This is a genomic window from Kribbella endophytica (assembly GCF_054781295.1).
In genome coordinates, this window is the sequence record NZ_BAAGUR010000001.1 from 449,601 (window position 1) to 506,413 (window position 56,813).

A 56,813-nucleotide genomic window follows, 5' to 3' on the forward strand; every position below is an offset into this window, starting at 1 on the left:
CCGGACACCAGCTGATGCGTCTGCCGCCACTCAGCAGCCCGGCTCTCGTCCGGCAGCAGAGCCCGCGCGATGTCGACGACCAGCTCCACGTCCAGCCGCCGGCGGCCAGGTGACAGACACCGGTAGATCGTGTTGTACGCCGGCAGCTCGCCGATGCCACGCTCCTGCCGCGAGCGCACCACTCGGCGGTGGATCTCCCGGTAGGACACTCCCGACCAGCTCTGCAGCCGGCGCAACCGCACGCTCAGCTCGTCGATCGTCCGCACCCCTGCGGGTGACGGCACTTCCCCACTGCCAGCACTCATCGCGGTCAGGCCTCCCCAGGCGACCACGTCCGGCCCAACCGGACGGGGTCAGGGCGAAACCGTGATCACGCAATGTGCCAAGGAGTCTAACCGTCGGTCAGCCGCCGGTTACTGCCCGAAAGTGCAGCGCCCTGTGACCTACGCCTCCGGCGTCCCGAGGTCGCCGAACAGCGCGACGGCGCGCTGCTGATGATCCCGCGCGGCCGCTGCGTTTCCCCGCGCTTCGAGCACGCCCCCCAGACCACGCCAGGCGCGGGCCAGCTCGTACCGGTCGCCCATCGTCTCCGCGTCCGCCATCGCCTGGGCGTGCGCTGCGGTCGCCTCGTCGAGTCGTCCAGCCAACCGAAGCGCCGTTCCGAGGTCATTGCGGACCTCCACTGCCAGAGCCCGGTGGCCGATCTCCAGGACCAGGTCGAGGGCCTCGGTGTGCAGGCGTACGGCGGCGTCGACGTCGCCCTGCGCCAGGCGGATCCGGCCGAGCAGGTTGAGCCCGTCACCCTCGTTGCTGCGGAACTCCACCTTGCGGGACAACGCCAGCGCGCTCTCGCCGTACGTCCACGCCTGGTCCAGCTCGCCGAGGCGCTCGTGGCCGCAGCCGAGGTTCAGCAGCGCGTACGCCTCCTCGCAGGTGTTCTCCCCGAGCCGGCGCGCGACCGTCAGGCCGGTCTCGAACTCGGTCATCGCCTGGTCGGCCAGACCCAGCCGGAGCAGTCCCCAGCCCAGGCCGCCGCGGTGCGTACTGGCCCCCGCGCTCAGCACCTCGTCGGCGTCGACCAGTTCCAGGGCCTCCCGGTAGCAGTCGATCGAGTCGCGGTAGCGACCCAACCGAAAGTGGCCGAGGGCAACATTCCCGAGACACAGCCCGGTGCCGGTCCGGTTGCCGATCCGGCGGGTCAGGTCCAGCGCCTGCTGGTAGCACTCGCGACCCTCGGCGTACCGGCCGAGCCGCCAGTGCACGCAGCCCAGCTTGTTGTGCGCGAGGCTGCGGGTCCGGTCGTCCTCGGCGGTCGCAACGGCGAGCCGGTGGATCACCTCGGCCTCGGCGAAGTAGCCGGAGGTGTCCAGGTAGTAGTGCGCGGACGTCGACACCGCCGTCACCGGTTCGGCCATCCCGGCGTCGGCCGCCGCGCGGGTCACGCTGACCAGGTTCGCCCGCTCGGCCTCCAGCCAGGACCGGGCCTCCGGGCGAGCGGGCATCGGCGGCAGCTCGGCGTCGGTCAGCCGTCCGAACGACCATCGGGCGGCCTCGTGCGGCGCCTGGATCCCGCCGGCCAGCAGAGCGCCTGCGGCGTAGAAGCCAACGATGCGGGTCAGCGCGGTACGGCGGACGCTCCCCGGGTCTTCGTCCCGGGACCGGTCGATCGCGAACACCCGGACCAGGTCGTGGAGCCCGTACCGCCCTGGCCCGATGGTCTGGACGAGGCTGGCCCGGACCAGCTGGTCCAGCTCCGGCCTGACCTCTGCCGGCGGCAGTCCGACGGCCGCGGCCGCGCCGTACTCGTCGAAGTCCCGGCCCGGATGCAGTGCGAGCACCCGGAGCAGCCGGCGGCGTTCTGGCGGCAGCGCCTCGTAGGACAGCGCCAGCGCCGGGCCCACGCTGTCTTCCAGCCGCAGCCGGTCCCTGTGCTCGAGCAGCCGCTCGAGGTGATCGGTCAGCGACCAGGCGGACAGGTCGTTGATCCGCCCGGCGACCACCGCCAAGGCCAACGGCAAGTGGCCCACCAGGTCGGCGATCCGCACCGCGGTGGGCTCGTCCGCCGCGATGGCGGCAGCGCCCGCCGTACGACGAAGCAGCTCCAGCGACTCCGCCCGGCTGAACACCCCGATCGCCAGCACGTGCGCCTCCGGACCGGCGTCGAGCTTGTAGCGGCTCGTCACCAGCGTCCGGCAGCCCGGCGCCAGCAGCGGTCGCAGCTGGTCCTCGCTGGCGGCGTTGTCGAGCACCACCAAGACGTTGCGCTCAGCAACCAACTGCCGGAACCGGCGGACCCGGCCGGCCAGGTCCAGCGCGAGCACCTGACTGCCCGGCACGCCGAGACGCCGCAGGAATCCCTCCAGGACGGCGCCCGGGTCGGCCGGCGTCCGCTCGGGGTCGAACCCGCGCAGGTCGACCGCGAGCTGGACCTCCGTACCGTGTCCGGCGGCCAGCAGGCGGCGTGCCAGATGCCGGGCCAGCTGGGTCTTGCCGACACCGGCCATCCCGTCGATCACCACCGTGCCGACTCCGGCGCGGAGCGCGGCCAGCGCGTCGGCGACCTCGGTCTCCCGCCCGACGAACCCCTCGGGATCAGCCGGGATGCTGCCCGCGACCGTCACGATGCCGGCGTCGGCGGCTCGCCCGGCGACGACCTGGTGCGCCTGCCGCCAGCCCGCGACCAGCGACTCGTCGTCCAGCAGGGCTGCCGCGACGTCGACCACCAGCTCGACGTCCAGCCGGCTCCGTCCCGGCCGCAGGCAGCGGTAGACCGTGTTGTACGCCGGAAGCTCGCTCACCCCACGCCGCCGGCGCGACGCGACGACCCGGCGATGGATCTCGTGGTACGAGATCCCGGCCCAGCTGTGCAGCGCGCGCAGCCGGAGGACCAGCTCGTCCGCGGTCCGGACCCCGTTCGGCTCCGGCGGTGCCGTCGTACCGGTGCGCCCCATCGAACCCCCGTCCTCGGCGCCGCCACGGTCGGAGAACCAGGACGCCGAGTGGTCGAGTTTGGTCGAGAACGGCGACACGGGCAATGCGCGGCGCGCAGGGTCGGTCCGGACACCACCCGCCCCTGAACCAGTGCACGACCCGCTGAGAGGAATCCATGAACACCAGACTCCGCGCCTCGCTCGTCGCCGCCGGGCTCGCCGTCAGCGCGCTGGCCGTGACCGCCCCCGCCGCGTCGGCCGCCCCCGCTCCCGCTCCGACGCAGACCGCCGCGGCGCCCGACTGCGCCGTCCGGAACGCCGGGCCGACCTTCTTCACGATCAGCTGCTACACCCGGGCGACCGGCAACCAGTACCGGGCCGTGGTCCTGTGCACGAACGGCACCTGGCACTTCGGGCCGTGGCGCTACCACACCCTCGACCTGAGCAACCGGTCCCGCGCGAACTGCCCGGCCGGCACCACGCGGCTTCCGGCGTACGACGGGTTCCAGACCCGCATCTACACCTGAGCGGAGCCGCTCACCCGAACGACGACGGCCGGGCCGGGATCCTGCGGGGGATCCGGCCCGGCCGTCGGTCGTTTCGAGGTCCGGCTACTTCTTGCTGATCAGGGAGCGGGCGAAGAACTGCAGGTTGGCCGGGCGTTCGGCCAGGCGGCGGACCAGGTAGCCGTACCAGTCCTCGCCGTACGGGATGTAGACGCGCACGGTGTTGCCCTCGCGGGCCAGGCGGCGCTGCTCGTCGGGGCGGATGCCGTAGAGCATCTGGTACTCGTAGGTGTCCTGCGCGCGGTTGGCGCGGTCGGCCAGCGAGCCGGCGATCGCGATCAGGCGCGGGTCGTGCGAGGCGACCATCGGGTAGCCGTCGCCGTTCATCAGGATCTTCAGCGCCCGGACGTAGGCCTTGTCGACGGCCTGCTTGTTCTGGAAGGCGACCGACTCGGGCTCCTTGTACGCGCCCTTGCACAGCCGGACGCGGGAGCCGGCGTGGGCCAGGTCGACGCAGTCGCCCTCGGTCCGGCGCAGGTAGGCCTGCAGCACGGCGCCGGTCTCGGGGAAGTCCTGCCGCAGCTCGCGCAGGATGCCCAGCGTCGAGTCCGTGGTGGTGTGGTCCTCCATGTCGAGCGTCACCGTCGTACCGGCGTTGCGCGCGGCCAGGCAGATCGTCCGCGCGTTCTCGAGCGCGATCTTCTCGCCGTCGCCGGGCAGCGCCTGGCCGACCGCGGACAGCTTGACCGAGACCTCGGCGTTCTGGGTCAGACCGGCCTCGCCGAGCTGCTTGAGCAGCTCCAGGTACGCGTCGGCGGTGGCGGTCGCCGCGGCCAGGTCGGTGGTGTCCTCACCGAGGTGGTCGAGCGTCACGTTCAGGCCGTTGCTGACCAGCTTCTCGGTGGCCAGGACAGCCTCCGGAGCGGTCTCACCGGCGACGAACCGCGCGACGATGCCGCTGGAGACCGGCAACGACGAGACAGCCTTCTTGATCTGGGGACTGCGGGACACGCCCAGCAGGACTCGCCGAAGCACTCGTGTTCCTCCTCATCGCCCCCTGGCCCCGTATGCCAGGGGTGTCAGCAGGCTACGCGCCTGGACCGGACCGCCCCTAATCGTGTGGCCGGGACCACACCAGTGGCCCGAGTGGTCCGGCTCTCCAGCTTGGCGGATCGCTCCGGCCGGAACAAGCGAATCGCCAGTCAGCTGCCCAGGTGGTTGAGGTTGTGCCAGCCCGGGTCGGGAGTGGTGGTCAGCCTGATCTCACCGTGCGTCCAGCCGGTCGTGGCGGCCTGGAGCTGCGCGGGCGCAGGGGTGCTGCCGTCCACGTAGTAATGCAGAGTGCGGGCGCCGGCGACGGTCTCGTGGGCGAGCAGGCGGCCGGAGTCGCCGAGGCGGTTGGTGAGGTGGTCCTCGAGGTCGCGGAGCTGGTCGAGCATCTCGGCGTCGGGCAGTCCGTCCTCGCGGCCGGCCGGGTACCCGATGGTGACGCCGACGTGGGTGTCCAGGTGCGGCAGGCGGATCGAGCGCAGCGGGACCTCGGTGGTCGCGATCAGGCGATGGCCGTCGATCACGCCCTCCAGCAGACGCCAGGTCGGGTCGCCGTCCTCGGTGGTGAAACCGGCGGCGAACTTGGCGACGGTCGGGAGCAGTTCGCTGATCGGGCGCGCCTCGGCCGGGCGTTCGAGCAGGGTCTCGACGGCGCCGATCCAGGTCTCGGTCATCTCCTCGCCGAGCGACAGGTCGAGCAGGAGGAAGGTGATCCGGCGCTGCGCGTCCTCGGACAGCTGCGGGAAAACAGGATGGTGTACGCCGACGTGGACGGCCGCGGCGCGTTCGTCCGGGTCGATCGCGACGACGGCGTCGTCCGAGGCGACCGGCGGCATGCCCTCGAACTGGATCGTCACCTCCGGCGAGGGCCGCCGCAGGTCGGCGTACTCCCAGAGCCGGTCCGACGGCGGGGCCGCGCGCAACCACCTGCGCGCGACAGCGCGGGTCGCAGGGTCGCCGGCGGCGGTGACCACGAGCGTGTGCTTGGCGTGCAGCCCGGGGCCGAGCTCCCAGTCGAGACCGCCGTGGATAGCGTTGACGTGCTCAGCCAGTACGGCGGAGGTCGAGGCGGGGTCCTTGCGCGCGACCGCGTCGGCGACCAGTTGGGCGCCGGACTCGTTCCACCAGCCCCAGAACCCCTGGATCGGATCCACCGATCGCCGCCGTTTGAAGATGCGCATACCCCCATACTCCCTCGCCGGCGGCCCATGAACCCCCTTCCGCTCCGTCGAGGGTCACGCGGTACGGCGCTTGAGCGTGGCCGCACCCAGCGCGAGCGCGGCCACGATGAAGGCCGTCACGACCAGCGCGTCCACGCCGGCGCCCGCGCCGAATCCGTTGCCCGCGGCAACTCCGGCGACCGCGTCGACGGCGTACGAGAGCGGCAGTACGTCGCTCACCGCATGCAGTACGCCGGGCAACTGGTCGCGCGGAACCAGCAGCCCGCACAGCAGGATCTGCGGGATCATCACCGCCGGCATCATCTGCACCGCCTGGAACTCGGTCGCCGCGAACGCGCTGGCGAACAGGCCCAGCGCCGTACCGAGCACTCCGTCCAGTACGGCGACCACGCCGAGCTGCCAGGCGGCGCCGCGGATGTCGAGATCGAGCGCGTACAAGGAGATCGAGACGACCACACCCGCCTGGACGACGGCGATCAGCGCGAAGGCGAGCGCGTACCCGAGCAGGAAGTCGAGCTTGCCCATCGGCATCGTGAACAGGCGCGCGAGCGTGCCGGTCGAGCGTTCCCGCAGCGTCGCGACCGAGGTGACGATGAACATGATGATGGCCGGGAAGACCGCGAGCAGCGGGCCGCCGACCCGGTCGAAGGTGGACGGCGAGTCGGTGAACATCCACCACATCAGGCTGACCAGCAGGGCCGGGAGTACGACGAGCATGGCGACGGTGCGGTGGTCGCGGCGGAGCTGGGCCAGCACCCGCGCGGCGACGGCGAAGGTGACGCGGGGAGTCATCGGGCACCTGCTTTCCGGTCGATCAGGGTGAGGAAGGCCTGCTCGATGTCGCTGGTCCCGGCCGCGGCGAGCAGCGCGTCGGGGGTGTCGTCGGCGAGCAGGTCGCCGTCGCGCATCAGCAGCAGGCGGTCGCAGCGGCTCGCTTCGTCCATGACGTGACTGGAGACCAGCAACGTGGCGCCCTCGGAGGCGAGGCGGTGGAACAGGTCCCAGAGGTCGCGTCGCAGGACCGGGTCGAGGCCGACGGTGGGCTCGTCGAGGACGAGGAGCTCGGGGTTGCCGAGCAGCGCGGCGGCGAGGGAAGCGCGGGAGCGCTGGCCGCCGGAGAGCTGGTCGACGCGCGCGGTCGCGTGGGAGCGGAGGTCGACGGCTTCGATCACGCGGTCGACGTCTTGTGAGTCCACGCCGAGGACGGCCGCGAAGAAGCGGAGGTTCTCGGTGACGGTCAGGTCGCCGTACACGCTGGGCTCCTGGGTGACGTAGCCGATCCGGCCGCGCAACTTCGCGGCGCCGGCGGGCAGACCGAGGACCTGGACGTCACCGGTGACCTTGGCCTGCAGGCCGACGATCGCGCGGATCAGCGTGGTCTTGCCGCAGCCGGACGGGCCGAGCAGGCCGGTCACCGAGCCGGTCGCGAGATTGCAGTCGATCCCGTGCAGGACCTCGCGGTCGCCGCGCACGACGACCACGCTCCGGCACTCCACCGCGTTTTTCATCATGTGATGAATTTAGGGCGTTCGACGAGGTCCTGGCAAGAGCACAGGCTGGGTCAGTCGGTGAGGTACTGCTGGAGAACGGGGGCGATGCGTTCGATCAGCGTCGGTACGTCGGCCGACGCGAGCGGCTCGAGCTCGAGCAGGTACCGGGTCAGGGCCAGGCCGATCAGCTGGGACGCGACGAGCGAGACCCGCAGGCGGGCGTCGTCACCGCCGATCACCTCGGACACCGGCGCGAGGATCAGCCGGCCGATCCCGTCCCGCATCAACTGCGCGACCTGGTCGCTACTCACCACGCTCCGCAGGAACGCCTTCATCCGCTGCTGGCCGTCGGGTGATTCCCACACCCCGAGGAAGACAGTGACAATCCGTACGCCGAGCTCGTCGCGCGGCCCGTCGAGCACCGTCGCGGCAACCTGCCGCGGGTCGATCGGCAGGGCCATCGCCTCGACGAACAGCTCGTCCTTGCTGTCGAAGTAGTGGTGGACGAGCGCGGCGTCCACCCCGGCCCCACGGGCGACACCGCGCATCGAGGTCGCCGCAAAGCCGTTCCCCGCAAAGGATTCCCGCGCTGCGGCGAGGATCTCGCCGCGGGTGTCCGGGCCGCCGGGCCTACGCCCTCGACCGGCCGCGCCGTCGGACTCCCCGTCGAGGGGAAGACTTGAGGAGGCGGAGGCCGCACGGCCGGCGACGGCTGCCGCCTCGCCCCTCCCCGGGGTGACGGCCGCGTCCTTCCCCGTCTTCCTCGACGTCACGGGGTGAGCTCCGAGACCTCGCCGTCCGGGGTGACGGCGAAGCCGGGGTGGCGGGGGGCGGGAGTGGGGACGAAGTGCTTGCGGGTGAACTCGAGCGACTCGATCAGGTCGACCTCGCGCTCGGAGCGGGTGGCGGCCCGGCGGGTGTTGATCTCGATGATGATGTGCCCGCGGAAGTCCTGGTTCGCCAATCCCTGCAGGAGATCCGCAGCGCGCTGCGTCCCACGACCAGGCACCAGGTGCTCGTCCTTGGCCGAGCCGGTGCCGTCGGTGAGGTGGACGTGCTTCAGCGTGCTGCCCATCGTCGCGGCCAGTTCGACGCAGTCCTGCTCGGCGGTCGACGAGTGCGACAGGTCGAGCGTGGTGTGCGCGTACGTCTGCTCGGTCGGGTCCCAGCTCGGCGCGTACGCCTGCAGCCCCTTGCCCGGCGCGCGCCACGGGTACATGTTCTCGACCGCGAAGATGATCCCGCTCTCCTGCTCCAGCCGCGCGATCCCCTCGACGAACCCGCGCGCGTAGTCGCGCTGCCAGCGGAACGGAGGGTGCACGACGACCACGTCCGCGCCGAGATCCTTCGCCGCCTCGGCCGACCGCTCGAGCTTTCCCCACGGATCGGTCCCCCAGACCCGCTGCGTGATCAGCAGGCAGGGCGCGTGGATCGCGAGCACCGGCAGCTGGTGGTAGTCGACCAGCCGCTTGATCGCGTCGATCTGCGTGCTCAGCGGGTCGATCCCGACCATCACCTCGACGCCGTCGTACCCGAGCCGCGCGGACAGCTCGAAACAGCTGGCGGTCGACTCGGGGTAGACGGAGGCGGTGGACAGGCCGATCTTCGCGGCCGTGCGGGTGCTCATCGGTAAGTGCCTTCGGGGTAGTTCATCGGGGTTGCAGCTGGTCGAGCCGGTTCAGGATGACGCCCTCGCGCAGGGCCCAGGGGCAGACCTCGAGCGAGTTGACGTCGAACAGGTCCATCACCGCGTCCGCGACCAGCGCGCCCGCGACCAGCTGAGTGGAACGGCCGACCGAGACACCGGGCAGGTCGGCGCGCTCGGCCGCGGTCATCGCGATCAGCTTCGGCACCCACTCGGTCAGGTCGTCGCGGTGCAGCGTGCGGGCGACGTACGGGCCGTCGTCGGACGGCGCGGCGCCGCAGATCCGGGCCAGCGAGCGGAACGTCTTGCTGGTCGCGACCGCGCGCTGCGGCTTGCCCGCCCGCAGCACGTCGCCGGCGACCGCGGCCATCTCGACCCGGATCCGCTTGCGCAGGGCCCTGATCTCGTCCTTGTCCGGCGGGTCTTTGTGCAGGCCCTCGCGGGTCAGCCGGCCGGCGCCGAGCGGCACCGACACGGCGATCGTCGGCTCCTCGTCGGACCCGGCCGCGATCTCCAGCGAACCACCGCCGATGTCGAACACGGCCAGCCGTCCCGACGACCAGCCGAACCACCGGCGTACGGCGAGGAAGGTCAGCCGCGCCTCGTCCTGCCCGCTCAGCACCTGCAGGTCGACGTCGCTCTCGGTCCGGACCCGCTCGAGCACGGTCAGCCCGTTCGGCGCCTCGCGCAGCGCGGAGGTGGCGAACGCGAGCACGGACTCGCAGCCCTTGTCCTCGGCCAGCTCGGCCGCCTCCTTGACGAAGGAGACCAGGTTCTCGGCCCCGGAGCGGTCGATGCTGCCGTCCTTCTCCAGGTGCTCGGCCAGCCGCAGCTCGGTCTTGTGCGAGTACGCCGGCAGCGGCGCGGCACCACGATGGGCGTCCACCACGAGAAGGTGGACGGTGTTGGAACCTACGTCGAGTACGCCGAGCCGCATACCCTCACGCTACTGGACAGTCGTCCGGACCACGCCCCGGCCGGTGAGGTCTTCAACGGGATCTGACCTGTCACCTACCGTCCGGCAGGCAGAACGGACGGGCCCGATCGGCGTCAGGATGCCGGAGATCGGTGACGGTGCGCGTACGCTTTTCGGGTGCCTGAGGTTTCTCTCGATTTCCCCCGTGCCTACGTCGAGTTCGTCGACCCCGACGACGCCGATCAGATCTTTCGTTGCGACCTGACCTGGCTGACGTCCAACTGGACGTGCATCTTCGGTGGCGGCTGCAACGGCATCTACAAGGGCCGTCCGAACGACGGCTGCTGCACGCTCGGCGCGCACTTCTCCGACGAGGACGACGAGAAGCGCGTGAAGGGCTACGTCAAGCAGCTCGGCAAAGAGGACTGGCAGTTCCGCAAGGAGGGCAAGACCAACGGCTGGGTCGAGACCGACGACGAGGGCGACCGCAAGACCCGGGTCTGGGACGGCGCCTGCATCTTCCTGAACCGGCCGGGCTTCGAGGGCGGCGCGGGCTGCGCGCTGCACGGCCTGGCGATCAAGCAGGGTGTGCACTTCGTCGAGACCAAGCCGGACGTGTGCTGGCAACTGCCGATCCGGCGGACGTTCCGCGACGTCGAGCGTCCGGACGGTACGTCGTACACGGAGGTCGGCATCGGTGAGTACGACCGGCGCGGCTGGGGTGCGGGTGGGCACGACCTGGACTGGTACTGCACGGGCAACACCGAGGCCCACATCGGCATCGAGGCGGTCTTCGAGTCGAGCAAGGTCGAGCTGCAGACGCTGATGGGGCTCAAGGCGTACGACGTACTGGCGGAGTACTGCCGCCGGCACCTGGAGGCGGCGCGGCCGTTGCTGCCGCACCCCGCCTCCACCGTGACCCGCTCTAGCTGACCTTGCCGTTGGCGACCAGCCAGTCGATCGCCTCGAACGTGGTCTCCAGCGCCGAGTAACGCGGGCGGAAGCCGAGCAGCCGCGCGGCCTTCTCCATCGAGCAGTGCGGGCTGTGCGCGATGTGGTCGTACGTCGTCTGCGCGCTGCGCTCGTCGACGGTTGCCTTCCACTGCTCGAACGGCTGGTAGCTCAGGTTGGCCTCTTGGCCGAAGTGGGCGGCGACCGCCTCGGCGTACCCGCGCAGTGTCAGCGCTCCGTCGGCGACGGCGTGGAAGCTCTCGCCGATCGCAACCGAACGGTTCGCGATCGCGGCCAGGAAGATCCCGGCGACGTCAGCGGCGTGGACGTGCTGGACGGTCTCCAGGCCGAAGTTGGGCAGGGTCAGTTCGGCGCCCTGGGCAAGCTTCTCGAAGACGGCGACGTCGACGTGACCGGCCGGGTTGACCGGCGCCCAGCCCGGGCCGCTGATGTGGCCGGGGTGGATCAGCGTGACCGGCAGGCCGTGGCGGCGCGCCTGGTCGAGCAGGTAGGTCTCGATCGCGGCCTTCTGGATTCCGTAGTCCCCGAAGGGTTTGCGGGGCGTGTCCTCGCGGGTCGGAACGCCGGCGCTCGGGCCGTGGACCCAGATCGTGCCGCAGTGCAGCAGGTGCTGGACCTTGCCGGTGAGCGCCTCGGCGAGCTGCCGGGCGCTGTCCTCGGTGAAACAGATCAGGTCGACCACGATGTCGGGATTCAGCTCGGCGACGCGTCGGCCGAAGGTGCCCTCGGCATCTTCCGCGGCGCGGTCGACCTGGATCAGCTCGACCTGTTTCCACTCCCCGCTCGAGCTGTACGGCGTACTGGTTCCGCGGGTGAGGACGACGACCTCGTGACCGGCTCTCACCAGACCGGGGACGAGGTAGGTGCCGATGTGTCCGGTGCCTCCGACGACGACTGTTCGCATGCCCCGAGCCTGCCCTCCCGGGCCGCGGTTTTCCAGGTAAGGGTGCCCTTTGCTGCGACACCCCGGATCCGCGCCGATTCTCCGATGGGCCCAGAATGACTGGCATGCGCTTGGATCATCTGTCGTACGCGGCCGGACCCGACGGGTACCGCGCCACGGTCGAGCGGCTGTCCGCGCTGCTGGGGGCGGACTTCGTCGACGGTGGCGTACATCCGCGGTTCGGGACCGTGAACCACATTCTCCCGCTGGAGAACGACCGCTACATCGAGGTGGTCGACGTGCTCGACCACCCGGCGTCGGACAAGGCTCCCTTCGGTCAGGCGGTCCGGGCGCGCAAGCAGCTCGGCGGCGGCTGGCTCGGCTGGGTGGTCGCGGTCCGCGACATGGCGCGGATGGAGAAGCGGCTCGGCCGCGACGCCGTACCGGGCAACCGGCACCGCCCCGACGGGGAGAACATCACCTGGCGCCAGATCGGCGTCAAGGGCCTGATGGCCGACCCGCAGCTGCCGTTCTTCATCCACTGGGACGACCTCGGCCAGCACCCGTCGGTCGGCGGCAAGGGCATCAAGCTCACCGCCCTCGAGATCGCCGGCGACCCCACCCGCGTCACCGACTGGATCGGCCACCCGGCCGACCACCTGCTCGACGACCTCGACGTCGCCTGGGTCGGCCCCAACGGCCAGCCCGGTCTCAACGCCGCCGTCTTCCAGACCCCCAACGGCATCGTCCGGCTGTAGTTGCTGTTAGCACCTAAAGTCTCTCCAGGTCCTGCAACGAGTCCTCCAGGTGGTTGAGGAGTCGTTGCAGGTGCGGGACGGTGCGGCGGCAGCCGGTGAGGCCGACGTGGAGCTGGTGGTCGTAGCTGGTGACGCTGATGTTGAGGGCCTGTCCATTGAGAACGATGGACGCGGGATACATGCCCAGCAGGCGTGAGCGGTTCCAGTAGAGGGGACTCTCGACCGGGCCGGGGATGTTGGAGATCACCACGTTGTACGGCGGGGGCGTGCGGCCCGCGAGTCCGGGCAGGACCGCGGCAGGGCCTGCTACGCCGAGGCCCAGGGCGCCGATCATCAGGTTCTGCAAGGGACTCAGCTGCGACAGCATCGTCTTGCCGTAACTGGTCGATTCCATCACCCGGCGGATCCGGCGTTCGGGATCGCGCTCGTCGGTGGCGAGGTCGGCGATCAGCGTCGCCAGCGAGTTGCCGCCGCCGGGTCCTGCGCCTTCGAGTCCTCTGAGGGAGACCGGCACCATCGCCGTCAATCCCTTGTCGGGAAGGGCGTTCTGCTCCTGCAGATAGGTCCGGAGCGCGCCGCCGCACATCGCGAGCATGACGTCGTTCAACGTCGCGCCGGTGATCGCGCGGACCTTCTCGAGCCGTTCCATCGGCCACGACTGCGCGGCAAACCTGCGCGCGCCGGTGATCGACTGGTTGAAGATCGTTCGCGGCGCCTGGAAAGCCACCGAGGAATGCTCCATCAGCAAAGCCCGGACCGCGCTCTTCACCGCGACCGGCGACAATCCGACCAGGTCCGGCACGACGTGCACCAAAGAACTCAGTGACGATTGCTGCGCCGGCTTTTCCTTCACCACCGAGTACGGCGCCGGCATGTTCGTCCGGGTGGGATCAGTGGTGAGTGTTTCCTGCATCAACCGCAACGCACTCACGCCGTCCAGCATCGCGTGGTGAATCTTGCTGTAGATCGCGAACCGGTGTCCTTCGACGCCCTCGATCAAATGCATTTCCCACAACGGCCGCCGCCGGTCGAGCAGCGTCCCGTGCAGCCGTGAGGTCAGCTCGAACAGCTCCCGATAGCGCCCCGGCCGCGCCAGCGCCGACAACCGCACGTGGTACTCGAGATCGATGTCGCCGTCCGGCTCCCACGACCAGTACCCGAGATCGATCGCCCGCCGGCGTACCCGCCGAGCGAAGACCGGATTGAGCGCCTGCCCCGCGATCATCTCCTGGTACAGCCGGGACAGAAAGTCCCGTCCGCCGTCCGGGAAGACCTGATCGCGGCCGGCGTCTTCGGGCAGCTCGAACAGCATCAGCCCACCGACGTGCATGGCCTGCTCCCGGGTCTCCCCGAGCAGGAACATGGCGTCGAGCGGTCCCACCGCGGTCATAAGTCCTCCGCTCCCGACCCGGTTCCACCGACGACTCATGGTCGTCGGCGGAGCCGGGCGCGTCTACACCTGCTAACGCAGCGGGGGCGGATTTTGTTATCTCTTCAGCTAGTGGTCCAGACGACGGTAGTTCAGGCCCAGGGCCTCGATGCGCTCGAGGTGCGGCCGCAGCCGGCCCAGGAACTCGTCGTACGACGTCTTGGGCGAACCCCAGGCGCGCTCGGCGATGGCGGACAGCCGCGGCAGGAGCATGTAGCCGACCTGGTCGGGGCCCTCCATGTACTCGGTCCACACGTTGGCCTGGGTGCCGATGACGCGGGCCTGCTCCTCCTCGGTCAGCCCCTCGGGCACGACCTCGAAGTCGTAGACCTTCTCCAGCGGGATGAAGCCGCCGATGGCGAGCGGCTCGGTCTCCGGGTCACCCTGGTAGTAGTCGAAGTAGACCGACTCGCACGGCGACATCACCACGTCGTGGCCGGCCTTGGCGGCGACCTCACCGCGCTGGGCGCTGCGCCAGGCCATGATCACGGCGTCCTTCGGGCAGTCCGTCTCGACCATCTCGTCCCAGCCGACCAGGCGCCGGTTCTCCTCGATCAGCACCTCCGCGACCTGCGCGGTGAACCAGCCCTGCAGCTGGCTCGCGTCGGTGAGCCCGAGCTCGGCCTGGCGCTTCTGCGCGGCGTCCGACTCGCGCCACTGGACGTCCGGGCACTCGTCGCCACCGAGGTGGATGTACGGGCTGGGGAAGATGTCGAGCACCTCGCGCAGCACGGTCTTCACGAACTCGACGGTCGCGTCGTTGACGTTCAGCACGTCGTCGCTGATGCCCCAGACCTGCCGGACACCGAGCTGGGTCTCGGGGTTGTTGCCGAGCTCCGGGTACGCCGCGATCGCGGCCTGCATGTGCCCGGGCAGGTCGATCTCCGGGACGATCGTGATGCCGCGCTCGGCGGCGTACGCGACGATCTCGCGCAGGTCGTCCTTGGTGTAGAAACCGCCGTGCCGCTGACCGTCGTACGTGAACTCCGTCTGGTCGTGCGACATCTTGCCGACCATCGACTCCGGCCGCCAGCCGCCGACCTCGGTGAGTTTCGGGTACGCCTCGATCTCGACGCGCCAGCCCTGGTCGTCGGTGAGGTGCAGGTGCAGCACGTTCATCCGGTGCAGCGCGACCGCGTCGACGACCTTGAGCACGAAGTCCTTCGGCATGAAGTGCCGGGAGACGTCGAGCATGATGCCGCGCCAGCCGAACCGCGGCGCGTCGGCGATCCGGACCGCCGGAACTGCGACCTGGCCGTCGGCGGCCGGCTCGGCCGCGTCGAGCAGTTGCTGGTACGTCGTCTCGGCCCAGCGCAGCGCGTCCTCGGAGCCGGCCGAGAGCCGTGCGCCGTCGGCGGTGACGTCGATCCGGTACTCGGTCTCGCCGAGGTTCTCGACCACGGACCGGACCGCTTCGGCGGCCGGGTCGGCGGTGATCCAGGCGCCGTCGTCGACGACGAGCTCACGCGGTGCGGGGACGATCGCGATGTCGGGCATCCGGACTCCAGGAGGTCTCTCGAAGGATGGTTCGGCAAGAAGCCTGCAGAAAGGACCCTACAAGCCTGCGGCAGGCCCGGAACAGGGACCGTCCACGCTCTGAACTGCACGTAAATGCCATGTGTGAGCACAATCGTGCAGTGCGGGCGGCGCGCGAAATCCCCTGCCGCGGCAACCTTCCGGGTGAGAGGGTGAGGCGTGACCGCCGACGCTCGCCCCCAGGACGTGACCGCCCGCGGTCTCCAGCGCACCACGCTGCGGGTCCTGGTGATCAGCAACGTTGTCGGCGGAGTCGCGGTGGCCAGTGGGTTCGCGGTCTCCGGGCTGCTCGCGGAGAACATCTCGGGCTCGACTTCGATGGCCGGTCTGGTCGCCACGTCGACAACGCTCGGCGCGGCGATCCTCGCCGTACCGCTGGCTGGTCTGGCCCGCAGCCACGGCCGCCGGGTCTCGCTGGCCACTGGCTACCTGATCGCCACGGTCGGCGCGGCACTGAGCATCGTCGCCGCCCAGGTCGACTCGCTGCTCCTCCTGCTGCTGGCCGGCTGTCTGTTCGGCAGCGGGTCGGCCGCCAACCTCCAGTCCCGGTACGCCGCGACCGACGCGGCCGATCCCAAGTACCTCGCCCGCTCGTTGTCGGTGGTGGTCTGGGCGACGACGATCGGCGTGGTGGTCGGACCCAACCTGACCGGCCTCGGCGGCTGGCTCGGCGAGTCGGTCGGCGTACTGGCTCTTGCCGGGCCCTACCTGTTCTCGGTGATCGCGTTCGCGCTCAGCCTGTCGACGGTCTGGTTCGGCCTCCGCCGGCTGCAGCAGTCGACGCCCCGGACGAAGGTCGAGCGCCAGCCGTTGGCGACGACGTTCCGCCGAGTGGTCGCGATCCCGCACGCCCGGCTCGGCCTGCTGGCGATCGCCACCGCGCACTCGGTGATGGTCGGGGTGATGTCGATGACGTCGGTCCACCTGCGCCACCACGGCGCCTCGCTGACCGTCGTCGGCTTCGTGATCAGCGGTCACGTGGCCGGCATGTACGCCCTGTCCCCGGTAATGGGCTGGCTGGCCGATCGCCTCGGCCGCATCCCCACCATCGGCATCGGCCTCGCCGTACTGGCTGTCGCGATGACCGTTGCCGCAGTCGCTCCGGACGAAGCGCACGGCCTCACTGCGCTCGCGCTGGTCCTGCTGGGCCTCGGCTGGTCGGCCTGCCTGGTCGCCGGCTCCACGCTGCTGTCCAACTCGGTCCCTACCGACATTCGTACGTCGGCGCAGGGCCTGTCCGACCTGACGATGGGTGCCTTCGCCTCCATCGCCGGCACGGCGGCCGGACCGGTCCTGGCCGGTCTCGGCTTCCACTGGCTGGCGGTGCTCTGCGGGCTGTTCCTGATCCCGGTCGCCCTGACTGCTGCTCTAACCAAGCAGCAGGTGCAGAGTGCGTGAGCCGGGCCGGAACCCGATGCTCTGGTAGAGCGCCCGGGCCTTCGGGTAGCCGTCGTCGCCTCGCGGGCACACCACTGCCCTGGTCCCACCTGCATCGCGCAACGCGTGCAGTGCGGCCAGGTTGACCGCCTGGCCGAGCCCACGTCGCCGGTACGCCGTGGCAACGCCCACCGGCTCGACCAGCCCGACCTGGTGCTGCTCATCCAGCCAGATGAGCGCCGACGCGACGAACTCTCCCGCCTCGTTCTCCACCACCCAGTCCAGCTCGGACCGGTAGGGCCAGGTCGACATCACCGCGGCGATGCTCTCGTCGGTCACCTCCGACGGCCCCCAGTCCGACCAGGCGGCCCGGTGCCCTGCTGCCCGCTTCCCTACCTCGTCAGGTCGGGCATGCCGCAGCTTGAGGCCGTCCGGCACCACTGGCTCCGGCAGGTCGTCCAGCGAGATCCAATGGTGGGTGTAGAAGTGCGCGTCCTCGTCCTGCCGGAACCCGGCGGACTCCAGCGCCGCCAGCAGGTGGGTCTCCGTCTCCAGAACACCGGAGACCAGCTTCGGTCCCTCCGCCCTGCCCCGGAACCACTCCACCACCGTGTCGGCCAGCTCAGGCCGGCCCGGGTCCACCACCAGCAGCAGTCCGCCCGGCTGTGCGAGCCACCCCCACGCCACCACCTCGCCGCCGTCCCACCAGACGGCCGTGGTCCAGCTGTCGGCCCGGCCGCTGCTGATGCTCCGCTCCCACGCCAGGTCCCCGATGTGCAGCCGCGAGGCCGGACTCCAGACCCGCTGAGTGAGTTCCTGCATCTCCCTGAGGCCGTCCCGGCCGGCGTACTCGGTCATCTGCACAGGTCGGAGCATCCCAGGGTCCGGCGGCGGGCTCAAACGGATTCACTATGGTTTCGCCGTGAGCATTGCCGACGGTGGGATTCCCAGTCCGAACATCTGGCACCACCCGCAGACCTACGAGATCGAGAACCGGGCGGTCGATCCGGACGGGGTGATCGAGCCGGCGATGCGGGCGATCCGGGACTGGGCCGGAGCGAGCGTGCTGGATCTCGGGTGCGGGACCGGGTTCCACCTGCCGATGTTCGCGCGGACCGCCGCGCAGGTGATCGGGGTGGAGCCGCACGGGACGCTGGCCGCCGCCGCTCGACGCAGGACTCGTCAGCTGGACAACGTCGAGGTCAAGCAGGGTACGGCGCAGCAGCTGCCGATCGCGGACGCGTCGGTCGACGTGATGCACGCCCGGTGGGCGTACTTCTTCGGTCCGGGCAGCGAGCCGGGGCTGGCCGAGCTGGACCGGGTGATGCGGCACGGCGGGACGGCGTTCGTGATCGACAACGACGGGAGCCGGTCGACGTTCGGCGGCTGGTTCAGCGCGGCGTACCCGATGATCAAGGCGCCCGAGGTGGAACGGTTCTGGACCTCCCGCGGCTGGCACCGCACCCCGCTCGACATGGGCTGGCGCTTCGAGACCCGCGCGGACTTCGAGGCCGTGGTGCGGATCGAGTTCCAGCCGCAGATCGCCGAGCGGATCATCACGTCGTACGCCGGGCATGAGGTCGACTACGCGATCAATCTCTGGAGTCGCACCTACTGACAACACGCTGTGTGATGCAGTGGCCCGCGGGTCGCCCTAAGGTGAGCATTCGCCACGACCTGGGAGGCGCCTCGCCGGCATGGACGGACTGCTGCTCGAGCGACTGCTGCCGGGACTCCCCGACGAGGTGAGGGTCGGTGCGGGACAGCAGCGATCGCTCGTGCTCGGGACGAGGGCCGAGGCGCGGCTGTGCGCCGACCTGATCGCCGGTCTGGAAGACCTGCCGGAGAAGGCCGTGGTCGATACCAGCGGACCGATCCGGCTGGTACCTGCCGAGGGCGGACTGCTGCCGCACCTGACTGTGCTCGACAACATCGTGCACGGCCACATCACCGCGCACCGGGTGACCAAGGAGGCGGCGGACAAGCAGTGCCACCTCACCGCCACCAACTGCGACCTGGACGACGTACTGCTGCGCTACCCGCACGAGATCACCCCAGGACGCCGCCGGCTGGCCGGACTGGCTCGTGCGGTCCGTGCGGATCCGTCGGTGATCGTGCTGGAGGATGCGCCCGGCCTGCCGACCTGGGGATCGTTGCTGCGACCGGACAACATCACCGAGCTGTGGTCCATCGCGCTGGTGCTGATCACCACCGATGCCGAGCGTGCGAAGGCCTTCGACTCGTGATCCGTCGACGGGTAGTACTCGCCGGCGCTGCGGCTGCGGCCTTGTCCGGCTGCAGCCCCGACGTACTCGGACTGAGCCGCAGCGTCCGCGTGGCAGTCAGCTGGAGTGGTCCGGAGCTTCGCGCCTTCCACCGCGTGCTCGACGGGCTGGGCGAGCTCGACTACCCGGTTGAGGTGATCCCGCTCGGCGACGACATCTCCACAGCGTTCGGAGCTCGCTCGGCCCGCCGGCCCGACCTGGTGATGCTGCCGCAGCCCGGTCTGGTCCAGCTGCACCGCGGTGACCTGGAGGCGATGCCGTCCGACCTGGCCGAGCGCGGCCGGGCTCGCCTGTGGGACGAGCTGCTGACGCACGACGGTACGACGTACGGGCTGCCCTTCAAGACGGCGCACAAGTCGGCGGTCTGGTACCGGCCCTCGGTGTTCCGCCAGGCGCAGGTGCAGCCGCCGACGCAGTGGGACGAGTGGATGGAGCTGAACAAGACCCTGTCGCTCCGAGGCATCAGGCCGCTCGCGCTGGGCGCTGGAGACGGCTGGGTGCTCACCGACTTCCTGGAGAACGTCCTGCTCGGTACGGCGCCCAGTGCCTACCGCGCACTGGCCGTGTCGAGCGACCCGCGTCCCTCTCGCCTGCCGGAGTTCGCGGCCGCGCTGCGGCGCCTGGCAACGATGTGGGCGGCGCCGGGCGCGCTGGCCGGTGGAGTCGAACGCTCGCTGACGCAGCAGTTCCCGGACGCGATCGTGGAAGTGTTCGGGCACCGCCGGGCCGCGATGGTGGCCGCGTCGGACTTCGCCGAGCCGGTGATCCGTTCGTTCGCCGCCGACCCGGACGACGTCGGCCTGTTCACCTTCCCGGCCTTCGGCGCGGGTGCCGCACCGGTGGTGGTCGGTGGTGACGTCATGGTCGTACCGCGCCCGGCGACCGACGACGCGTGGGACCTGGTGCACCGGCTCGCCACACCGGCAGCTCCTTCGCCCTGGATCTCGTCCGGCGGCTTCCTGGTCGACGGACGCACGACCGGCTACTCCCCCGAGCTGACCCGGCTCGCCGACCAACTGGTCGCGCCCGGTACGTCGTTGCAGTTCGACCTGTCGGACCGGCTCGGCGAACTGGGTGGCATCGACGGACTGTGGCGCGTGCTGACCGATCTGCTCGTCCGGGTCGGTACCCGCGGGCCTGACGTCGTACCGGAAGCAGTGGAGCTCGCCCTGGACGAGCTGGAGAAGGTGGAGGGCTGATGGGCCTGCGCAGCAACGGCTTGTCGCTCGAGATCGCCGGGCGACCGGTCTCCGGACGTCCGGTGACCGGCCGGCCGCAGCGACCCGCAGGGCCTTATCTGCTGGGGATTCCGGCACTGCTGCTGACCAGTCTTCTGCTGGTGCCCATTGTGATCACGGTGATCGCGGCCTTCCGGCTGCCGGACGGGTCGTTCGGGTTCAGCAACTTCGCGGTGATGGGTGACCCGGCCGCACTGCACGCCGTACGGAACAGCCTGGCCTGGGTGGCTGTTGCCGTCGCTCTGGTTGTCGTCGGGTTCCTGCTGGCCGTGGTGAGCTACCGGCTGCCCGGCCTGTCGTCGTTTCTCCAACCAGCGTTGGTGATTCCGTTCGCCGTGTCGGTGCTGGTGTCCGGTGCGACGTTCCGGCTGATCTTCGACTCGGCCCCTGAGCGCGGCACGGTGACGGCCGTCTGGAGCTCGCTGTTCGGCACCAGTCCGGTGTGGCTGGGACCCGGTCTGTTCTGGCTGGTGCTGATGTCCGCGTTCGGCTGGACCTGGCTCGGGTATGTCGTGTCCCTGTTCCGCGCCGGACTGGATGCGATCCCGGACGACGTGAGCAGGACGATCGCTGCCGAAGGGCTGACCGGACTGCGTCGCTGGCGCGCGCTGGAACTGCCGCTGCTACGGCCCATCACCGGAGTCATCACGCTGACGCTGGTGGTCGCGGCGGTCCGGGTGTTCGACCTGGTGCTGATCGTCGTACCGGGTCCGATGCAGCACGACGCCGACGTACTCGGCCTGAACTGGTGGCGTGCAACGACAACTGGCGACGACTCCGGCCGTACCGCGGCGCTGGGCGTCGTGCTGTTCGCCATCGTCGCGGCGGTGGCGGTGATCGGCGTGCGCGGCCTGCGTCGGCGGCGCTGGGCGATGCCGGTGAGCGTCGTACCGGCTGACTCGACGTTGCGCAGACCCAAGCCCAGCAAGCGGGTCCGGCGGATCGGATGGACTGCCGGGTTCGCTGTCAGCCTGTTCTGGATCCTGCCGGCCGTCGTACTGGTGGCTACTGCGTTGCACTCACCGCGGGAGGCCGGACTGCGTGGCTGGTGGTCGCTGCACGGGCTTGGACTGTCGTCGTTCGATGCTGCGGCGAGCATCGGGTTGCTGCGGGCGCTGCTGTCGACTGTGCTGATCTCCTCGGTCGCCACAGTGGTCCTGCTCGTTGTGGCCGTGCCGACGGCGTACCTGGTCGCGTGGGGCGGCCTGCCTACCTGGCTGGGTCGCGTGGTGACGTCGGTCTTCGTGGTGCTCGCCGTGACACCCGTGCAGATGTACGCCGCGCCGCTGCGGGATGCGATCGACGCGGCCGGGCTCACGGGGTCGCGGATCGCGCTGGGGTTGGTGCACGCGTCGGCTGGGCTGCCGTTCGCCGTACTGCTGCTGCGGTCTGCGTTCGCGTCCGCTCCACCGATGCTGGTTGCCGAAGCGCTGCAGGGGCCTGCGCGGCAGAGCGCCGTACTGGCGACTGTGCAGCGGACCTACCGGCCCGCTGTGATTGCCGTTGCTGTGCTGGAGTTCGTGCTGGTGTGGAACGACTTCATCGTCGGCTTCCTGATCAGCGGAGCTGGTACGACGCCGCTGTCGCTGGTGCTGTGGGGTGAGGCGCGGCAGTTCTCGGCGTCGAGCGGGACAGTCGCGGCGGCGGCTGTTGTCGCGTCCGTCGTACCGGCGGTGCTGATGCTGACGTTCTGGCGGACTGTCGTGCGCGGACTGACCATCGGGAGTCGGCCGTGAGTACACCCGACGAGGAGAAGCCGAAGAGCGATCGACGGCGCGGGGACTTCCTCGGGATCAGCGCGATCGCTGCTGGTCTGCTGTCCGGGCTAGCGAGCGAGAAGCTGTCGCAGAGTCTGGAGAGCGGCGGCTGGATCAAGGTGGCCGGCTGGAGCCTGACCATCGGCTTCTTCGTGATCTGGGCGATCTACAACGCGCCGGTGGTACTGCGGAAGTACCGGACGCGGCGGGCGGGCGCTGTCGCGACCAGTACGCCGGCTGAGCTCCAGGCCGCGGCCGAAGAGGCGGAGCAGTGGCTGGTGGCGCTCGGCTCGGAGGCGGCCGGGCTGGCCGCGGCGGAGTGGTTCGATCTGAACGAGCCACGACTGCGGAACGTGCTGGCGAGTGAGAAGCCGACCAACGCATCAGCTGACGACCTCGCCCGGATCTGCGACGCGCTGGATGCCTGGTACGTCCGGCAAGGCCGAGCGGAGGACCTGCTGGAGGTCAGCGTCTACCTGCTGGGTCTGGCCGAAGGCTGCGGGCGGCAGGACCTCGAGGAACTGGCGACAGCGCGCGAGGCCACGGCGTACAGGCTGCTGGACGAGTTGGACACCGCGATCACCAAGATCGGCATCTCGGCGAACGTCGCCCCCTCACGGCGTTGGCACAGCCGGACAGCGGCGGCGGTGGAGACGCGGCGGCAGGTAGAGCTGGCGCTGGTGCATCTGGCGCGGGCCGATGCTGCTCCGGTCGGTAACGAGCAGGAGGAGGCCGTCGCGCACGCTCGGAGCCGGCTGGACGACGCACGGCTCAGCCGGCCCGGTCCGGACCTCGCTGCTGACGTGGCGATCTCGATCAACCTGGCGATCGTCCAGCTCTACCAGGAGGACGCCGAGGGCGCGCTGGACCATCTGAAGCCTGCAGCAGCTCGGGCGGCTGCGGCTGGTGACCGGAGTGCGCAGGCGCATGCGTTCGAGCTCATCGGAGCCGCCGCGTGGATGCTGAAGCGGCCGGACGAGGCGGCCAAGTGGTGGGGGCGGGCCGAGCACCTCTACTCGGAGATCGACGAGCCAGAAGGGCAGGCGCGATGCCTGCAGCATCTGGGGTCGGCTGCTGTCGTCGCCGGTGATCGTTCGGGTGGTCTGGAGCTGCTGAAGCAGAGCGCCGTACTGCGGAAGTACGAGAGTCCGATGCTGGCCCAGTACCTCGAAGTCGCGACGCAGACGGGGCCGGCCGCGGTCGATCCGGAGGTGTCACGACGTGGCTCGATCGGTTGGTTGCGCCGCAAGATCGAGCTGTGGAGGCTGCGCTGAGATCTGTCGGTGGCGTCGCCTAGGTTGTGGGCATGGTGAAGGCGACGGGGCAGACCAAGTCGAAGGCGGCGGGCAAGTCGCCGTTCCAGTGCTCGGAGTGCGGCTGGACCGCAGCGCGCTGGATCGGGCGCTGCGGCGAGTGCCAGGCCTGGGGCACGGTCGTCGAGGTCGGTGCGCCGAAGGCCGCCCGGATCACCGCTGGCGCGGTCTCTTCGCCCGCGATGCCGATCTCCCAGGTGTCCGCGGTCGAGGCCGAGTCCCGGCCGACGGGGATCGGTGAGCTCGACCGCGTGCTCGGCGGCGGCGTCGTACCGGGTGCGGTGATCCTGCTCGCCGGTGAGCCCGGCGTCGGCAAGTCCACACTGCTGCTCGAGGTCGCGGCCCAGTCCGCGCGGAACGGGCACCGCACGCTCTACGTCTCCGGCGAGGAGTCCGCGGCGCAGGTGCGCCTGCGGGCCGGACGGACCGACGCGCTGGTCGACGAGCTGTACCTGGCGGCCGAGACCGACCTGGGTGCGGTCGTCGGTCAGGTCGACGCCGTCGAGCCGTCGTTCCTGGTGATCGACTCCGTGCAGACGATGGCTCACCCGGAGGTCGACGGCGCTCCCGGTGGCGTCACGCAGGTCCGCGAGGTGACCGGCGCGCTGGTGCGGCTGGCCAAGGAACGCAACATCGCCGTCGTCCTGGTCGGTCACGTCACCAAGGACGGCGCGATCGCCGGCCCGCGGATGCTGGAGCACCTGGTCGACGTCGTGCTCGCGTTCGACGGCGACCGGCACTCCGGCTTCCGGATGGTGCGCGCGACCAAGAACCGGTTCGGCCCGTCCGACGAGGTCGGCTGCTTCGACATGGTCGACACCGGCATCGTCGAGGTCAGCGACCCGACCGGGCTGTTCGTCTCCGAGCACTCCGAGCCGGTCGCCGGCACCTGCGTGACGGTGATGATGGAAGGCCGTCGGCCGCTGCTGGCGGAGGTGCAGGCCCTGGTCGGACCGTCGTCGGCGCCGCAGCCCCGGCGTACGACGTCCGGGCTGGAGTCGCAGCGGGTCGCCATGGTGCTGGCCGTCCTGGGCAACCGGGCAGGCATCAAGCTGCACGACCACGAGGTGTACGTCGCGACCGTCGGCGGGGTGAAGATCACCGAGCCCGTCGCGGACCTGGCGGTGGCGATCGCGGTCGCGTCGTCGGTCACCGACAAGCCGATCCACCCCGGCCTGATCGCGATCGGCGAGGTCGGCCTGGCCGGCGAGGTGCGCCGGGTCGGCGGGCTGGAGAAGCGGCTGGCCGAGGCGGCCCGGCTCGGGTTCACCAAGGCGATCGTGCCTGCCGACGTACCGAACCGCGGCAAGGACCTGAAGCCGCTCGACATGCAGGCCAAGTACGGCCTGCGCGTCTTCGCCGCCGGCGACGTCCGCGCCGCCCTGCACGCGGCGGGCATTCTTTAAGACTCTGTAATCCGTCTCACAAGCGTGAGACGGGTGTCCACACCCTGGTTCCTCATTACGTACTCTGGATGGCGGCCCACCCCTCCCCGCGGCCGCCCACGAAGGAGCCCCCATGACCGGATCCAGAGTTGTCGCGCTCGGCCACTACCAGCCCGAGCGGGTGCTCACCAACGCCGAGCTCGCCACGATGGTGGACACCAACGACGAGTGGATCCAGAGCCGGGTCGGGATCAAGGAGCGCCGGGTCGCGGCGCCCGACGAGCAGGTCGACGAGATGGCCTGGCGCGCCGCCGAGAAGGCGATCGCGAACGCCGGCCTGGACAAGGCCGAGATCGACTACGTCGTGGTCGCCACCTGTACGGCGATCGACCGCTCGCCCAACATCGCCGCACGCGTCGCCAACCGCCTCGGCCTCGGCCACCCGGCCGCGATCGACATCAACACGGCCTGCTCCGGCTTCAGCCACGCCGTCGCGACCGCGGACCACGCGATCCGCGCCGGTGCGGCGTCCAAGGCGCTGGTGATCGGCGTCGAGAAGCTGACCGACTTCACCGACTGGACCGACCGGACGACGTGCGTTCTGGTCGGCGACGGCGCCGGCGCGCTGGTCCTGGTGGCCAGCGACGAGCCGGAGGTCGGGCCGGTCGTGTGGGGTTCGGTGCCGGAGATGTCGGACGCCGTACGGATCGAAGGCGGCGGCAAGTTCGCGCAGAACGGGCAGAGCGTCTTCCGCTGGACCACGACCCAACTGCCGACCATCGCCAAGGAGGTCTGCGAGAAGAGCGGGATCGCCCCCGAGGACCTCGGCGGCGTCGTGCTGCACCAGGCCAACCTGCGGATCATCGAGCCGCTGGCCAAGAAGCTCGGCGCGATCAACGCGGTCGTCGCCCGCGACGTGGTCGAGTCCGGCAACACCTCGGCGGCCAGCATCCCGATCGCGCTGTCCAAGCTGGTCGAGCGCCGCGAGATCCCGGTCGGCGCCCCGGTCCTGCTGTTCGGCTTCGGCGGCGGCCTGTCGTACGCCGGCCAGATCATCCGCTGCCCCTGATCCGAAGGCCGCCGGGCAGTCGCCGTACGTCCTGGTCCACCTCACAAGTCGGCACCCGCGAGCGCCTCTTCCAGCAAGACGCGCCGTACTGCCGACACGTCTTTTCGCGCACGCCCAGACCCCCAGATCGTTGACGTGTGAGCCTTTCAGGCCTTCGCGACACCAAATCCCGGTCCCTGCCCACGGGAAATTTTGTTGCACGCGTCGAGTGCACACTCGGATGCACGGGCGTTTGCAAACGCCCGGCACAGGAGCCGTCGCTCCGGGGCCTTTCGCTCACACCACGGCGCCGACCCGCATAGACTCAGGGATCGTGGCCCCGAATTCCGACAAGAACAGCACCAACGCCCGGATGCGTGCGACCCTCGCCGCCGTGGCGCCTGGTACCGAACTGCGTGAAGGCCTGGAACGAATCCTGCGCGGGCGCACCGGCGCCCTGCTGGTCCTCGGACAGGACAAGGTGGTCGACTCGATCTCGACCGGTGGGTTCGAGATCGAGGTTCCGTTCACCGCCACCGGCCTGCGCGAGCTGAGCAAGATGGACGGCGCGATCATCCTCGACCGCGACATGAGCCGGATGCTGCGCGCCGCCGTGCACCTGATGCCGGACCCGTCGATCCACACCGAGGAGACCGGCACCCGGCACCGCACCGCCGACCGCGTCGCCCGGCAGACCGGCTTCCCGGTCATCTCGGTGTCGCAGTCGATGCACATCATCGCGTTGTACGTCGACGACCAGCGCTACGTGCTGGAGGACTCCGGCGCGATCCTGTCCCGGGCGAACCAGGCCCTGGCCACCCTCGAGCGGTACAAGCTGCGTCTCGACGAGGTCTCCGGCACGCTGTCGGCGCTGGAGATCGAGGACCTGGTCACCGTCCGGGACGTCGCCGCGGTCGCGCAGCGCCTCGAGATGGTCCGCCGGATCGCCACCGAGATCGACGGCTACGTGGTCGAGCTCGGCACCGACGGGCGGCTGCTCACCCTCCAGCTGAACGAGCTCGTGGCCGGCGTCGCCGGTGAGCGCGAGCTCGTCGTACGGGACTACCTGCCGCCCGCGACCGGTCGCAAGGCCAAGACGGCGGACGACGTACTACTGGAGCTGGACGCGGTCAGCCCGACCGACCTGCTGGACATCGGCCAGGTCGCGCGGGCGCTGCAGCTCGGTGGGGCCGAGCAGCTGGACGCGGCCGTCACCCCGCGTGGGTACCGGCTGCTCGCCAAGGTCCCCCGTCTGCCCGGCGCGGTGATCGACCGCCTGATCGAGCACTTCGGCCACCTGCAGAAGCTGCTGGCCGCGAGCATCGACGACCTGCAGACCGTCGACGGCGTCGGCGAGAACCGCGCCCGCACGGTCCGCGAGGGTCTGTCCCGGCTCGCCGAGTCGAGCATCCTCGAGCGCTACGTCTGACCCTCCCGCTCCACACCTCTCCCTCTCCTCCCCCTCCTCCCCCTCCCGCTCCGCGCATTTCGTGGGTTAACCCACGAGCTTGCCCGTTGGCCCACCAGATTTCGGTGGGCCAACGGGCTTTTTGGTGGGTTAACCCACCAAATGGCCGCGGCGGCTACCCGGGGGGACTTGCTTCCGGCGCGGGGATCGCGTAATACTCCACGTGGAATAGTTCGCACGGAATAGTCGGAGTGGGAGAACGTGGCGGAACTGACGCCTCTGAGCATCGCGGTGCTGGCCCTGCTGGACGAGCGCCGGCTGCACGCGTACGAGATGTACCAAGTGCTGCTGCAGCGGCGGAACGACCGGCTGGTCAAGGTGAAGCCGGGCTCGCTCTACCACACGGTCGAGCGGCTCGCGGGCCAGGAACTGGTCCGCGCGACCGGCACCGAACGCGCCGGCAACCGCCCCGAGCGCACGACGTACGAGATCACCGCCGCCGGGAAACAGGCCCTGGAGGACCGGGTCCGGACGGGGATCGCGGACTACGTCTACGAGTACCCGCTGTTCCCCGTCGTCCTGAGCGAGGCGCACAACCTCGAGCCCGAGGACGCGGCCGAGAGCTTCCGGCGCCGGCTGGTCGTTCTCGACGCCCAGCTCGCCGAACTGACGACCGCGATCGTCGACGTGGCGCACCGCGGGGTACCGGAGCAGTTCTGGGTCGCCGCGGACTACCAACGGGCGGTGCTGGCCGCCGAACGTGACTGGCTGGCCACCCTCCTCCACCGAATCGAGAGCAAGGAACTTTCATGGCAACACCGCAAGTGAGTCCCGAAGTGCGGCCGTGGCCGGCGCTGTGGGCGCTGGTGCTCGGCTTCTTCATGATCCTGGTGGACTCGACCATCGTCTCGGTGGCGACCCCCGCGATCCTGACCGACCTGAAGGCCGACGTCAGCAGCGTGGTCTGGGTGACCAGCGCCTACCTGCTCGCGTACGCCGTACCGCTGCTGATCACCGGACGGCTCGGTGACCGGTTCGGCCCGAAGAAGCTCTACCTGACCGGCTTGACGCTGTTCACGCTGGCGTCGGTCTGGTGCGGGCTGACCGGGTCGATCGAGATGCTCATCGTGGCCCGGATCTTCCAGGGGCTCGGTGCGTCGCTGATGACACCGCAGACGATGGCCGTGATCACCCGGATCTTCCCCGCCGACCAGCGCGGCCGGGCGATGAGTCTGTGGGGCGCGACGGCCGGCGTGGCGACGCTGGTCGGCCCGATCCTCGGCGGCGTCCTGGTCGACGGGCTCGGCTGGCAGTGGATCTTCTTCATCAACGCGCCGGTCGGCATCGTCGGCTTCGTGCTGGCGCTGCGACTGGTGCCGGACCTGCCGACCAACGAGCACAAGTTCGACCTGCTCGGGGTGGCGCTGAGCTCGATCGGCCTGTTCTGCCTGGTGTTCGGGATCCAGGAGGGGCAGAAGTACGACTGGGGTCAGATTTCCGGGCCGATCTCGGTCTGGTCGCTGATCATCGCCGGACTGGTCGTGATCGCGGGATTCCTGGTCTGGCAGGCGAAGAACAAGGGCGAGCCGCTGCTGCCGCTGTCGCTGTTCAAGGACCGCAACTTCTCACTGGCCAACACGGCGATCACGACGGTCGGCTTCGCGATCACCGCGATGACGTTCCCGCTGATGCTGTACGCCCAGAGCGTGCGCGGCCTGAGCCCGACGCGGTCGGCACTGCTGCTGGTGCCGATGGCCGTGATCTCCGGCGCGCTGGCGCCGTTCGTCGGCCGGCTCACCGACAAGGCGCCGCCGCGGTTCATCGCCGGCTTCGGACTGCTGTGCTGCTCGGTGTCGCTGTTCTGGCTGAGCCAGGTGATGGAGCCGACCGTGCCGATCTGGCAGTTGCTGCTGCCGATCGCGCTGCTGGGTGTGGCGAACGGGTTCATGTGGGCGCCGCTCGGCACGACCGCGACGCGGAACCTGCCGTACCACCAGGCCGGCGCCGGTGCGGGCGTCTACAACACGACGCGTCAGGTCGGCGCGGTCCTCGGTAGCGCGGGCATCGCCGTACTGATGGAATCGCGGCTCGCCGCGAACCTGCCGGCCGCACCGGGTGGGGCGTCGTCGGAGCCGAGCTTCGCCGGGAAGCTGCCGGAGGCGATCCACCAGGGCTTCAGCGACGCGATGGCCCAGTCGTTGATGTTGCCGGCGTCGGTGCTGATCATCGGTCTGATCGCCGCGCTGTTCTTCACGCGGCCGTTGCACCTGCAGGACAAGGCGGCGTACGCGAGTACGGCGAAGGTCGAGGCTGACTGAGTCTCAGGGCGCTCAGGACGCGACGATGTAGAAGGCCTGTGCGGCGGACGCCTGTCCGTCGTACACGGCCTTCGCCACGTAGGTGCCGGGCTTGGCCAGCGGCTGCCCCGGCAGGCAGCCGGGGCCGGAACGGCGTCCGTCCCAGGCGACCGTGCTGGTGGATTGCTTGCCCTTGGCAACAAGGAAGGTGGCCCGCGGCACGGTCTGCTCGCACTGCGTGGTGGACCAGATCTGGTCCGCGCCCGAGGTGATCGTGAGCGAGAGCAGCGTTGGGTCGATCGCGGCCTTGCACTCGCCGCGGACGGCGCTGAGCTGGACGGCGAAGTTCAGCGAGCCACCGTCCTTGATCGAGCGGACCGCGGGCAGCACGTTCACGCGGACGTCGCGGCCGGCGCAGTCCTTCGGCGGCTCGGGCGTCTTCGGCGTCTCCGGGGTGGTCGGCTTGCCCGTCGGCGTCTGCGTCGGCTTGCCGGTGGGCGGCGGTGTTTTGGCCGGAGTCTGCTCGTCGGTGGACGGCGTGCTGGTCGGGTCGACCGGAGCTGCGGGGGTCTCACCCTGCTGCGGGCCGTTGGCCGCCGTGTTCTCCGGTTTGTCGCCGCCTCCGCCGATCAGTCGGCCGAACAGCACCAGCACGACCACGAGGGCAACCAGCAGCAGGCCCCTGCGGAACCAGTAGACGCTGGCAGGCAGGTGCCCGACCGGACGGAGCATGCTGCTCATGTCCGCACCTTAATGTCAGGATTGAGCCCGACATGTCAGACTCGCCGCTTTCCTCCGCTTCGGCCTTGCACGCCCCCGTGCTGCAGTGGTACGCCGCCAACGCCCGCACACTGCCCTGGCGGGAGCCGGACGCCGGGGCGTGGGCAGTGATGGTCAGCGAGTTCATGCTGCAGCAGACACCAGTCGCGCGGGTGCTGCCGGCGTACGAGGTGTGGATGCGGAGGTGGCCCAAGCCGGGCGACCTGGCCGCAGAGCCGCCTGGTGAGGCTGTAAGAGCCTGGGACCGGCTCGGCTACCCCCGGAGGGCCCTACGCCTCCACGCGGCCGCCAAGGCGATCGTGGAGCTGCACGGCGGGGAGGTGCCGTCGGACCACGCCCTGCTGCTCGCACTGCCCGGTGTGGGGACCTACACGGCGGCTGCCATCGCGTCGTTCGCCTTCGGGCAGCGGCACGCTGTTGTGGACACCAACGTGCGGCGGGTGTTCGCCCGGGCCCTTACTGGGGTCGCACAGCCCACCATCTCCCCGACTGCCGCCGACCAGCGCCTTGCGGTCGCCGCTCTGCCCGCTGACGAGGGAGTGGCCGCCCGCTGGGCTGTGGCGACCATGGAGCTGGGTGCGCTGGTCTGCACGGCCCGAGTCCCCCGCTGCACCCAGTGCCCGATCCGCACCCAGTGCGCCTGGCTCCTGGCCGGCTCCCCGCCGTACGACGGCCCACCACGCAAGGGCCAGACCTACGAGGGCACCGACCGCCAGGTCCGAGGCCGCCTCCTCGCCGTACTGCGCGCTGCGACCGGCCCGGTCCCCAAGAAGCAGCTGGACGCCTGCTGCCCCGACCAGGTCCAACGCGAGAGAGCACTGGACGGCCTGGTAGCCGACGGCCTGGTAGAGCCACTGGCCCGCAACCGCTACCAACTGCCTCAGTAGCCCGGCCATGCGCAGCCGGGGCCGGCGGCGCGGAGCGCACGCCTCGGGGCGGCCACACCCCCTCCCCCTTCCCACCACCTGGGTGAGGGCGTGCTTGAAGCCGGCTTCTCCCCTGGGGGAGAGCCGGCCTCAACGCGACAGAGCAGTGGTGGAGTCTGCTCAGTTCTTCTTGCTGCTGGACGAGGCCGTCTCGTCCGTGTCGTCGGCCAGCAGGTCGAGCGGCATCGCCGGGCTGCCGGACAGCGTCGCCAGCATCTGGCGGACGTTGGTCAGCTGCGCGTTGATGCTGTCCCGGCGCTGCGTCGCGGCGGCGAGCTCACGCTCGGACTCGGCGCGGATCCGCTCGGACTTGTCCTTCGCGGCGGCGACGATCTCCTGCGCCTGACGGTTCGCGTCGGCCAGCTGCTGCTGGGCCAGGCGCTCCGCCTCGGACCGGGACCGGTCGGCCTCGCGCTGCACCTGGGCGGCGCGGTCGGTGACCGCGGCCAGCTGCTGCTCGGCCAGTGCCGTCCGGGCGGCGAACTCCTGCTCGACCTTGCCCCGGCGCTCGGCCAGGGTGGTCTCGAAGGCAGCCGCGGCCTGGGCGGACTTCGCCCGCTCCTGCTCGTACAGGGCCTGCGCCTCGCTGCGTCGCGCGTTCGCGTCGCGCTCGGCCTCGTCGCGCATGTCGTCGGCCTGGGTCCGGGCCTCCTCGAGGATCCGGGCGGCCTCGGCGTCGACCTCGCTCTTCCAGTCCAGCGAGTACTGCTCGGCCTCCTTGCGGACCTTCTTGGCGTGCGCCTCGGCGTCGGCGACGATCGCCTCGGCGTCGGTGCGCGCGCGGGTGACCAGGTCGCGCGCCTCGTCGTCGGCCAGCGACAGGATCTTGGCGACCCGCTCACCGAACTCGGTGAACGTCGGCGCACGGTCCTTGTTGTCCTCCTGCGCCGAGATGACAGCCGACTCGGCAGCGTCGGTCCGGGTCTGCAGCTCCTGTACGTGGCGCTGCAGCTGCTCGGACTGCTGCTGGAGTGCGGTCAGCGAGGTGGTCAGCTCCCGAACGTGCTGATCCACCTGGGCCGGCTCGTAGCCACGCAGAACGGTGCGGAACGGGGTTGGTGCTTCACTGCTCATGTCTTCAGATGCTCACTTCGACTGGTGGGTGGATCACACATTGTCACTGACAAGGATCTGACTGTCACGTCCTCATCCTGATTCCCCCGTGGAACCCTCGCTGGAGGACATTCCACCATCAACGCGGAAGCCGGGTACAGCGAGTGCCTCGATCACACCCGAAAGCTGGGTGAGCTCCTTGGTGATCTCGTCGCGGCGCTGGTTCAGCGCGGCGACCCTCGCCTCGGCGTCGGCGAGAAGTTTTCGGGCCTGCGACCGCAGCTCGTCGGCGTGCGCGCGGGCCTGCGCCTCGAGCTGCTGCGCGTCGGCGCGGGACTTGCGGATCAGGTCGTGCGACTGGCGCTGGGCGTCGGCCAGGTCGTTGGCCGCGCGCTCGCGCAGCACCTGCGTACTGGCCTCGGCCTCGGCGACCCGGCGGTTGGCCCGGTCGATGATCTCCTGGGACTCCGCCTCGGCGGTCGCCTTCAGCCGCTCGGCCTTGGCCTGCGCCTGGACGGTGACCCGCTCGGCCTGCTGACCGGCGTTCTCCATCGCGGCCTCGGCCTGCGCGGTCGCCTGCTTGAGCGCGGCGTTGGCCGCGTTGGTCTGCTCGGCGTTCTGCCGGGTGATCTCTTCCTGGGTCGCCTTGAGCCGGCTGGTCGACCGGCTGATCACGCGGCGCAGGTGGGCCCGCTTCTCGCGCATCAGCTCGACCGCCTCGGTGCCGGCCTTGTCCCGGATCGCCTGCGCCTCGGACTCGGCCGCGGAAACCAGCTCGGCGACGGTCTTCTGGGTCCACGCGGTCTGCTTCTCGGCTTCGGCCATCGCGATCTCGGCCGCCTTGTTGGCGTCCTCTACGATCCGCTGCGCCTCCGCGGACGCCGTACGGCGGTCCGCCTCGATGCTGTCGACGACGAGCTTGGCCTGGGCGCGGGCGTCGGCCATCAGCCGCTCGTTGGCCGCCTCGACCTCGGACTTCTGCCGGCCGATGTCCTCGACGGCCTCGGCCCGGAGCTTGTCGATCTCCAGCGAGATCGCGGCCAGCTTGGCCCGCTCGGTCTCCTCCAGCTCCGCCGTACGCCGTTCGAGCTCGGCCCGGTTCTCGCCGCGCAGCCGCTCGATCTCGGCGTGCGCCTCGGTGATCTCGCTGCGCGCCTTCTCCCGGGCGGCCTCGACCTCACGCTCGACGGCGACCCGCAGGTCCTTCGCCTCGGTCTCGGCCCGCGAGATCAGATCGGCCTCGGCCCGTACGGCGGCCTGCGACACCAGCGCGGCCTGCTCACCGGCGTCGGCGACCAGCTGCTGCGCCTCGCGACCGGCCCGCTCGACGTTCTGCGCCGCGGCCTCGCGGGCTTCGCGCGCCTCGACCAGCAGCTCGTCGGCGTCGGCCTTGATCTGCGCCGCCGTCTTCTCGGCCTCGGCGATCCGCCGCGCGGCCGCGGCCTCGGACTCTTCCTTCAGCTTGTCGACGGCTGCCTGGGTCTCGGCCTCGAGCTTCTCGGCGGCGGCTTCGGACTCGGTCCGCAGCCTCTCCGCCTCGGCTTCGGAATCCGCCGTCAGCTTCGCCGCGGCAGCTTCCGAGTCGGCCTTGACCTTCGCGGCCGCCGCTTCGGAGTCGGCCTTCAGCTGGGCTGCCGCAGCCTCGGAGTCGGCGCGCAGCTTCTCGGCGGTCGCCTCCGACTCGGTCCGGACCTGCTCGGCCGCGGCCTCAGCCTCGGTGCGGTGGTCGTCGGCAGCGGCCTTGATCCGCGCCGCCGCCATCTCGGCGTCCGCGATCCGCCGGGCCGCCGCGGCCTGCGACTCCGCCCGCAGCTCGTCGGCCGCCGCCTGGCTCTCGGTGCGCAGCTTGTCCGCCGCGGCCTCCGACTCGCTCCGGCGCCGGGTCACCTCGTCGTCGACCTCGGTGCGCAACTGCTCGGCCGCCGACTCGGACTCGGACTTCAGGTGGTCCGCCGTACTGGTCGCGTCGGCCCGGACCTTCGCGACCTCGGTGGCTGCCTCGTCGCGCAGGCGCTTCACCTCGGCCGCGGTGTCGGCCCGCAGCTTGGCCACCTCGGCGGTCGCCGTCGCGCGCAGCTGCTCGGTCTCGTCGGCAGCCTCGGCGCGGACCCGCTCGGACTCGGTCTCCGCCTCGGTCCGCAGCTGCTCGGCCGCGCGGTTGGCATCGGCGAGCAGGCGCTCGGCGGACGCGCTCGCGTCGCCCCGGAGCTTCTGGGCCGCGCTCTCGGCCTCGGCCTTGAGCTGGTCGGCCTGCGCCCGGACCTGCTCGGCCTCGAGCAGGGCGGAGTCGTTCTCGCGCTCGGCCTGCTCGCGCAAGGTGTCGGCGATCCGTTGCGCGCGTTCCAGCACGCCACCCGCTTGCCGCACGCCAAAGGAACCGGCGTCGACGACCGGTTCCTGGGTCAAGGGCAGACGCGGTGCGTCCATGCGACGAGATGATTCCATCTCCGGCCCCCTCTCCAACAGTCCGGGTCCACTTGGCGCAGTCATGCTCTTACAACGAGCCACAACCGGCTACGGGTAGCTTCTTTTTTATGCCGTTGCGTGATCTTCCCACTGAATCGAAGGCCGCAGCGGGCCTGCTTCAGGTGCAGCGACTGCGGCACCGCGTGACCGTACGACGGACAGGGTGGCACGGTCCAGCACTCGCCGGACTCGCTCTGGTTGCAGCGGTTTCGGTGCTGCTGCCGGGCTCGGCAAGTACAGGCTGTTACCTCTGGCGGGCCACGACCCAACCAGTCGGCGGGCGTGGTCCGGCCCTCGCGCTGCCGCTCGCGATGGTGGCCGTCGTGCTCGCGGATCGCTTGTGGGCGGACAGAATCGCGGTACGGCGGCAGGTGCGCGGCTGGGCCGCGGTGGCACTCACCGTGCTCACCGCTGTGGTCTGGACTGGTCTGGTGGTCCAGGGCCGATCGGGTTGCGCCACCTCACCGGCTGTGATCGGTGTGGTCGTGTGTGGAGCGCTGGCCGCGACGGTCTGCGCGCACTGGGCGACTCGCGGCGTACCGGTCGACGAGCTGCTCCCGGAACGTCCCGAAAAATCTTCGGACGAGCCGCTGAACCAGTCCGAATTGCGGGCAACCTTTGTCCAGCTCTGCGATTTCGCCACTCCTGGACCCCCTCGGCGGCCCACCTTGTCGCTCCTGACAGCAGCAGCCGCGGCTGTCCTGCTCCTGTCGACTCTGCTCCCGTGGCGCGAGCTGGTGGACCCGGTCGCACTCGGTCCAGCGGGTGCGGAGGCCGGTCTGCTCCGCTCCCAGCTGTGGGAGCTGCCCTACGCGTTGACGTGGGCAGTGCTCGTCGCCGTACTGGCTGTCGGGACTGTCGCTGCCTCCATCGCCGGGTTTGCGCTGGTACGACGTACAGCCGCTGCCGCGACCGGGGCGCTGACCGTTGCCGGCACTCTCCACGCGCTCGTCCAGCTCCCACCAAGTCTTCCGGACGGCGTCGGGTACCGGGCGGGCATCGGCGCCTGGGTCGCACTCTCTGTTGGCGTGCTGCTCCTGGTGCTCGGCCTCCTGCCGCTGCGGCAGCTGGTGGTGGTCTGCGTGGCGGCTGCGCTTGGGCTGGTCGGCGGACTGCTCGTCCCAGGGACTGCTGCCGCGTCGTACGCGCCTGAGGTCGTTGCCGGCTCACCGCACCGGCTGCTGAACCTCAACGGCGGCCAGCTCGAGGACCCGCTGGGCATGCGCGTCGCGATCGGTACGTCGGACCCGCTCGACTCCATCGCCGGCAACCTCGACGGCACACCAGGCGAGTGGCTGCTCGGCCGGACCGGGTCGGAGGGCTCGACTGTCTTCGCTTTCGCCGACGGTGTCGCACTACCTCAGGTCGCGCTGAGCCACGGCGCCACTCCGCCCGCTTTGCTCGGCGTGGCCGACCACCGGATGCTGCTGCTCGCAGGTGGCGCCGGCAACCGGCCATGGGCCGTCCTGTCGGTCCCACTCGATCTGGTGTCGGCGGACATCAGCCTCAGCCACCGCGACCCGGACGGCCGGTACTACGTGACGCCCGGCGTCGAGGTCCTCGCCAGCGGCACCGGACCGGCCCTCACCCACCGGAACGCGGACCGCTCGATCGTCATCTGGGGTGGCACCAGCACGTGGGAGATCCCGGCCGCGGCTCTGCGCCCCGGGATGAAGCTCGACGACTTCCTGGTGAACCCCGGGCCTGGCGCTCCCGGCAACTCGGTCTCCACCGGGCCGGACGGCACGGTGGCCTGGCGGACGAGCCAGACCGGGCTGGCGCTTCACCGCCCAGGCTCCGGGGTCGTGCAGCTCGCGGGACTCGCGCCGGCCGGCTGTCCGCTGAGTCGCGACGCGGCCAGCTCGTCGTTGACCGTCGAGGCGTTCGCGGTGGATGTGCGCGGCAACCTGTGGCTCGGCGGGAGTGCTCCGACCGCGGTGGTCACGCCGGACGGCGTACTGCGGCCGCTGCCGACTCGTGTCGCCGGTGTGGACAGCATCGAGGCCCGGCCCGACGGGTCCGTCGTACTGGGAGTGTCGCCGGGTGGTGGCGACCAGGTGCTCGTCGTACCGGATGCGGCTGCGTCGGCGGCGTCGTACCCGGCTGCTGGTGAGCCGACGGCCCGGTGCGATCGGCGGAAGCCTGCTGGCGGCAGTACGTCGTACCGGGCGAGTGTGGTGTCGCCTGTGCCAGTGGTGGAGCCACCGGTGGACGTGGAAGGCCAAGCAGGGAAGGCGGTTTCGGGGACGGGGTCGCAGCTGGCGCTGGACGCTGGTGGTCGATTGGTGCGGGTGCGCATCCCCAACGCGGCCCATGTGTGGGCTCCCGACGGGCACGGCGGTGTCTGGTGGACTGTCGCAAGCCGCGCCAAGCCGTCGTCCCAACTGGCCGTCCACCTGCAGTCCGGGAAGGCGACTGTGGTTCGCGATCCGTTGCCGACGGCCCCTGATCAGCGCGGTGAGGCGGCGGCCGCGGCGGGCGACCTCCTGGTGAGTGCGATCGGTGGCGGGCACTACAACCTGTACGGGCCCTCGGTGAAACGCCTTCAGGTGAACGGGAAACTCCGCGCCCTGGCCCAGCTGCCGTCCGGCGCGGTCGCGATGGTCCTCGACGAGCGGTTGATCCAGGTCGAGCCCGACGGCCGGGAGACCGGCCTGCTCGGCGGTTCGTCCACCGGATGGCCTGTCTCCGCGCCGGGCGTCGCGGCGGCCGAGCGGACCACCGACGGCACCTGGTTCACCGGGCCGGACGGGAGGCCTTGGGTGTACGACGGCACGCACCTCACGCGAGTCGACGGGCCTGGTCGAGTCACAGTGATCGCCGGGCCTACCCAGGGAGTCCCGCAGGCAGCCGACGACGTCACGCCGATCGGTACGAGCCTGTGCTTCTCCCTCGGCCACGACACCGTTCGTCTGGAGCCTCTTCGATGAACGATCTGCCGGATGAGACCCTCCCTGACCTGGTGGAGCAGGCCGAGCGTCGCCTCTCGATCGGTCAGCACCGCTGGTTCGCTCTGGCCACGCTGCTCGCCACCCTGCCCGCCGGAGTAGCCCTGCTGCTGCCGTGGGCTTTCAGCCGACGGCTCGGCCAGTCCGTCTGGCAGCTGGGCATCGAGACCCAGCCGACGCTCGCGTTGGCCTGGCTGGCCGGGCTGCTGGCCGCCGTACTGGCTCTGGCTCTCCGGCCTGGTCAGCTGGCGCAGGCGGCGACCGCTGTGTCCGGAGTCGTCGCGCTGATCTACGCAGCGGGCGGCTGGCAGGCCAACGGCGCCAGCGCTCTCAGCGACACCTGGCCTGGCCCCGGTCCTGCGGTGGCGCTCGTGACCGGCCTGATCTGGCTGCTGTGTGCCAGCGCGCAACTCATCGCCGACCACTCGCACCCGGTCGAGCCGGACGCCGAGGACCTCGCCGGCGCCGTACGGCGTCTGCGCCAGAACCGCTGAAGTTCACCCGTGCGAGGGACCCGAACCCCTCGCAGGACGGAGGTGCTCGAGGCCCTCCCGGTCGCACCGTGGAACCACACGAGCACCGGAGGACCGCATGACCATCACCATCTCGACCACCCGCACCCATCGGCTCCCTGTAGCCGTCGCGGCCCTGTCCCTCCTGTACGGCGTCTTCGGGGTCGCCTGGCTGCTCGGCGCCGACTGGTACCCCTTCGGCCCGACCACCCCGGACGGCGACAAGGTCTCGCCGTTGGCCTTCGTCTCCCGGGACATCGGGGCCGGACTCGTCGCGGTGCTCGGCGTACTCGGTGTACCCGCCGCGCTGGGTCACCTGCAGACGACGTGGTCGCCGTCGGCGTACCGGCCGTTGCTGCTCTTCACCGCCGCCCAGGCCGTCGTCTTCGGGCTGCTCGCGCCGACCATGAGCGTGGTGGTGGTCACCGGGTACCTGCTGGTCCTCGTCGGGCTCCCGCTCGGCTTCGGCTTCCTGGTGGCCGGCGCCTGGCGGCAGCCGGTCACTCGGGCGCTTCTGCTCGGCGTACTGGCGCTGGCCGGCGTCGTGCAGGTCACCACCGGGCTGTTCGACTGGCAGGCGTTCCGCAACCTCGGGGCAGCACTGGGCGACGTACCGGGGCGGGTCGGCTCCCAGCCGCTCTTCATCTTCGGGGCGTTCCTGCTCGGCGTCGGCTGGGCGATTCTCGGCGTACGAGGTCTCCGCACAGCCCGAGGCCGCTGCACCGACTGCGGCCGCCCCGGCGCCTGGTGGACCCGGCCGGAGGTCGCCCGCCGCTGGGGCTTCTGGGCGACGATCGTCGCCGCGCTCTGCCCGATGCCCTACGCGCTGCTCCGGATGACCTGGCTCCTGCCGAACCCGGTCGGCCTCGGCATCGACTCCGCCGACCTCGACGCAGACCCCGGCCTGAAGATGTTCGGCCTGGGCCTGGGCCTGATCGCCCTGGCCTCCGGTGTCGTCACCCTCGGCCTGATCCGCCCCTGGGGCGAAGTCTGGCCCCGCTGGATCCCGTTCCTGGCCGGCCGCCCGGTAGCGATCAAGGCCGCCGTCGTCCCCGCCGCCTCAGCCGCGACGCTCCTCCTGGTCGGCAGCGTCTCCCTGATCCAGATGCTCTGGCTCCCCGAAGCCTCCGTCGTCACCAACATCGGCTACCTCCTGCTCTTCCCCTTCCCCCTCTGGGGCGCGTCCCTGGCCATCGCCACAGCCGCCTACTACTACCGCCGCCGCACTCCCTGTACGAGGTGCGCCTAGCAGTCGTTCCCCGTACGCCGAGCGGTTGGTCCTTGTACGACGTGCGCCTAGCGGTTGGTCAGGGCCGGCGGGACACCGTCACCGTCGCGCCCTGCACGAGCATCCCCTGCGGCAACCGCGCCATCCCCGGCCCACTCGACTGCTTCCCCGCACCCCGCAGGTAGTCCACCAGCTCCCGCTGCCCAGCACCGTCCACCACCACCGGCACCAACTCGAACGTCCCGGTAGACGCCGTACCGCCGATCGTCACGTCCGGACACGTCAGCACCTCACCCGCACTCAGACACGGCCCCGACGCCGGGTAGTACGCCTCCCCCACCCCTGTCCGCCGAATCAACACCCAAACCTCTTCCCCAGCCCGCAGCCCCCGCACGTTCCCCACCAACCGCTCCACCTGCGCAACCTGCCCACCAGCCGCCGGCGAGGTAATCCCCACCACTCGCTCCACCGCCGGGGTCTCCCCACCACCAGGAGCGTCGTCGTCCCCCGCCCGCCACATCACCACAGCCGTAGCCACCCCAACTACAGCCACCACTCCACACACCACAGCCACCACCCGCCACCACCCCGCGACCAGCGCCCGCGCTCGATGCTTACGGCGTGCCATCCCGGCCTCCTCAATGAGCCCTGTGGCTGTCAGCAACACTCTGCTGCGGGTTCCCACTCATTGTGACCGACACTCCGGCTTTGCGTTGGTAGCCGACGCGCAGCACTGACCAACCTCGGGCCTGTCCGCTCAGCGGACGCCTGCCACGCTCAGGCTGGTCGCGGGTGCGGCGCTGGGAGGTGGTTGGTCAGTGGTGGGCGTCGGTGATTGCTGGTCGAATTCGCCTCCAGCTGTCACGGCACTGGTGTCGGCCAGAGAAGAAGCCGACCACCGAGCTCAACGTCGGGAGCGTGCTCGCCTGATTGCCACCGGAACGCGACTACGAGACCGGGAGTTGGAAGACCGACCAACGGTCGACCGGTTGGAAGCCGAGGGTGGTGTTGACGGCTCGCATGGGGGTGTTGGCTTCGGCGTTCCAGGCGTCGATGGCGCGGACGGTTGGTTCGTTGGACTGGGTGTAGGTGTGGTTGGCCGCCTTCACGAGGAGGCCGAGGCGGCGGCCTCGGTGGGCGGGTTCGACGATGGTGGTGCGTTGGCGGGCGTGGGTTGTCGTTCGCCTCGAAGGCGAGCTTGGTGCGGGCGACGATTCGGCCGGTGGCGTCCTGCCGGGCGGCGGTGGAGTACCAGTGGTAGCCGCGGCCGAGTTCGCTCGTCTCCTGGCGGCGTACTCGGCCTGCGTCGTACACCTGCTGATCGACCGCCAGGTCGCCGGTGGGCGCGTCGAGCATGAGGCGGCTTTGAAGCGCGGCGATGTCGTCGATGAGGTCTTCCGGTACGGCGTCGCGCCACTGCACCAGGGAGTACCCGTCGGCGTGGGTCCACGCCTCCGCGAGGATCGCCTCGGCGTCTGCCGCGTGGTCGGCGAGCAGGCAGCGGGACCTGATGTCGGTCGCGCCGGGCTGGCGTCCGCGGTTGGTGAGGTACTCGTAGCCGGCCTCGTCGCGGGCAACGCCGCCGAGGTGCGTCCGTACCGTGTGGACCTCGATCAGACTCCGATCGTGCCGCCGGGCAGTCGCGTAGACCTCCTTCAGCAACTGCGTGCCGATGCCGCGCCGCCTGTGCTCCGGGTGCACGATCAGGTCCAGGTAGACGATCCGCAGGTTTTCCACCTGAGGCAACTGGTACGACGCAACCCCGACCACCCGATCGCCGTCCCAGGCCAGCAACGCCTCCTCCCGCACCGAAGGCGACAAGTACTCGAACCGAACCGCATGCTCCTGCCGGCTGGGCACCGCACAGTCCGGCAAATCATGCTCGGCGACCGCCACCCGCAGGTCGTACCACCGACCCACTGCGACGGAGTCACCCGGCTCGACCAGCCTGATTTCCATCCCCGCATCGTCCCGCCCGGCTCGAATGACCAGCAATCGAATTAGCTCGCTACCGAAAGTCGGGGCGACACACACGGCAGCTCGAGCGCTAGAAGCAGGCACCGCAATAAGCACCGCACTACTGCTCATCCGGGTGGGAAGCCAGTACGACGGCGAGCGCGCCCAGCTGCGCGAGCAGGCGGCAGAACTCGACGGTCGCCGCGCACGCAGCGGCGCGCGCGTGCTGGCGAAGCTGGGCGACTCGGTCACCATCGACGCGGGCGGCATGCGACGCTCACCCAACACGCGGTGACGCGTAGTCCGGCAGCAACCACGCGCGCACCTCGGCGGCAGACGACAGCCCGGCGGCGCTAAGCACTCCCACGCCGCGACAGCCCGTATTGGGCCCGCCGTCGTGTGGGTAGGGACCCGGGCATGCGTGCAGTGCGGCGCAACAACCGCACCGCGGCGGCAGCCGCCTAGTGAGACGCGGCACGCCAGTTACCGCGATAGCCGCGTACTGCGGGAACGAACTCGCCGAGCCGAGCGGGCGCAGCACCACGCACCACGGTGACAGCCGCGCCCGGTGGTAGCCGAGTACCCCCGGGGCGCAAACCCACCTAGTCCAGCGGGGCCTGGTACTGCGGACGCAAAGCACGCCAACTGTGGCCGCAGCCGCGTGCTCAGGTGGTAGCCGGCTACTGCGGGCGCTAGCCCGCCACCCTGCGGCGGCAGCCGCGCGCTCCGGCGCCAGCCGGCCACCGCGGGCGCCAGCCCGCCGCACGAAGCGCGCGCAAGCGCGCGCACCCTCGCAAAAGGGCGGGTGGGAGCAGGCGCTGCAGGGAGCTCAGCGACCGCAAGGGCCTGCGTGGGAAGGAACACCAAGCACAAAACAAAAGCCCCCGCGGACCACAAGGTCCGCGGGGGGCTCTCGTTCAGCTAGTCGATCAGCTGTCCTGGATTCCCGTACCGCCGCCGGCGATCTCGGTGAGTTCCAGGTCGGGGGTGCTCTTCTGGGTTCCGGTGAACGTGAAGTACTCCGGGAGCCCGTCGGAGTCGACGGTGCCGTCGGGGGCGACGTCGACCAGGACGATCTGGCCGGGGCGCAGTTCCCCGAACAGGATCTTCTCGGCGAGCACGTCCTCGACGTCGCGCTGGAGGGCGCGGCGCAGCGGGCGGGCACCGAGGACCGGGTCGAAACCGCGCTCGGCGACGAGCTTCTTGGCCGCGGGCGTGAGCTCGATGCCCATGTCCTTGTCCTTGAGGCGCTCTTCCACCTGGGCGACCATCAGGTCGACGATCCGGACGATGTCCTCCATGGCGTGCTGGTGGAAGACGACGATCTCGTCGACGCGGTTCAGGAACTCGGGCCGGAAGTGCTGCTTGAGCTCCTCCGTCACCTTCGCCTTCATCTTCTCGTACGAACCGGAGACGTCACCGATCTGGGAGAAGCCGAGGCTGACGGCCTTGGCGATGTCCCGGGTGCCCAGGTTCGTGGTCATGATGATGATGGTGTTCTTGAAGTCGACCACCCGGCCCTGGGCGTCGGTCAGGCGACCTTCGTCCAGGATCTGCAGCAGCGAGTTGAAGATGTCCGGGTGGGCCTTCTCGACCTCGTCGAACAGGACCACGCTGAACGGCTTGCGGCGCACCTTCTCGGTGAGCTGCCCGCCCTCTTCGTAACCGACGTACCCGGGAGGCGAACCGAACAGCCGCGAGGCCGTGTGCTTCTCGGAGTACTCCGACATGTCGAGGCTGATCAGCGCGCTCTCGTCGCCGAACAGGAACTCGGTCAGCGCCTTCGACAGCTCGGTCTTACCGACACCGGACGGACCGGCGAAGATGAACGAGCCGCTCGGCCGCCGCGGGTCCTTCAGACCGGCGCGCGTACGCCGGATCGACCGCGACAGCGCCTTGACGGCGTCGGTCTGGCCGACGTACCGCTTGGCCAGCTCCTTCTCCATGTCCAGCAGCCGCGAGGACTCCTCCTCGGTCAGCTTGAAGACGGGGATGCCGGTCGCGGTGCTCAGCACCTCGGCGATCAACTCCTCGTCGACCTCGGCGACGACGTCCATGTCGCCGGCCTTCCACTGCTTCTCACGCTCGGCCTTCGCGTTGATCAGCTTCTTCTCGTCGTCGCGAAGAGAAGCTGCCCGCTCGAAGTCCTGGGCGTCGATCGCCGACTCCTTCTCCCGGCGCACGTTCGCGATCTTCTCGTCGAACTCGCGCAGGTCCGGCGGAGCGGTCATCCGGCGGATCCGCAACCGGGCCCCGGCCTCGTCGATCAGGTCGATCGCCTTGTCCGGGAGGAACCGGTCGGAGATGTACCGGTCGGCCAGCTGGGCCGCGTTCACGAGGGCGGCATCGGTGATGGTCACCCGGTGGTGCGCCTCGTAGCGGTCGCGCAGGCCCTTGAGGATCTCGATCGTGTGCGCGATCGAGGGCTCGGCGACCTGGATCGGCTGGAACCGGCGCTCCAGCGCGGCGTCCTTCTCGACGTACTTGCGGTACTCGTCGAGGGTCGTCGCGCCGATGGTCTGCAGCTCACCACGCGCCAGCATCGGCTTCAGGATGCTCGCGGCGTCGATCGCGCCCTCGGCCGCACCGGCCCCGACGAGGGTGTGGATCTCGTCGATGAACAGCACGATGTCGCCGCGGGTGCGGATCTCCTTGAGCACCTTCTTCAGGCGTTCCTCGAAGTCACCGCGGTAGCGCGAGCCGGCCACCAGGGCGCCCAGGTCGAGGCTGTAGATCTGCTTGTCCTTCAGCGTCTCCGGCACGTCACCGCGGACGATCTGCTGGGCCAGACCCTCCACGATCGCGGTCTTGCCGACGCCCGGCTCACCGATCAGGACAGGGTTGTTCTTGGTACGCCGGGACAGCACCTGCATGACCCGCTCGATCTCGGTCTCGCGCCCGATCACCGGGTCGAGCTTCGATTCGCGGGCGGACTGGGTGTAGTTCCGGCCGAACTGGTCGAGCACCAGGGAGCTGCTGGGAGCACCTTCGGTGGTCCCGGCGCCGGCCGTGGCCGTCTCCTTGCCCTGGTACCCGCTCAGCAGCTGGATGACCTGCTGCCGGACCTTGTTCAGGTCCGCGCCGAGCTTGACCAGGACCTGCGCTGCGACACCCTCACCCTCGCGGATGAGGCCGAGCAGGATGTGCTCGGTGCCGATGTAGTTGTGGCCCAGTTGCAGGGCCTCACGCAGGGAGAGCTCCAACACCTTCTTGGCGCGAGGGGTGAACGGGATGTGCCCGCTCGGAGCCTGCTGTCCCTGGCCGATGATCTCCTCGACCTGGGAACGGACAGCCTCCAGCGAGATACCAAGGCTTTCCAGAGCCTTGGCGGCGACACCCTCACCCTCGTGGATCAGGCCGAGCAGGATGTGCTCGGTCCCGATGTAGTTGTGGCTGAGCATCCTGGCCTCTTCCTGGGCCAGGACGACTACCCGACGGGCGCGGTCCGTAAATCGTTCAAACATCGCCAAAGCGCTCCTTGCCTCAGAGGAGTCGGACGTGCCGTGTAGGCCGACCCCCGTACATGCATGCTAGTCCCCGGCATCGACAGGCTCGCTCTCAGCGAACAAGCGAAGACCTCTCGCCGGCCGCCCACTGGGGATCACAAGGGAACAACCTCCGGGGCACCGACGGTGTTCCCGGCGCGCCCGGTGTTCGCCACCAGCGAATTCGTGGCGGTAGCTGCCCCGGAAGGCACCTTCCGTACGGAGTGTCCGCAGATGTGTCCACACTGTGAAACAACCGGAATGCGGACGGTCCCGGCGCCTTCCGCAGGCACCGGGACCGCACGTTCGCACCCCAGTCCGACCCAGAGGCCGAAATCCTTCGGGGACCTACTTCGCCTCGTTGTACGCCGCGCGCACCTCGGCCGAGATCCGGCCGCGCTCGCTGACCTCGTAGCCGTTGTCCTTGGCCCACGCGCGGATGTCCGCGGAGTCGGTCGCCGACCGGCCCCGGCCGCGACCGCCCCGACCGGCCGGTCCGCGTCGACCGGCCACCTTGCGGGCCACCCCGACGTACCCGGACAGCGCGTCGCGCAGTTTGGCGGCGTTCTTCTTGGACAGGTCGATCTCGTACGTCGTGCCGTCCAATCCGAAGGTCACGGTCTCGTCGGCCTTACCACCGTCGAGATCGTCCTCGAGAACTACCTGGACCCTTTGCGCCATCGATGACAGTCCTTTCCGCGCCCGCCACCGGGCACAATCCCCCTACTTTTTGGCTTCCACCTGATTTGTACCGCACAAACCCCGGTCCTGTCATTCAACAGGCGGAATGTGGGGAAAGATGTGACTTAAAACCCCGTCACTCACCGTATGCATCGGCAACGGAATGGACCCGGAAATTGAACGACCCGTTGGTTGTGCTAAGCAACAGCCGCCGGAGGCCGTTTCCAGGTCACTCCGGACGCAGCAACGGGAAGAGAATCGTCTCCCGGATCCCGGCCTCGGTGAACAGCATGATCAACCGGTCGAGGCCCATCCCGAGTCCACCGGCCGGCGGCATCCCGAACTCCATCGCGCGCAGGAAGTCCTCGTCCAGCTCCATCGCCTCGGGGTCACCCGCGGCGGCCAGCATCGACTGTGCCACCAGGCGTTCACGCTGAATGACTGGATCGTTCAACTCGGTGTACGCCGGTGCGAGTTCGACCCCGTTGATGATCAGATCGAAGGCCTCGACCAGTCCCTCGGTGGTCCGGTGCGGCTTGGCCAGCGGCCGTACGGCGGCCGGGTAGTCCTGCACGTAGGTCGGCTGGATCAAGGTGTGCTCGACCAGCTTCTCGTACAGCTCCAGAGCGATCTCGCCGGCATTCCAGCCGGGCTGCAACTCGACCTGGTGGGCTTCGGCGAGCTTGGTCAGCGTGGTCGCGTCGGTGGTCACGTCGACGGCTTCACCGACCGCTTCCGAGATCAGGTCGAAAACGCTCGCCGACCGCCACGGCAGGGTCAGATCGATCTCCGAACCGTCGCGCCCAGTGACGGTGGTACGACCCAACGCCTCTCCCGCATTGAGGACCAGATCCCGGGTCAAAGTCTTCATGGAGTCGTAATCACCGTAGGCCTGGTAGGCCTCGATCATCGAGAATTCCGCGGCATGAGTGGAGTCCAGACCCTCGTTGCGGAACGTCCGGCCGATCTCGTAGACCCGGTCGACGCCGCCGATCATCGCCCGCTTGAGGTCGAGCTCGAGCGCGATCCGCAGCAGCATGCCCTGGTCGAAGGCGTTCAGGTGGGTCCGGAACGGCCGGGCCGCGGCGCCGCCGTTGGTCAGCTGCAGCACCGGGGTCTCCACCTCGACGAACCCCTGGTCGTCGAAGGTCTTGCGCAGCGACTTGAGCACGGCCGCCTTGGTCCGGACCATGTCGCGGGCCTCCGGCCGCACGATCAGGTCGACGTACCGCATCCGCACCCGGGCTTCCTCACTCAGCGGGTGGTGCTCGTTCGGCAGCGGGCGCAGCGTCTTGGCCGCCATCTGCCAGGCGGTCGCCTGGACCGACAGCTCACCGCGCCGGCTGGTGATCACCTCGCCCTGCACCGACAGCAGGTCGCCGATGTCGACCAGCGCCTTGAACCGGGCCAGCTCCTCCTCGCCGATGTCGGCCAGCGACAGCATCACCTGCAGCTCGGTCCCGTCGCCCTCGCGGAGCCGGACGAAGCACAACTTGCCGGTGTTGCGCAGGAAGATGACCCGCCCGGCCACCGCGACCTGCTCGCCGGTCCGGGTGTCCGGCTCGAGCTCCTGCCCGTCGTACCGGGCCCGCAGGTCCTTCAGCAGGTGCGTCCGCTCGACGGTGATCGGGTAGGGCTGCACCCCCTCGGCGAGCAGCCGGTCACGCTTCTCCCGGCGGACCCGCATCTGCTCGGGCAGGTCGTCCTGCCCGCTGTCGGGGGTCACCGGGGTCTCGCGTGGCTCAGTCATAGGGCAAAGGCTAGTGACTGACCACCTCCGGAACCGAATCGTTTGTCCTGACCACCAGTACGGCGGCAAGCGCCGCGGCCGCACCGCAGGCGATCCCACAGACCACGAACGTCGTCCGAGTCCCCAGTACGGCGGCCAGCAGCCCACCGAGCGGCAGCGCCACCAGGCTGCAGGCCCGGGCGGTCCCACCGAGCGCCGCGATCGCCCGGCCGCGCACCTCCTCCGCCGTACGGGTGACGATCAGCGTGCTGGACGCGGCGTTCAGCAGGCCGCCACCGGCCCCGACCACCACGGCACCGACGAACAGTGCGAACACTCCGCCGGCCACACCCATCAGCACGCAGGCCGCACCGATCGCTCCCATCCCGGCGAGCATCGCCCGCGAGCGGCCAGTGGCAGACGTCAGCCGGCCGGTCCCCCAAGCACCCAGGATCGCTCCGCCGCCCTGCGCCGCCATCACCCAGCCGTAGCCGGCCGCGTCCAGCCCGAGCTCGTCGGTGACCAGGAAGACCTCGACCACGTTGACCGCCTCGCCAACCACCACGAACATCCACAGGCAGACCACCAGGATCCGGAGCAGCGGATCCCCGAGCAGGCTGCGCAGCCCGGCCGTCAGCGCACCACGCTCCCGTACGGCGCCCGCCACCGGCCGCCGCCGCGTCCGGACCGCCAGAGCCACCAGCGTGACGACGCCGAAGGTAGCGGTGTCGACGAGCAGAGCCCCTCGCTCACCTGACCAGCTCACCAGTACGCCGCCAACTGCTGACCCGGCCAAGGTGGCGACACCGACCAGAGCCTGGCTCGTACCAGTAGCCCGGCCGACCAGCTGCTCACCGACGATGCGAGGGATCAGCGCGGCCCAGGCCGGACCAGCGACCGCCTGGCCGACCTGCAGGACGCAGACCAGCGCGAGCGTCTCGGCCAGGCCGTGGCTGAACGCCAGCCCCAGACCGGCCACCACCTGGAGCAGCGACGCGCAGACCAGGACGGTCCGGGAGTCGTACCCGTCAACGATCCGGCCGGCGAACGGGATCATCGCCACAGTCGGTACGGCGAACGCCAGCAGCAGCGCGGTGACCGCGCCCGGTCCCCCGGTCTCGGAGACCCGGAGCATCAAGGCGACCAGGGCCACCGAGTCTCCGGCGTACGAGAGCGCCCGCGCCGGCAGCACCAGGCGGATGTCGCGGAAGGACCAGATCGAAGTCTGAAGGATTTGCTTCACATATGTGAAGTTACTGCTTCAGGGTTTCGCTGGTCAAGGGCTCTGGCTACGCTGAGGCCCGTGGCCCAGAAGAAGCGTGAGCTCACCGATCCGCGGGCGATCCGGGCGCTGGCGCACCCGGCGCGGCTGCGGGTGATCGACGAGCTCTACAACGGCAAGGTGCTGACCGCGACCGAGTGCGCGAAGCTGGCCGACCTGACGCCGTCGGCGATGAGCTACCACCTGAGGGCCCTGGAGCGGTGGGGAATCGTCGAGCGCGCCGAGGAGTCGGCGGACGGCCGCGAGCGGCCCTGGCGGGCCCCGGCCGACCGGGTGGTGATCTCGACGCAGTCGAGCGGCGCCGGCCGGCTGGCCGGTCAGGCGCTGATGCGCAGCTCGGTCGACCGGATCCTCGAGCAGTTCCAGGAGCTGCCGGCCACCGACCCCTGGGACGACGTCAGCTCGATGAGCCGGTCCCGGTTGTGGCTCACCTACGACGAGACCGGCCGGTTCAACCAGGAGCTCGAGGAGCTGGTCGAGCGCTACCGGTTGGGCCGCACCCCGACCTCGCACCCGGCCGACGCGCGCCAGATCAGCACCCTGCTCGCCGTCGTACCGACCGGCGATCCTCCGGCCAACACCGGACCGGCCACATAAATTCCTGCCGACGGATAGTTCACAGATCAGTAAAACGGTTGCCTGGCAGTGCCACGATTGAAGTATGGGGGAACTTCACGCACTCGCGATCGCGGTACCGACCGGGGGCCTGGCGGTGGTCGCGTACCTGGTCGTCGGACTGGTCATCGGCATCGAGTCGATGGGCATCCCGCTGCCCGGCGAGACCACGCTGATCGCGGCGTCGCTGCTCGCCTCCCAGGGCGACCTGCGGCTGGTCCTGGTGATCGCCGCCGCCGCGACCGGCGCGATCGTCGGCGACTCGATCGGCTACTTCATCGGGCGCAAGGCCGGCCGCGGGCTGTTCGAGCGGCTCGGCCGGCGCTCCAAGCACTTCTCCGCCGACCGGATCGAGCGGGCCGAGCGGTACTTCCACAAGTACGGCGTCTGGACGGTCTTCTTCGGCCGGTTCGTCGCGCTGCTGCGGATCTTCGCCGGGCCGATGGCGGGCATGCTCCGGATGCCGTACCCGCAGTTCCTGGCCGCCAACGCGGCCGGCGGGATCGCCTGGTCGACCACGATCGGCATCGTCGCGTACAACATCGGTGACAACGCCGACAAGATCTTCGGCGAGCTGTCGGTCTGGGCGCTGGTGCTGATCGGCGCGGCCGCTGTTACGGCGTACGCGATCTACAAGCTGCGGCACCGCCGACGCTCGGCCGACAGCGTCGAGCTGGGTCAGACCCCGGTCGACGCGAAGTAGCCCTCAGCGGATCCGCAGGACCAGGCTGGGCGTCGCGGTCCCGTAGACCGGCGTGCCCTGGTACGTCGTACCGGGCACCAGGAAGCGGTAGGCGAACAGCCCCGGCTTGACCGCCTTGAAGCTGATCGCCGCCCGGCCGCCGCGCATCGGCGTCGCCTTGACGTTGCCCCAGGCCCGGCCGTTCCAGAACTGCAGCATGGCGGTGGTGTTCTGCGCCGGGCGGACGACGACCGCGGCGTTGATCACCTCGTTGCGGTTGTGCAGGTTGCCGCCGGCGTAGCCCGCGCCCTGGATCAGCAACCGGCTGCGGGTCAGGTAGCTCTTGCTGCTCGACGCGCTGGACAGCGCGCCGACCCGGCTGTTGACCGGCACGTACGCCCGGTACGTCCGGCTGCCGCCGGTGTTGACCCGGACCTCGAAGTGCCCGCCCGGCTGAGTGGACCCCCGGCCGGCCTGGACCCACGGACCGCCGGCCCGGTTCTGCGCGAGCACGACCACCGGCAGCCCGGCCGCCGTCGACTGTTGCACCGAGCAACGAGATCCGCCGCAGCTGACCTCCTGCTGGATGGTCCGGCCGCGGATCAGCATCTGCTTGCCGAACGTCCACAGCGTCGGTACGGCGGCCGTCGTCGCCGTCGTACGACCGGCGATCTCGGCGCCGGTCAGCGAGGCCCACTCGTTCTTGGCCCGGAGCTGGAAGTAGTACGGCGGCCGCACGTTCTTCAGCACCAGGCTGGACTTGGTCGTCGCCGCGGCGACCGGCTTGAACGGCTGCCCGTTGACGCCGATCACCGGCGTGTACTGCTGCGTCCCGGCCGGTACGTCGAGCGGATCGCTCGGCGTGAAGTCCTGGGCGGCCGCCGGGGTTCTCCAGCTCACCACGACGTCCTTGCCGGACACCCGCGCGACCGCGTCGGCTGGGCGCAACGGCCCATCCGTGTCGAACATCGGCGACCGGGCCGGCTTGCTGGTCACGCCACCGCGCGAGGTCCCGGTCGACACCGCGATCCGGTAGTTCCCGTCGGCCGGGAACGCCGAGGTCGGGATCGCCCAGGTGTTCGGATCGGCCGCCGCGATGTACTTCACGTACGACGGGCTGCTCGAGACCACGCCCTCGATCGAGATCCGGTTCGGCGCGTTGTCGTCCTTCCAGGAGACCTGGACCGCGGTCCGCGCCTTGTCCCAGGCCACCGAGACCCCGGTCGGCACCGGGTCCGACGTACAGGCAGTGAGCACTCCGGCGAGCACTGTCACGGCAACGACGGCAGGCAGTAGTCGCACCCTGCCCATCGCACCTCACCTGCCTAGCGGAAGCTGGAACGCGTTGACCATACATAGTTGGCACCCCAGGCTGCCTAGCAGGAGGGCCGAATCGTGATACTCCCCACCGACGACTGCCGCACCCGCTTCGCCTCGGCCGACCGAGCCTTCCTGGCCACCACCGGTCTGGACCTGCGCCCGCATGTGGTCCCGGTCACGTTCACCCTGACCGACGACGTCGTCGTGATCGCCGTCGACCACAAGCCCAAGACCACCCGCAACCTCCGCCGCCTCCGCAACCTGACGGAGAACCCGCAGGCCACGCTACTGATCGACCACTACGCGCCCGACTGGACCCACCTGTGGTGGATCCGAGCCGACTGCACGGCGGTCGTCATGGCCGAGCATCCGGTCGACGCTCTCGCCGCCAAGTACTCGCAGTACGCCGAACACCCGCCAGCCGGCCCCTTCATCGTCGCAAGCGTCGACAAATGGACCGGCTGGTCGGCGAGTTAGCGGCCTTCAGACCGTGGTGAGGACGAAGTTCGCGGAGTACGTCGCGGCGTACGTGTAGCCGTTCAGGACGACGGACGGGAGGTAATAGCGGTAGGTCATCCGGCCGGGGGCAGCGCCTTTCACGTAGCCGCGGACTTCGCCCCCGTCGGTCCTGACGTAGCCGACCGTGCTCCACGCCTTGCCGGTCCAGCGCTGCAGGACGACGGCGTAGCTGCAGTACGGCGAGTGGTTCAGCTCTGCGGTCGCGGTCTGTCCGCGACGCACGGTGGCCGGGGTGAAGCGCGCGCCCCAGGTGTTCACCTGGACGGTCATCGCGACGGACTGGCTGTAGCTGCCGAAGTAGGCGGAGACGCCGCCGTGGTCGAGGTGGTTGGGCAGAAGCACCCGGTAGTGCCGTGAGCCGGACGTGCCGAGCGGGAAGCGGAAGGTCCCGTTGCTCGCCTCCTGCGTCGTGACGGTGTACCACGCGCTGGTCGCGGAGTTCCGGGCCTGGAGGTAGACCAGCGAGCTGCGGCCGGCGAACCTCCCCGTGATCGCGAACTGTTCCGTCGGCGTACCGGACCTCACCCAGCTGGGGATGACGGCGGTCAGGCCGCCGCCCGCGGCGGACACGACGCGCGTGATCTGGCTGCCCCACTCGTTCACTGTCAGGACGTCGACCTGGTACGGCAACGCCCGGCCGGCCACCGTCACCGCGGTCGCCTTCGACGCGGCCGCGAGTGGCGTGCTCTTGCCCGCGACCACCAGGTACGGCGTGTAGGTGGTCGAGTCGGTCAGGTCGAGCGGGTCGTTCGGCGTGACGTCCCGCTCGGGGTACGGGTACGGCTTCCAGCGCACCGTCACAGTGCTGCTGCCGGCCATCGTCACCGAGTCCCGCGACGTCGGCCCGGCGTCGATCGTGTCGAACGGAGCCGAGGCCTGCACGGGCCCGGTCACACCGTCCTCGGTCCCGGCCGCGACGCCGATCTCCAGCGTGCCGTCGTACGGCGCGAGCTCGGCCGCCGCGTACTCCACCACGTTCGGAGCGCCTGCGGCGACGTACTTCGGCAGGAAGGTCGTCACCCCGCCGGGACGCTGCGCGACCACCTTGTTCGGCAGGTCGCCGTCTTCGGCCCAGGTCACGCGCACGATCTGGTGGCTCGAGTCCTTCCACGCGATCGTCACACCGGTCGGCGCCGGGTCGGCGGCGTACGCCGGGGTGACGGCCAGCGCACTGGCCGACAAGCCGGCGGTGACGGCCAGGGCCGTCCAGTTCTTCTTCACAGCAAGACCTTTCAGCGGGATGCTCATGCCCAGGGACAGCCCTGGGACTTCCGACAGGGGCCGTCCAGACCTGGCCCGACGTCGTTGACGAAGGTGTTCGTGTACGCCGCGGCGAACCGGGTGCCGCCGGACATCGCGGCCGGAACGTAGTACCGGTACGCCGTCCGGCCGACCTTGGTGGCGACGATCGAACCCCATCCGGTCCCGGCCTTGACCTGCACCGGGCCGACCGTGGTCCAGGCCTTGCCGTTCCAGCGCTGCAGCGTCGCGGTGGTGCTGACCTGCGGGTAGACGTAGACGCCCGTGGGGTTGCGCATGTAGGTGCCGATCGCGGTCCAGCTGAAGAACCCGGACACGCCCAGCTGGGTGGTCGAGGCCACCGTGGCCGTCGTCGCGCCGTACGCGATCAGCGCGCCGGCGTAGAAGGAGACCGTCGGCGCGACGACCCGGTACTGACGGCTGCCGCCGGTTCCGAACGGGAACGAGAACTTGCCGCCGGTGAAGGTGCTCGAACTGACCGTGTACCAAGGACTCGTCGAGCTGTTCCGCGCCTGCAGCACGATCTGCCGTCGCTCACCGGCGGGGGTGTAGGTGCCGGTGACCTGTGAGCTCTGGTTGTAGACCGCCCAGGCCGGGATCTTCGCGGTCAGCCGGGTCGCCTCGGCAGTCACGAGCTTCCGCTCGAACTGGCTGCCCCATTCGTTGTACGGGGCAACGTTCAGCGAGTACGCCGACCGCAGCGTGTAGGTGGCCTGCGTCGCGGCGCTGCGGGCGCCGATCGGGTACGACGCGCTCGTACCGGCCGGCGTGTAGCTCACCTGGTACGTCGGCGGCGCGGTCCGGTCGAGCGGGTCGTTCGGCGTGGTGTCCGTGCGCGCCTCGCTCTTCCACCGCACGGTCATCGCACCCGAGGCCGCCAACGTCCTGGACACCGCCTCCGGCGGATTCGGCGTGTTCGCGTCGAACCCGGGCGACAACGCTTCGGCGCCGGTCCCGCCGGACACCGTGAAGTCGAAGGGGACGTCGGGGCCGGTGCTCCAGTTGTCGGCGCGGATGGACGAGGCGGGGATCTCGACCGAGTTCGGCTGCTCCGCCGTCGTCGTCCGGGTCAGGTACACCGTGTCCGCGCCACGCTTGCGCAGCACGATCCTGTTCGCGACCGGCTCCGCCTCCTGCCAACTCACGACGACCTGCTGGAACGTGTCGTCCTTCCAGGCGATCGTCACGTCGGTCGTCGAGCTACCGGTCGCGAACGCCGGAATCGCCGTGAGCTCGGACCCGGCCAGGCCGGCAGCAAGAGCAAGGGCAACTGCGGGGAGGAGCTTCATCTGTTCCGTCTCAGGTCGTGGTGAGTACGAAGTTCGGGGAGTACGCCGCGGCGACGAACAGGCCGTTGGCGGTGGTACTGGGGACGTAGTAGCGGTAGGCGACGCGGCCCGGCGTCGTGCTGACGAACTGGCCGCGGGCGAAGCCGGTGGTGATCAGGACGTCCTTTACGTGCACCCAGGTCTTGCCGTTCCAGCGCTGGAGGTCGACGCGGCCCGTGAAGCGGGGGTCGACGTTCAGGTCGGCGGTCGCGGTCTGGCCGCGCTTGATGGTGGGGGTGTAGAAGTTCGCGGACGTGATGTGCTGCACGGTGGTCAGGGTCACGGGCGCGGTGGAGCCGCCGTACCAGACCTCGGTGCCTCGGGCAGCGTTCGCGGTGAGGATGCGGTACTGGCGGGTGCCGCGGTTGGTCACAGGGAAGGCGTACTTGCCGGACGAGTTGCCGACCGTCGTACCGACGACGTACCAGGCCGAGGTCGCGCTGTTGCGTGCCTGCAGGACGACGCGCTCCTGGACCGGCTGGCTGTACGAGCCCTGGATCAGCGTCTCGGTGCCGTACAGACCCCGCGCCGGGAGCTGCGCGGTCAGCTTCGCCGTCCGGACGTTGACGCGGGCACCGGTCTCGGTGCCCCACGGGTTCTGCGAGCGGACGCTGAAGGTGTACGACGGCACCGGGTTCGCGAACGTCGCCTGCAGAGCCTTGCTCGCCGCTGCGAGCGGGACCGTCTTGCCGGCCACCTCGTACTGCGGGACGTACGTCGTACCGGGCTCGTCGAGCGGATCGTTCGGCGTCGAGTCCGTGCGGACCGGCACCTGCCACTTGACGGTCAGTCCACTGCCCGCCGGCGTGACGGACACCAGTGTGGGGACGTCGGGGACGGTGGTACCGAAGCGCGCCGACAGGGCGGGCGTACCAGTGGTCTGCTCAGACGTACCGACGACGACGCCGACCTGCAAGGGGCCCGGCCCGGTCCCCAGCGCCACGATCGGGATGTCGACCTCGTTCGGACCGTCGGCAGGGAGGTAGCTCCGCCAGAACTTGGTGTTCGAACCGCGGACGTAGACCTCGTTCGGTCGCGGTGCGTCCTCGTCCCAGCGGACGTGGATCGTCTGGGTCGTCGCGTCCTTCCAGCTGATCTCGAGGTTCGTCGGCGCGGGGTCGGCCGCGTGCGCCGCGGGCAGCGGGAGCGCGACGAGGACCGCGGCGGCGGTGAGGGTCGGCCAGAGCTTGTTCACAAGACGTCCTAGGTGAAAGAGATGTTGGGGATATAGGCGGCCTTCATGGGTCCGTCAGGTGGTGGTGAGGACGAAGGTCGGGGAGTACGCCGCGTGGTAGGTGCCGCCGGCAATGGTTGCGGTGGGCACGTAGTAGCGGTAGGAGACGCGGCCGGGGGTGGTGCTGCGGACGTAGCCGTCGCCGAGGCCGTTGGTGAACTGGACCGGGCCGACGGTGGTCCAGGCCGAGCCGACGTAGCGCTGGAGGGTTGCCGTGCCGTTGTGGCCGGGGAGGACCTGGACGGTCGCGCGAGCGGTGTCGCCGCGCTTGATGGTGGGGGTCGGGAACGAGGCGTTCACCTTGTGCTGGACGTTGTTGGTGCCGATCGCGCTGTAGCCGCCGTACCAGACCTTGCTGCCGGCGACGGCGTTCTGGACCTGGACGCGGTACTGGCGGGACGGTGTGGTCTGGAAGGTGTACAGGTACGAGCCGGTCGTGTTCACGCGCGACGTGACGGTGTACCAGGCGCTCGTCGGGGTGTTGCGGGCCTCGAGGATCACCCTGCGGGGGGCGGTGCCCACGATCGTGCCCGTGAGGTCGAGCAGGTTGTCGTAGACGACCCAGGTCGGCACGTTCAGCGTCGGAGCGCTGGCAGCCGCCTCGACCAACTGGGCGATTGTCGTACCCCACTCGTTGCGGCTGGCAACGGAGAAGGTGAAAGCAGGGCTGTCGGTGCTGAAGGTCGCCCGGGTGCTGGTCGGGTCGGGTGCGCCGACGGAGACCGGGGGCTGGTCGCCGACCTGGTACTTCGGCGAGTAGTAGGGCGGCAGGTCCAGGTCCAGCGGGTCGAACGGGGTGAGGTCCTCGGCGACCGGGCCGTCCTTCCACTGCGCGGCGAGCGTGCTGCTGCCCGAGGGCACCGCGGAGGTCAGCTGCGGCTCGCTCGGCAGCTGGGTGTCGAAGCGCGGGGAACCCGCCAGCGGGCCGGCCTCAGGGTCGCCCTGGTTGCCGTAGGCAACAGCGAGCCGCAGGCTCGCCGACGTGGGGAACGACGAGGCCGGGATGTCCAGCTGGTTGGGAGCATCGGCGGTCGTCCAGGTCTCACGGATCGGCGTGTCGCCGTCCTTGGCCTGCAGGAGAATCCTGTTCGGCTGCGGCGAATCCTCCTCCCAGGTCAGGCGGACCGATGCGTGGGTGCCGTCGGCCCAGCCGACGGTGACGTTGGTCGGCGCTGCGGCGGCCGAGGCGGTGGTAGTGGCGGCTCCGGAGAGCGCGAGACCACCGACGAGGGCAAGGGCGGGCCACTTCTTCATGGGATTGCCTCTCAGGTGACGGTGAGGACAGCGGTCTGCGAGTACGCCGCGAGGTAGGTCGCGCCGCGGTAGACCGTGGTGGGGACGTAGTAGCGGTACGAGTACTTGCCAGGCACCGGATGACGGACGTACCCGTACGCCGTACCTGCCT

General features: G+C 70.1%; 50 protein-coding genes (2 of these 50 cut by a window edge). 22 read left to right on the top strand and 28 right to left on the bottom strand.

Translation table 11 applies throughout. The annotated features are described in order from the left end of the window. Positions 1–305 carry the start of a tetratricopeptide repeat protein gene (locus tag ACYVIO_RS02210; protein WP_460648930.1) on the bottom strand. Its footprint begins 2,254 nt before the window's first position, so only the first 305 of its 2,559 coding nucleotides appear in the window; the start codon lies at positions 303–305; its stop codon lies off the left edge, out of view. A 138-nt stretch (positions 306–443) separates the two neighbouring features. Continuing rightward, the gene (locus ACYVIO_RS02215) at positions 444–3,029 is read right to left on the bottom strand and encodes a tetratricopeptide repeat protein (RefSeq protein ID WP_460648931.1); all 2,586 of its coding nucleotides are present in this window, start codon (positions 3,027–3,029) and stop codon (positions 444–446) included. A 77-nt stretch (positions 3,030–3,106) separates the two neighbouring features. Here ACYVIO_RS02215 and ACYVIO_RS02220 point away from each other — a divergent pair, with 77 nt between their 5' ends. Continuing rightward, a complete protein-coding gene (locus tag ACYVIO_RS02220; RefSeq protein WP_460648932.1) occupies positions 3,107–3,457 on the top strand; it encodes a hypothetical protein in 351 nt (116 codons plus the stop codon). Positions 3,458–3,541: 84 nt separating this feature from the next. On the opposite strand, the gene ACYVIO_RS02225 is transcribed toward ACYVIO_RS02220, so the two are convergent. From ACYVIO_RS02225 to ACYVIO_RS02255, 7 genes are all read right to left on the bottom strand, one after another. Beyond that, entirely contained in the window at positions 3,542–4,471 is a 930-nt protein-coding gene (locus tag ACYVIO_RS02225; protein ID WP_460648933.1) for a proline dehydrogenase family protein, read from the bottom strand. A gap of 167 nt (positions 4,472–4,638) precedes the next feature. After that, on the bottom strand, positions 4,639–5,667 hold the full coding sequence (locus ACYVIO_RS02230) for a DUF695 domain-containing protein (RefSeq protein WP_460648934.1): 1,029 nt from the start codon (positions 5,665–5,667) through the stop codon (positions 4,639–4,641). A gap of 54 nt (positions 5,668–5,721) precedes the next feature. Then, complete coding sequence (locus ACYVIO_RS02235; protein ID WP_460648935.1) at positions 5,722–6,459, bottom strand: ABC transporter permease; 738 nt, start codon at positions 6,457–6,459, stop codon at positions 5,722–5,724. After that, positions 6,456–7,178: an ABC transporter ATP-binding protein gene (locus ACYVIO_RS02240; protein WP_460648936.1), complete on the bottom strand. Its 723-nt coding sequence runs from the start codon at positions 7,176–7,178 to the stop codon at positions 6,456–6,458. The genes ACYVIO_RS02235 and ACYVIO_RS02240 overlap by 4 nt, the downstream gene beginning before the upstream one ends. Before the next feature lie 50 nt (positions 7,179–7,228). Further along, a complete protein-coding gene (locus ACYVIO_RS02245) occupies positions 7,229–7,930 on the bottom strand; it encodes a TetR/AcrR family transcriptional regulator (RefSeq protein WP_460648937.1) in 702 nt (233 codons plus the stop codon). After that, positions 7,927–8,784 (bottom strand): sugar phosphate isomerase/epimerase family protein, encoded by an 858-nt coding sequence (locus ACYVIO_RS02250; protein ID WP_460648938.1) that lies wholly within the window; start codon positions 8,782–8,784, stop codon positions 7,927–7,929. The genes ACYVIO_RS02245 and ACYVIO_RS02250 overlap by 4 nt, the downstream gene beginning before the upstream one ends. 22 nt (positions 8,785–8,806) lie before the next feature. Further along, positions 8,807–9,739, bottom strand: coding sequence for a Ppx/GppA family phosphatase (locus ACYVIO_RS02255; RefSeq protein ID WP_460648939.1), 933 nt, complete (start codon positions 9,737–9,739; stop codon positions 8,807–8,809). A gap of 156 nt (positions 9,740–9,895) precedes the next feature. Here ACYVIO_RS02255 and ACYVIO_RS02260 point away from each other — a divergent pair, with 156 nt between their 5' ends. Then, on the top strand, positions 9,896–10,651 hold the full coding sequence (locus tag ACYVIO_RS02260) for a hypothetical protein (protein WP_460648940.1): 756 nt from the start codon (positions 9,896–9,898) through the stop codon (positions 10,649–10,651). Here the strand turns inward: ACYVIO_RS02260 and ACYVIO_RS02265 are convergent. Then, positions 10,644–11,594 carry an NAD-dependent epimerase/dehydratase family protein gene (locus tag ACYVIO_RS02265; RefSeq protein ID WP_460648941.1) on the bottom strand — a complete coding sequence of 317 codons (951 nt, stop codon included), beginning with the start codon at positions 11,592–11,594 and terminating at the stop codon, positions 10,644–10,646. The two genes, ACYVIO_RS02260 and ACYVIO_RS02265, sit on opposite strands and share 8 nt — an antisense overlap. A gap of 104 nt (positions 11,595–11,698) precedes the next feature. On the opposite strand from ACYVIO_RS02265, the gene ACYVIO_RS02270 reads away from it, so the two are divergent. Then, positions 11,699–12,331, top strand: a complete 633-nt coding sequence (locus tag ACYVIO_RS02270) for a VOC family protein (protein WP_460648942.1) — start codon at positions 11,699–11,701, stop codon at positions 12,329–12,331. A gap of 13 nt (positions 12,332–12,344) precedes the next feature. Here the strand turns inward: ACYVIO_RS02270 and ACYVIO_RS02275 are convergent, their stop codons facing one another. Further along, a complete protein-coding gene (locus tag ACYVIO_RS02275; RefSeq protein ID WP_460648943.1) occupies positions 12,345–13,721 on the bottom strand; it encodes a WS/DGAT/MGAT family O-acyltransferase in 1,377 nt (458 codons plus the stop codon). Positions 13,722–13,829: 108 nt separating this feature from the next. Beyond that, entirely contained in the window at positions 13,830–15,257 is a 1,428-nt protein-coding gene (locus ACYVIO_RS02280) for a beta-N-acetylhexosaminidase (RefSeq protein WP_460648944.1), read from the bottom strand. Between the two features lie 198 nt (positions 15,258–15,455). Between ACYVIO_RS02280 and ACYVIO_RS02285 the strand changes: the two genes are divergently transcribed. Further along, a complete protein-coding gene (locus tag ACYVIO_RS02285) occupies positions 15,456–16,694 on the top strand; it encodes an MFS transporter (RefSeq protein WP_460648945.1) in 1,239 nt (412 codons plus the stop codon). On the opposite strand, the gene ACYVIO_RS02290 is transcribed toward ACYVIO_RS02285, so the two are convergent. Beyond that, on the bottom strand, positions 16,665–17,531 hold the full coding sequence (locus ACYVIO_RS02290; protein WP_460652053.1) for a GNAT family N-acetyltransferase: 867 nt from the start codon (positions 17,529–17,531) through the stop codon (positions 16,665–16,667). The genes ACYVIO_RS02285 and ACYVIO_RS02290 overlap by 30 nt on opposite strands. Positions 17,532–17,595: 64 nt before the next feature. Here ACYVIO_RS02290 and ACYVIO_RS02295 point away from each other — a divergent pair, with 64 nt between their 5' ends. The 10 genes from ACYVIO_RS02295 (at position 17,596) to ACYVIO_RS02340 (ending at position 29,425) form a co-directional block, all read left to right on the top strand. Continuing rightward, a complete protein-coding gene (locus ACYVIO_RS02295; protein WP_460648946.1) occupies positions 17,596–18,291 on the top strand; it encodes a class I SAM-dependent methyltransferase in 696 nt (231 codons plus the stop codon). Positions 18,292–18,370: 79 nt separating this feature from the next. Further along, the gene (locus ACYVIO_RS02300; protein WP_460648947.1) at positions 18,371–18,919 is read left to right on the top strand and encodes a P-loop NTPase family protein; all 549 of its coding nucleotides are present in this window, start codon (positions 18,371–18,373) and stop codon (positions 18,917–18,919) included. Further along, complete coding sequence (locus tag ACYVIO_RS02305; protein WP_460648948.1) at positions 18,916–20,157, top strand: extracellular solute-binding protein; 1,242 nt, start codon at positions 18,916–18,918, stop codon at positions 20,155–20,157. The genes ACYVIO_RS02300 and ACYVIO_RS02305 overlap by 4 nt, the downstream gene beginning before the upstream one ends. Beyond that, positions 20,157–21,932, top strand: a complete 1,776-nt coding sequence (locus ACYVIO_RS02310; protein WP_460648949.1) for a sugar ABC transporter permease — start codon at positions 20,157–20,159, stop codon at positions 21,930–21,932. Before ACYVIO_RS02305 ends, ACYVIO_RS02310 begins: the two co-directional genes overlap by 1 nt. Beyond that, positions 21,929–23,227 carry a hypothetical protein gene (locus ACYVIO_RS02315; RefSeq protein ID WP_460648950.1) on the top strand — a complete coding sequence of 433 codons (1,299 nt, stop codon included), beginning with the start codon at positions 21,929–21,931 and terminating at the stop codon, positions 23,225–23,227. The genes ACYVIO_RS02310 and ACYVIO_RS02315 overlap by 4 nt, the downstream gene beginning before the upstream one ends. A 32-nt stretch (positions 23,228–23,259) precedes the next feature. Then, positions 23,260–24,672 (top strand): DNA repair protein RadA, encoded by a 1,413-nt coding sequence (gene radA / locus ACYVIO_RS02320; protein ID WP_460648951.1) that lies wholly within the window; start codon positions 23,260–23,262, stop codon positions 24,670–24,672. Positions 24,673–24,784: 112 nt separating this feature from the next. After that, entirely contained in the window at positions 24,785–25,720 is a 936-nt protein-coding gene (locus tag ACYVIO_RS02325; protein ID WP_460648952.1) for a beta-ketoacyl-ACP synthase III, read from the top strand. Between the two features lie 352 nt (positions 25,721–26,072). Then, positions 26,073–27,128 carry a DNA integrity scanning diadenylate cyclase DisA gene (gene disA / locus ACYVIO_RS02330; protein WP_460652054.1) on the top strand — a complete coding sequence of 352 codons (1,056 nt, stop codon included), beginning with the start codon at positions 26,073–26,075 and terminating at the stop codon, positions 27,126–27,128. Positions 27,129–27,368: 240 nt separating this feature from the next. Beyond that, positions 27,369–27,935 carry a PadR family transcriptional regulator gene (locus tag ACYVIO_RS02335; RefSeq protein ID WP_460648953.1) on the top strand — a complete coding sequence of 189 codons (567 nt, stop codon included), beginning with the start codon at positions 27,369–27,371 and terminating at the stop codon, positions 27,933–27,935. Further along, entirely contained in the window at positions 27,917–29,425 is a 1,509-nt protein-coding gene (locus ACYVIO_RS02340) for a DHA2 family efflux MFS transporter permease subunit (protein ID WP_460648954.1), read from the top strand. Before ACYVIO_RS02335 ends, ACYVIO_RS02340 begins: the two co-directional genes overlap by 19 nt. A gap of 12 nt (positions 29,426–29,437) precedes the next feature. On the opposite strand, the gene ACYVIO_RS02345 is transcribed toward ACYVIO_RS02340, so the two are convergent. Continuing rightward, positions 29,438–30,145: a hypothetical protein gene (locus ACYVIO_RS02345; RefSeq protein WP_460648955.1), complete on the bottom strand. Its 708-nt coding sequence runs from the start codon at positions 30,143–30,145 to the stop codon at positions 29,438–29,440. 32 nt (positions 30,146–30,177) lie between these two features. Here ACYVIO_RS02345 and ACYVIO_RS02350 point away from each other — a divergent pair, with 32 nt between their 5' ends. Further along, complete coding sequence (locus tag ACYVIO_RS02350; protein ID WP_460648956.1) at positions 30,178–31,071, top strand: HhH-GPD family protein; 894 nt, start codon at positions 30,178–30,180, stop codon at positions 31,069–31,071. A gap of 159 nt (positions 31,072–31,230) precedes the next feature. Here ACYVIO_RS02350 and ACYVIO_RS02355 read toward each other — a convergent pair whose 3' ends face one another. Continuing rightward, positions 31,231–32,184 carry a DivIVA domain-containing protein gene (locus tag ACYVIO_RS02355; RefSeq protein WP_460648957.1) on the bottom strand — a complete coding sequence of 318 codons (954 nt, stop codon included), beginning with the start codon at positions 32,182–32,184 and terminating at the stop codon, positions 31,231–31,233. A 72-nt stretch (positions 32,185–32,256) separates the two neighbouring features. Continuing rightward, a complete protein-coding gene (locus ACYVIO_RS02360) occupies positions 32,257–34,590 on the bottom strand; it encodes a kinetoplast-associated-like protein (protein ID WP_460648958.1) in 2,334 nt (777 codons plus the stop codon). A gap of 362 nt (positions 34,591–34,952) precedes the next feature. Here ACYVIO_RS02360 and ACYVIO_RS02365 point away from each other — a divergent pair, with 362 nt between their 5' ends. The 3 genes from ACYVIO_RS02365 to ACYVIO_RS02375 all read left to right on the top strand — a co-directional run bounded on the left by ACYVIO_RS02365 (position 34,953) and on the right by ACYVIO_RS02375 (position 39,338). Continuing rightward, positions 34,953–37,559 (top strand): hypothetical protein, encoded by a 2,607-nt coding sequence (locus ACYVIO_RS02365; RefSeq protein WP_460648959.1) that lies wholly within the window; start codon positions 34,953–34,955, stop codon positions 37,557–37,559. Then, complete coding sequence (locus ACYVIO_RS02370) at positions 37,556–38,071, top strand: hypothetical protein (protein WP_460648960.1); 516 nt, start codon at positions 37,556–37,558, stop codon at positions 38,069–38,071. The genes ACYVIO_RS02365 and ACYVIO_RS02370 overlap by 4 nt, the downstream gene beginning before the upstream one ends. 97 nt (positions 38,072–38,168) lie before the next feature. After that, a complete protein-coding gene (locus ACYVIO_RS02375; protein WP_460648961.1) occupies positions 38,169–39,338 on the top strand; it encodes a hypothetical protein in 1,170 nt (389 codons plus the stop codon). A gap of 58 nt (positions 39,339–39,396) precedes the next feature. On the opposite strand, the gene ACYVIO_RS02380 is transcribed toward ACYVIO_RS02375, so the two are convergent. Together ACYVIO_RS02380 and ACYVIO_RS02385 are read right to left on the bottom strand one after the other, a co-directional pair. Beyond that, positions 39,397–39,945, bottom strand: coding sequence for a hypothetical protein (locus ACYVIO_RS02380; RefSeq protein WP_460648962.1), 549 nt, complete (start codon positions 39,943–39,945; stop codon positions 39,397–39,399). Between the two features lie 233 nt (positions 39,946–40,178). Further along, positions 40,179–41,276, bottom strand: a complete 1,098-nt coding sequence (locus ACYVIO_RS02385; protein ID WP_460648963.1) for a GNAT family N-acetyltransferase — start codon at positions 41,274–41,276, stop codon at positions 40,179–40,181. A 133-nt stretch (positions 41,277–41,409) separates the two neighbouring features. On the opposite strand from ACYVIO_RS02385, the gene ACYVIO_RS02390 reads away from it, so the two are divergent. Beyond that, complete coding sequence (locus ACYVIO_RS02390) at positions 41,410–41,568, top strand: hypothetical protein (RefSeq protein WP_460648964.1); 159 nt, start codon at positions 41,410–41,412, stop codon at positions 41,566–41,568. A 634-nt stretch (positions 41,569–42,202) separates the two neighbouring features. On the opposite strand, the gene ACYVIO_RS02395 is transcribed toward ACYVIO_RS02390, so the two are convergent. The 4 genes from ACYVIO_RS02395 to ACYVIO_RS02410 form a co-directional block, all read right to left on the bottom strand. Then, positions 42,203–44,737, bottom strand: coding sequence for an ATP-dependent Clp protease ATP-binding subunit (locus ACYVIO_RS02395; protein WP_460648965.1), 2,535 nt, complete (start codon positions 44,735–44,737; stop codon positions 42,203–42,205). Positions 44,738–45,106: 369 nt separating this feature from the next. Beyond that, entirely contained in the window at positions 45,107–45,439 is a 333-nt protein-coding gene (locus ACYVIO_RS02400) for a histone-like nucleoid-structuring protein Lsr2 (RefSeq protein ID WP_184799412.1), read from the bottom strand. Between the two features lie 229 nt (positions 45,440–45,668). Next, positions 45,669–47,189, bottom strand: a complete 1,521-nt coding sequence (gene lysS, locus ACYVIO_RS02405; protein ID WP_460648966.1) for a lysine--tRNA ligase — start codon at positions 47,187–47,189, stop codon at positions 45,669–45,671. A 10-nt stretch (positions 47,190–47,199) separates the two neighbouring features. After that, the gene (locus ACYVIO_RS02410; protein ID WP_460648967.1) at positions 47,200–48,411 is read right to left on the bottom strand and encodes an MFS transporter; all 1,212 of its coding nucleotides are present in this window, start codon (positions 48,409–48,411) and stop codon (positions 47,200–47,202) included. 60 nt (positions 48,412–48,471) lie between these two features. On the opposite strand from ACYVIO_RS02410, the gene ACYVIO_RS02415 reads away from it, so the two are divergent. Both ACYVIO_RS02415 and ACYVIO_RS02420 read left to right on the top strand, forming a co-directional pair. Then, the gene (locus tag ACYVIO_RS02415; protein ID WP_460648968.1) at positions 48,472–49,047 is read left to right on the top strand and encodes an ArsR/SmtB family transcription factor; all 576 of its coding nucleotides are present in this window, start codon (positions 48,472–48,474) and stop codon (positions 49,045–49,047) included. Positions 49,048–49,111: 64 nt separating this feature from the next. Next, a complete protein-coding gene (locus ACYVIO_RS02420) occupies positions 49,112–49,768 on the top strand; it encodes a DedA family protein (RefSeq protein WP_460648969.1) in 657 nt (218 codons plus the stop codon). A 3-nt stretch (positions 49,769–49,771) separates the two neighbouring features. On the opposite strand, the gene ACYVIO_RS02425 is transcribed toward ACYVIO_RS02420, so the two are convergent. Continuing rightward, complete coding sequence (locus ACYVIO_RS02425) at positions 49,772–51,058, bottom strand: hypothetical protein (protein WP_460648970.1); 1,287 nt, start codon at positions 51,056–51,058, stop codon at positions 49,772–49,774. An 84-nt stretch (positions 51,059–51,142) separates the two neighbouring features. Here ACYVIO_RS02425 and ACYVIO_RS02430 point away from each other — a divergent pair, with 84 nt between their 5' ends. Then, positions 51,143–51,544, top strand: coding sequence for a TIGR03668 family PPOX class F420-dependent oxidoreductase (locus tag ACYVIO_RS02430; protein ID WP_460648971.1), 402 nt, complete (start codon positions 51,143–51,145; stop codon positions 51,542–51,544). A gap of 6 nt (positions 51,545–51,550) precedes the next feature. Here ACYVIO_RS02430 and ACYVIO_RS02435 read toward each other — a convergent pair whose 3' ends face one another. The 5 genes in view from ACYVIO_RS02435 to ACYVIO_RS02455 are tightly spaced (at most 54 nt apart) and all read right to left on the bottom strand, a layout consistent with a single transcriptional unit that may run on beyond the window. Then, positions 51,551–52,807 (bottom strand): hypothetical protein, encoded by a 1,257-nt coding sequence (locus ACYVIO_RS02435; RefSeq protein WP_460648972.1) that lies wholly within the window; start codon positions 52,805–52,807, stop codon positions 51,551–51,553. Between the two features lie 23 nt (positions 52,808–52,830). Beyond that, a complete protein-coding gene (locus ACYVIO_RS02440; protein ID WP_460648973.1) occupies positions 52,831–54,135 on the bottom strand; it encodes a hypothetical protein in 1,305 nt (434 codons plus the stop codon). A 10-nt stretch (positions 54,136–54,145) separates the two neighbouring features. Continuing rightward, positions 54,146–55,369, bottom strand: a complete 1,224-nt coding sequence (locus tag ACYVIO_RS02445; RefSeq protein WP_460648974.1) for a hypothetical protein — start codon at positions 55,367–55,369, stop codon at positions 54,146–54,148. A 54-nt stretch (positions 55,370–55,423) separates the two neighbouring features. After that, the gene (locus ACYVIO_RS02450) at positions 55,424–56,662 is read right to left on the bottom strand and encodes a hypothetical protein (protein WP_460648975.1); all 1,239 of its coding nucleotides are present in this window, start codon (positions 56,660–56,662) and stop codon (positions 55,424–55,426) included. Between the two features lie 11 nt (positions 56,663–56,673). Beyond that, on the bottom strand, positions 56,674–56,813 hold the end of the coding sequence (locus ACYVIO_RS02455) for a hypothetical protein (RefSeq protein ID WP_460648976.1). Its footprint extends 1,072 nt past the window's final position; 140 of the gene's 1,212 nt are visible here — the last part of the coding sequence; its start codon lies beyond the right edge, outside the window; the stop codon is at positions 56,674–56,676.

What these genes read in the sequence shown, in the direction of transcription:
- lysS (WP_460648966.1), bottom strand. Translation starts at nt 47,189, where the DNA reads ATGACTGAGCCACGCGAGACCCCGGTGACCCCCGACAGCGGGCAGGAC.
- ACYVIO_RS02280 (WP_460648944.1), bottom strand. Translation starts at nt 15,257, where the DNA reads ATGCCCGACATCGCGATCGTCCCCGCACCGCGTGAGCTCGTCGTCGAC.
- ACYVIO_RS02355 (WP_460648957.1), bottom strand. Translation starts at nt 32,184, where the DNA reads ATGAGCAGTGAAGCACCAACCCCGTTCCGCACCGTTCTGCGTGGCTAC.
- ACYVIO_RS02375 (WP_460648961.1), top strand. Translation starts at nt 38,169, where the DNA reads ATGACCATCACCATCTCGACCACCCGCACCCATCGGCTCCCTGTAGCC.
- ACYVIO_RS02240 (WP_460648936.1), bottom strand. Translation starts at nt 7,178, where the DNA reads ATGATGAAAAACGCGGTGGAGTGCCGGAGCGTGGTCGTCGTGCGCGGC.
- ACYVIO_RS02325 (WP_460648952.1), top strand. Translation starts at nt 24,785, where the DNA reads ATGACCGGATCCAGAGTTGTCGCGCTCGGCCACTACCAGCCCGAGCGG.
- disA (WP_460652054.1), top strand. Translation starts at nt 26,073, where the DNA reads ATGCGTGCGACCCTCGCCGCCGTGGCGCCTGGTACCGAACTGCGTGAA.
- ACYVIO_RS02395 (WP_460648965.1), bottom strand. Translation starts at nt 44,737, where the DNA reads ATGTTTGAACGATTTACGGACCGCGCCCGTCGGGTAGTCGTCCTGGCC.
- ACYVIO_RS02425 (WP_460648970.1), bottom strand. Translation starts at nt 51,058, where the DNA reads ATGGGCAGGGTGCGACTACTGCCTGCCGTCGTTGCCGTGACAGTGCTC.
- ACYVIO_RS02385 (WP_460648963.1), bottom strand. Translation starts at nt 41,276, where the DNA reads ATGGAAATCAGGCTGGTCGAGCCGGGTGACTCCGTCGCAGTGGGTCGG.
- ACYVIO_RS02340 (WP_460648954.1), top strand. Translation starts at nt 27,917, where the DNA reads ATGGCAACACCGCAAGTGAGTCCCGAAGTGCGGCCGTGGCCGGCGCTG.
- ACYVIO_RS02235 (WP_460648935.1), bottom strand. Translation starts at nt 6,459, where the DNA reads ATGACTCCCCGCGTCACCTTCGCCGTCGCCGCGCGGGTGCTGGCCCAG.
- ACYVIO_RS02420 (WP_460648969.1), top strand. Translation starts at nt 49,112, where the DNA reads ATGGGGGAACTTCACGCACTCGCGATCGCGGTACCGACCGGGGGCCTG.
- ACYVIO_RS02250 (WP_460648938.1), bottom strand. Translation starts at nt 8,784, where the DNA reads ATGAGCACCCGCACGGCCGCGAAGATCGGCCTGTCCACCGCCTCCGTC.
- ACYVIO_RS02400 (WP_184799412.1), bottom strand. Translation starts at nt 45,439, where the DNA reads ATGGCGCAAAGGGTCCAGGTAGTTCTCGAGGACGATCTCGACGGTGGT.
- radA (WP_460648951.1), top strand. Translation starts at nt 23,260, where the DNA reads ATGGTGAAGGCGACGGGGCAGACCAAGTCGAAGGCGGCGGGCAAGTCG.
- ACYVIO_RS02310 (WP_460648949.1), top strand. Translation starts at nt 20,157, where the DNA reads ATGGGCCTGCGCAGCAACGGCTTGTCGCTCGAGATCGCCGGGCGACCG.
- ACYVIO_RS02290 (WP_460652053.1), bottom strand. Translation starts at nt 17,531, where the DNA reads ATGACCGAGTACGCCGGCCGGGACGGCCTCAGGGAGATGCAGGAACTC.
- ACYVIO_RS02300 (WP_460648947.1), top strand. Translation starts at nt 18,371, where the DNA reads ATGGACGGACTGCTGCTCGAGCGACTGCTGCCGGGACTCCCCGACGAG.
- ACYVIO_RS02220 (WP_460648932.1), top strand. Translation starts at nt 3,107, where the DNA reads ATGAACACCAGACTCCGCGCCTCGCTCGTCGCCGCCGGGCTCGCCGTC.
- ACYVIO_RS02275 (WP_460648943.1), bottom strand. Translation starts at nt 13,721, where the DNA reads ATGACCGCGGTGGGACCGCTCGACGCCATGTTCCTGCTCGGGGAGACC.
- ACYVIO_RS02255 (WP_460648939.1), bottom strand. Translation starts at nt 9,739, where the DNA reads ATGCGGCTCGGCGTACTCGACGTAGGTTCCAACACCGTCCACCTTCTC.
- ACYVIO_RS02265 (WP_460648941.1), bottom strand. Translation starts at nt 11,594, where the DNA reads ATGCGAACAGTCGTCGTCGGAGGCACCGGACACATCGGCACCTACCTC.
- ACYVIO_RS02270 (WP_460648942.1), top strand. Translation starts at nt 11,699, where the DNA reads ATGCGCTTGGATCATCTGTCGTACGCGGCCGGACCCGACGGGTACCGC.
- ACYVIO_RS02450 (WP_460648975.1), bottom strand. Translation starts at nt 56,662, where the DNA reads ATGAAGAAGTGGCCCGCCCTTGCCCTCGTCGGTGGTCTCGCGCTCTCC.
- ACYVIO_RS02440 (WP_460648973.1), bottom strand. Translation starts at nt 54,135, where the DNA reads ATGAAGCTCCTCCCCGCAGTTGCCCTTGCTCTTGCTGCCGGCCTGGCC.
- ACYVIO_RS02345 (WP_460648955.1), bottom strand. Translation starts at nt 30,145, where the DNA reads ATGAGCAGCATGCTCCGTCCGGTCGGGCACCTGCCTGCCAGCGTCTAC.
- ACYVIO_RS02370 (WP_460648960.1), top strand. Translation starts at nt 37,556, where the DNA reads ATGAACGATCTGCCGGATGAGACCCTCCCTGACCTGGTGGAGCAGGCC.
- ACYVIO_RS02350 (WP_460648956.1), top strand. Translation starts at nt 30,178, where the DNA reads ATGTCAGACTCGCCGCTTTCCTCCGCTTCGGCCTTGCACGCCCCCGTG.
- ACYVIO_RS02380 (WP_460648962.1), bottom strand. Translation starts at nt 39,945, where the DNA reads ATGGCACGCCGTAAGCATCGAGCGCGGGCGCTGGTCGCGGGGTGGTGG.
- ACYVIO_RS02360 (WP_460648958.1), bottom strand. Translation starts at nt 34,590, where the DNA reads ATGGACGCACCGCGTCTGCCCTTGACCCAGGAACCGGTCGTCGACGCC.
- ACYVIO_RS02230 (WP_460648934.1), bottom strand. Translation starts at nt 5,667, where the DNA reads ATGCGCATCTTCAAACGGCGGCGATCGGTGGATCCGATCCAGGGGTTC.